The following is a 57,671-nucleotide window of genomic DNA, read 5'->3' as shown; positions in this document are numbered from 1 at the left end:
CACCTCTGTGGCTTCCTGCTTCTTCGGGCTGTGCCACCCGGTGGGGTGGTCTTACCTGCCCTCCACACGCGTTTAACCTGTCCGCCCGTCCGGCGGCCAGGATGTTCCTCGCCGCGTTCACGTCCCGGTCATGGGCCGCCCCACACGGGCAGGTCCACGACCGGACGTTCAACGGCATCGTGGCGGCGACGGTCCCGCACTCTGAGCACAGCTTCGAGGAGGGGAACCACCGGTCGATCCGGTGGAAGACCCGCCCGTACAGGCGAGCCTTGTACTCCAGCATGGTCACGAACTGCGACCAGCCCGCGTCGTGCACGCTCTTGGCCAACCGGGTACGCGCCAGCCCCGCCACGGCCAGGTCCTCCACGTAGATCGCTTGGTTGTCGCGGATCAGTCGTGTGGAGAGCTGGTGGTGGAACTCGCGGCGCGCATCAGCGACCTTCGCATGCTGGCGGGCAACCGCCTGCCGGGCCTTGGCCCGGTTGTTCGATCCTTTCTCCTTGCGGGACAGCTCCCGCTGAAGCTTGGCGAGCTTCTTCTCCGCTCGGCGCAGGAAGCGCGGGGAGTCGATCTTCCGCCCGTCCGACAGGATGGCGAAGGCGGACAGCCCCAGGTCGATCCCTGCCTCCGGTTCGACCGGCGGCAGGGGCTGCTCGGCGACCTCGATCACGAACGAGGCGAAGTACCGCCCCGCGCTGTCTTTGACCACCGTCACGCTGGAGGGTTCGGCGGGCAGGGGGCGCGACCACCGGACATCGACGTCGCCGATCTTCGGCAGGCGGAGTTTCCCTCCCGCGGTGATGGAGAACCGGGCGTTCTTGGTGAAGCGGATCGCCTGCCGGTTGTCTTTGCGGGACCGGAAGCGGGGCGGGGCTATCCTCGGCCCCTTCCGCTTCCCGCTGATTGAGGTGAAAAAGTTCCGGTAGGCGGTGTTCAGGTCGGCGAGCGCCTGCTGCAGCACCACGGCTGAGACCTCGCCCAGCCAGGCGCGCTGCGGGGTCGTCTTCGCCTGCGTGATGACCTGCTTGGACAGGTCGCCGTCGGTGATGTACGGCAGCCCTTGCTCCCGGGCTTCCTGTCGTGCGCGCAGTCCGTCGTTGAACACCACCCGTGCGCACCCGAACACCCGGGCCAGCGCCACGCGCTGACCTGGCGTGGGGTAGAGGCGGACGTTGTACCGGAGCTGCACGCCGTGATCGTACCGTTGGGTTATGGCCGAGTATGGAGATATCAGAAAAGGCAGGCACTGCGTTTTCGCTCTGCATGCCCATTTGGTTTTCATGGCGAAGTTCCGGCATCCGGTGTTCACCAGAGCGCACGCGGAACGCATGGAGAAGATCATGCGGGACGTGTGCGCCGACTTCGAGACGGAGTTGGCCGAGCTCAAACGGCGAGGCCACCCATGTGCACCAGTGGTTCGGATTCACCCTGACGATGGCGTTGCGGGACGCTCTGCGCACCTGCGGGCTTTTGGCGGGAGCGGACAGCATCCTCTCCGTCACGGTGAACGGCGAACTCGCTGGACGGGCGGAGTGGCTGGAGCGGCGCTGGGGGCGCCGTGACACGTCACTGTGCTGGGAGATCACGATCGGTCTGCTGCCGGATTCGCGAGGTCGAGGCATCGGCACCTGGACCCAGCGGGAACTCGTTCCGTTCGTGTATTGTCCGCATGGACTTGGACGACTCGACGACATCGAATATTCGAGCCACATCGTCCACCTGCAGATCCCGGACCCAGGTACCGCAGAATTGTTCGAACAGACCCACGCTTTCCAGCATGTCGCCCACATGTTTCGCACTCACAGGACCTCATCAATAAGCAGGAATAGGCGGCCCTGCCGTGGCGAACGGAGGGCCGCCCAGCGCTAGGGTGACATCCTCATTGATGCCCACCCAGAACTTATCTCCGTTGAGGATCCGGAACCTCTCGTAGAAGAGGTTGGGGTTAATGCCGACATCCCTGCCATGAAGGCGATCGACCGGCTTGATGGAGATTTTGTCTCCAACGAAAGCCGCCTCCTCACAGGTGCGCCTGCCGCTCGGAGTCGTGGCCGGGCGGCGCTTACCCGACGGCGGCGCAGCCGATGACGTCCTTGACGACGCGACCGCCCACGACGACGAACGGGGGGTCCAGCAGCGCGTCGACGCCGGACCGCGGGTCGGCGTCGACCGCGATCAGGTCGGCCAGGTATCCCGGCTTGACCGCGCCCGCCTTCTCCAGCCCGGCGGCGCGCATCCCGGCTTCCGTGGCCGCCGCCAGCACCTGCCGTACGGACAGGCCCGAGGCGACGAGGCCGCGCAGGCCGTCGACGACCCCGCCGACGTGCGGGTGGCGGGGGATGCCCGAGTCGGTCCCGGCGAGGATCGGCACCCCCGCGGCGTGGAGCTGGGCCACCCAGCCGCCCCTGACGTCGAGGGAGATGGGATGGGTGTGCGCGCCCGCGAGCCCCAGCGTCGGGCAGACCCCGGTCCCGGCGCTCACCAGGTCGCGGACCACGGTCGCGTCGTAGCCGTCCCCGCCCTCGGAGGAGATGAACGTCGCGTGCTCGATCGAGTCGACCCCCGCGGCGGCGGCCGCCCGGACGCCCACCGTCGACAGGGCGTGCGCGGCGACGGTGACCCCGTGCTGATGCGCCTCGTCGACGATCGCCGCGAGGGCCGCCTCGGACACCTCGAACCGCAGCGGGTCCGTACCGGGGGTCATCCGTCCGCCGGTGACCATGACTTTGACGAGGTCGGCTCCGGACTCGATCTCCTCCTGCACGGCGGCCCGAGCACGCTCGGGCCCGTCGACCTCGTTACCCATGAACCAGCAGTGCCCGTTGGGCCGGGTCAGCGGCCGACCGGCGACCATCAGGCGAGGGCCCGGCGTCGTCCCGCTCCGGATCTCATCGCGGATCCGCGCGGAGAGTCCGCGCGGCGCCCCGAGGTCCCTGGCGAAGGTGACTCCGCTCTCCACCAGCTGCCGCGCGGACAGCCGCATCCCGTCGAGCTGCGCCTGCTCGTCCCTGGCGAGCATGCTCGCCACCGGGTCGTTCCCCGCGTCGAAGGCCAGGTGCACGTGCGCGTCCATCAGTCCGGGAAACAGGACGCGCCGGCCGAGGTCCACGACCGCGGCCGCCTCGTCGGCCGGCGCGTCGACGGTCGGCCCGACCCACACGATCCGGTCGTCTTCCACAAGGACGGTCGCGTCGTCGATGGCTTCGTCGGCGAGCACGTCCGTGATCACGGTGGCCGCCCTGAACACGATCCTCATGTGGTTCTCTGCTCCCCTTCGATTCCGCCTTCGCGGTATCCCAAGCTCTGTGAAACGGCCGTCGCGGTGTCCTGGACGGCGGCGGACAGGCTGGCCAGCCGCCGCTCGTCCACCGCCCGCTCCAGCACCGTCACGCAAACGCAGTACCGCACCGATCCCTCGGTGTCCCAGACCGGGGCCGACACGCCGACCGTGTGCGGCGTGATCTCCCCCTCACTGATCCAGACCCCTTCGGCCCTGATCCGGTCGAGCATGTCGTGGACGACCGCCGGGTCGGTCGGCGTCCGGTCGGTGTAGCGCGGTTGCGGCGCGGCGAGAACCTCCTGGACGAAACGCTCGTCCTGGAACGCCAGCAGGGTCTTCCCCGCTCCGGCGTTCAGGCCGATGGTGTCACCGATCTCCACGGTGACCGCGGTCTCCGCGTTGATGTCCAGTCGCTCGACGCAGACGTAGCGGTGGCCCCGGAGCGTGTAGAACAGCACGACCTCACCCGTCTGCTCGGCCAGCCGGATCAGGTGCCGGCGGGCGGCCGTCCGGGGCGCCCGCCGCCCGGCCGCCCGGCCGAGCGCCACCGCGGCAGGGCCGAGGGAGTACGAACCGCGGGCTTCTGCCTGCTCCAGGAACTGCCGTGCCTCGAGGGACCGGACGATCCGGTGCGTCACCGCCTTGTGCATGCCCAGGTGCTTGGCCAGATCGGAGACACGCCACTCGGCCTGCCCCACGAAGGCCTCAAGCACGGTCAGCACCCGGTCCACGCCCTGCAACGACGCGGGCTTGACAGGTCCCTCCACCACGTCTTCCTCCAACCGCGAGTCAGCTCCGAGGATCATCGCGTCCATTCTCGATCATCGCCGCGAGCTCCCGGACTAGGTCACCGGAGGCCGTCGACGAGCGAGCCGACGTATTCGATCTCCGACTCGGTGTTGTAGTAGTGCACCGAAGCCCGGACGACACTGGTCAGCCCCCGTGACGGCAGGTCCCACTGCGACGACGTGGATTTGGAAACGCTCACGTTGACCCCGTTGTCGGCGAGAGCGCACCTCACGTCATCGGGCGCGACGCCTTCGACGGTGAACGACACGATCCCGCACCGGCTCTGGCCGAGGTCGTGAACCCGGACCCCCTCGATGTCGGCGAGCGTCCGCCGCAGCAGGTCGCCCAGCGCGAGAACGCGGGTCTCGATCGCGTCCATCCCCAGAGTCAGGGCGTAGTCTACGGCCGCTCCCAGGCCGACGACCGCCGCGTAGTTCTTCTCCCACGTCTCGTAACGTCGGGCGTCGGGGTTCATCTCGTACGCGGTGGGTGACGTCCACACCGCGGAGCCGTTGTCCAGTACGGCCGGCTCGAACGCGTCCATGGCGTCCTCCCGCACGTACAGGAAGCCGGTGCCGCGCGGCCCCCGCAGGTACTTGCGGCCCGTTCCGGTCAGCACGTCGCACCTGAGCTCGCGGACATCGAGGTTCAGCTGCCCGACGGACTGGCAGGCGTCAAGCAGGAACGGCACCCCGGCGGACTCGGCCAGCGCGCCGACCGCCGCCGCCGGGTTGATCAGGCCGCCCTGTGTCGGGATATGCGTCATCGACACGAGCTTGACGCGGCCGTCGCCCAGTTCCCTCTCAAGCTGGGCGAGGTCGATCTGCCCGCTGGGATCGTCGCCGATGGCCGTGGTCTCGACGCCGAAGCGCTTCGCCTGCTGCAGGTAGGCGATCGCGTTGCTTCCGTACTCCGCCTGGCAGGTGAGAATCCGGTCCCCGGGCATGAACCGCATGCCGTAGAACACCATGTCCCAGGCGCGCGTCGCGTTGTCGGCCAGCGCGATCTCCGACGGCCTCGCGCCGATCAGGGAGGCGAGCGAGGTGTAGGTCGCCGCGATCTGCTCGGATCGGTCCCTCTGGACCTCGTATCCGCCCAGCGACGCCTCGTTGCGCAGGTAGTCCGTCATCGTGTCGACCACGCCCCTGGGAGGCAGGGAGCAGCCGGCGTTGTTCAGATGGACGAGATCCCGGCACCCCGGGGTCTCGTCACGTACCCGCTCGACGTCGATGCGGTTGTCCACTGTTGTGTCAGCCTCGCTTCAGAAATTCTCGGGCCCGCGCCGTACGCGGATCGGTGAGCACGGTGTCCGGGTGGCCTTCCTCGACGATGACGCCTTCGTCCATGAAGCACACGTGATCGGCGACGTCGCGGGCGAAGCCCATCTCATGGGTGACGACGATCATCGTCATCCCCTCGGCCGCGAGGTCGCGCATGACCGAAAGCACCTCGTTCACGAGCTCGGGGTCCAGCGCGGACGTCGGCTCGTCGAAGAGCATGACCTTGGGTTTCATCGCCAGGGCCCGGGCGATGGCGACGCGCTGCTGCTGCCCGCCCGACAGCTCGTTGGGGTAGTGATCGGCGCGCGCGGCGAGGCCCACCTGGTCCAGCAGTCCCATGGCCAGGTCGCGGGTCCGCTCCTTGTCGGCGCGGTTGACGCGGAGCGGCCCGGACATGACGTTCTCCAGCGCGGTCATGTGCGGGAAAAGGTTGAAGCGTTGGAAGACCATGCCGATCTGGCGTCGCTGGTCGGCGATCTCCTTCTCCGGCAGCGGGACCACGTGGTCCCCGTCGACCCGCAGGCCGATCAGCTCGCCGTCGACCCACACCTCGCCCTCGTCCGCGGGCTGCAACCCGTTGATGCAGCGGAGCAGGGTGGACTTGCCCGAGCCGGAGGGGCCGATCAGGCAGCTGACCGATCCCCTGGACACGGAATAGTCGACTCCCTTGAGGACGTGCACGGAGTCGAACCGCTTCTGGATCCCCCTCAGGACGATCATGGGAGTCTCCACTAGGCCTCCTTGAGCGCGACGGCGTCGCTCGTCCCGGTCGCGGCCTGCGGGCGCGACCTCGGCACGTAGCCCTTCGAGTACCTGCGCTCCAGCAGCGACTGGACGTAGCTGAGGAGCGAGGTGAGAAGGAGGTACCAGAAGGCCGCGACGATGAGGAGCGGGATCGTCTGGTAGTTCAGCGCGTAGACGACCTGGGCACTGTGCAGGAGATCCGCCAGGCCGATGACGCTGACCAGCGCGGTGTTCTTGAACGTGGTCACCAGCTGGTTGGCGGTGGGCGGGATGATGGTGCGTACGGCCTGCGGCAGGATGATCCCGAAGACCTTGCTCGGCCGCATGCCGAGCGCCTGAGCCGCTTCGTACTGGCCTCGGTCGACTCCCAGCAGGCCGCCGCGCACGATCTCGGCCATGTACGCGCCCTCGTTCAGCGACAGCGCGAGCACCGCGGCGGTCCACGGCGTGACGAGGGCGTTGGCGTCGATGCCCGCCAGCGTCGGGCCGAACGGCACGCCCAGCGAGATCCGCGGGAAGAGGGCCGCGATGTTGAACCAGAAGATGACCTGGATCAGCAGCGGCGTGCCGCGGAAGAACCAGATGTAGGCCCACGCGCCCCGGGCGACGAACGTGTTCGTGGACGTCCGCATGACCGCCAGGATCACGCCCAGGACGGATCCGACGACCATCACGACCGCGGTGAGCTCCAGCGTCAGCAGGAGCCCGTCGAGAATGACGGCGCTGAAGAGGTACTGCCCGACGACCGGCCAGCCGAAGTTCGGGTTGGTCAGGACCACGTCGGCCAGCGCGAGCGCCAGGAAGAGCATCACGGCGATGACGACGTACCGCCAGGGGCTTCTCTTGGGATTTCGGCGGGGCCTCAGACCGGGCCCTTCGGTGACGTTCATGGGTTCGATCACCTAGCCCTTGAGCTGGCCGAGCTCGGCGGCCGGAAGAGCGTAGCCGGGCATCCCCCACTTCTCATAGATCTTGTTGTATTCGGGGAGCCCGTGGAGGACCTCCATCGCCTTGACGACCGCCGGTGTCAGCTCGGAGCCCTTGACGACGGCCATCCCGCCGGTCGAGGTCAGGTTGGACTCGTCCTGCAGCACCTCGAACTTGGTGTCCTGGGTCTTCTGCGCGTAGCCCAGGACCGGACCGTCGGCCATGACCGCGTCGATGCGGCCGCTCGACAGGGCCAGCAGCACCTGGCTCTGGTCCGGCAGTTCGACGGGCTTGATGGCCGGCTGGCCCTGGCTTGTGCACGCCTCCTCGCTGAGCTTCGGCAGCCGGGTCGTGGCCTGGAAGGATCCGACGCCGACGCCCACCTGGAGGCCGCAGAGCGTCTTCGAGCTGAGGCCCTTCGGATTGCCCGCGGGTACGGCGATCGCGGAGCCACCCTTGGTGAAGGCGACCATGTCGAGGACCTCGAGCCGCTCCGGGCTCGGTGACATGGAGGCCACGGCCATGTCGTACTTCTTCGACTGCAGTCCGGGGATGATGCCGTCGAGCGGGATGGACACGAGCGTCGGCTCGACCCCCATCGTCCTGGCGAGCGCGCGCCCGATGTCGGCGTTCAGGCCCAGGCTCGTCTTCCCGTCGGGAGAGATGAACGACGTGGGCGGAGCGCCCGCGGTGAGGACAATCGTGATCTTCTTCGACTGCTTCAGCTCTGCGGGAAGCAGGGCCTCGACCTCCGGGTTCGGCTGGATCTGCGGGAAGGTGTCGGCCTGTTCGAAGGCCGCTCCGCCGCTCTTCCCCTGATCACTCTGAGGGGTATCGGTGGGCGTCGAGCAGCTGACGAGCGCGACTGCGGACACCAACGTCGCCGCGGCAACCTTCACCCTCTTCACGGGCGTTCACATCCCTCAGACAGTCTCTTTGAGAGAGACAACGTTTCGCGGAGGGAGACGCTATTGGAGCCGGCTCGGCATGGTCAAGAGCCCAGCCGCACACTGGGGCGAAAGCGGCCGATCCGGTGCATCCGCGACTGCCGGACTCACCCGGTACGGACGATCACCGAGGACATGGCCCGCCGCCTGGTCGAGGTGCCGGGCGTGATGGGGGTGGCACTCCGGCCACAGAAATCTCGGCGTCTACTTATGGCTGAGACGTCCTGAATTACGAGTCTTCGGAGCTCCGCGCCTTTGGGGGGAGTCCGCCGGCGAGGCCGACGCCGGCATTTCCGCCGTGCCGTCGCGTCCTTCATACTTCGCGCCGCCGCGCCCTTCCCTCCCGTAAAGAATGAAAGCGGTGCGGCGGGAAATTTGATCGACAACGTTAGTGGACGCCGGTCAAGGAGTGAGCACGGGAACTATGAGTCACTTTCGCGCCGCAGGGACTCTATGGAGAAGAGCTGCTTGTATCGCGTCAACTCGTCGAAGCTCCTGGAATAGAGGCTCGCGTCCTCATCGAGCGAGTCATACAAGGCTTCCCGCACGTCGGCCACCCCGACGAAAGTCCATGTGACCGTCTCGCCGTCCTCGTTGGCATAAGACGTCTCATCCTCTCGTCCTCGCGAATCCGCAGACGCGCGCGCTTCGTCGAGAGAACAGGCATGGATGAGCACGATGTCCTCGCTGAATCGTGGAGGAGCATAGCCACCACCGACCTGAGTCTTGAAGACCAGGATCGCGATGTACGGAACTCTGGATCCGCTATTCACAAGCTCGCCTCGCCCTCAGGGTTGGGCGCGGTAGTGGTCGGTGGCCGAGTCGTATGTGGGCCGGCCGTCTTCACGAGGCGTTCCCGGCATCGGGGTGCGAGGCCTTTCCTGCCGAGGCTTCGCACCCGCGTCACGGTTGGGAAGGCGTTTGAAGGAACGCGCGCACCGTCGCGACCACCTCGGGGCCGGCGCCCTCCAGGAGCGCGTGACCGGCGTCGCGAACGTCCACCAGGCGCGATCGCGGCATCACGTCGCGATAATCGTTCGCCGCGGACATCGGGATGTAGTCGCAACTGCCACGCAGGATCAGGGTCCGCACCGACCCGAGGCCGGGCACCTCGGCCCGGGTGACACCGTCGAGGCCAGGATGCTGTTGCGGCACCTGACTGGCGTAGAAACCCAGGCCGGACGGCTTCGCGGACCGGCCGCGGCGGTCGCAGAACGTCGCCGGTTCGGACGCGGCGAACAGCTCGGCGAACCGCGCGTCCATCTCCGCGTCCGAGGCGAACCAGCGCGCGACATCCGGGTCCGCGCCGACCAGCACGTAGACGAACAGGTTTCTGGGTTTGACCGCCAGTCCGTACGCGTATGCCTTCTGGGGCAGGGTCAACCGGCTCTGCGGCAGTCCGGGTCGCAGCGGGCGGCCCTGCCAGGGAAAGAAGCCCGGCGACATGAGCACGAGTTCCATGACCCGGTCCGGGTGCTCGGCGGCGTACACGGTCGCCACCTGAGCCCCCCACGAGTAGCCGAGGATCGAGACCTTCGGCATGCCGGTGGCCGCGATGACCGCGCCGAGGTCGTCCACGGCTCGCCGTAGAGAGTACTCATGCGGTTCGGAGAGCCTGCTCGAGTCGCCCACCCCGATCTGGTCGTAGATCACGATGTCGCGGTCGACGGCGAGGCCGCTCAGTGCGCGTTCCTCGGCTTCCGTGAAGGGCACCCCGGGCCCGCCGTGCAGAGCCACCAGCGGCGGCCTTTTCTGGGCCGTGGCCCGGATCGTACGGACGGCCAACTCGCCGCCGGCCACCCGCAGGCGCGCCGCGCGGTGATCCGGCCGGACATCTGGCGTGGACACGCCCGGCCACATGAAGAGACTCAAGGAGACGGCCGTGCTGATGGCGACCAGGCGTGCCGCGTCGACCAGTGGCCGCCGTCGCGCCGAATCGCGGGCTCGGCTGACCCGCCACTTCGCGATCAGGATCGCGGCGGCACAGCTCACCGTCCAGGCGCCGGCGAGCGCGGTCCACGGCTGGTGGAACGACGCGACCAGCACCACGACGCTCGCGACCTGCAGCAGGCACAGCAGCCCGCACAGCATGGCGAACCGTACAAGTCTTATCGAGGCCCTGACGCCCGGCGTCGGCGGCGGCCCTCCGGCGCTGTCACGCGGCCCCGTCACCACGTCGCCTCTGCCTCCTGGTGATCCGTACTGTCGTACGTAGAGCGCAGCCTAGCCACGAGAGCCTCCGGCGGTGAAGGCCCGCGCCCCCCGTCAGCGCCTGATCGCGCGGCAGCACTCCCTAACAGGTCGGCCTACCGGCGGACGTCGGCACCGGGGCGTAACCGGCGGCCCGGGTGGTGAAGTTCCCCTGGCCCTGGGTCCGGCTGCCGCCGTGTGCTGAGTGAGTTTCCCCGAGCGTAAAGAGTTGAACGGGCTTGGCTGTGGAATGCCAGTAGGGAGCGCTACGGGCTTGACCGATCGAGTCGGTGTTGGGGGATCGCCTTGGAGCAGTGGGCCAGGCGCGAGGACCGGCGGCTGCTATCCGGCCGTGGCCGGTTCGTCGCGGATGTGGCGGTGCCGGGTTGCCTGGATGCGGTCTTTGTCAGAAGCAGGATCGCTCACGGTGTCGTGCGCGACGTGGACTGCGCGGCCGCCCGAGAGGTGCCGGGAGTGGTCGGGGTGTGGTCGGCGGCGGATCTGTCCGGGCTACCCGCGTGTGCGCACGCTGCCGCGCGCCTGCAGGATCTGCCGCCGGTGCCTCATACGCTGCTCGCGCAGCTGTCCACCGCTGAGGCGGTCGCCGGACGTGAATGGCCGGCGTTGGCGAAGGACCGTGTGCGGTATGCGGGAGAGGCCGTCGCGGTCGTCGTGGGAGAGGACCGCTACCGGGCCGAGGACGGAGCCGCCGAGGTCGCCGTCCGGATCGATCCGCTGCCGGCCGTGGTAACGCCCTCCGCCGCCGCCGACGACTCGGTTCTGCTGTTCGACGGGCGGAGCAACACCGCGTTCCGGGGAGAGGCCGGGACACCGATCGATGAGACGGTATGGAAGGAGGCAGCCGCCGTCGTCGAGGCCCGCTACCGCCAGCAACTCCTGATGCCGACGCCGATGGAGTGCCGGACGATCCTCGCGGTCCCCGAACAGGACGGGCGGTTGACGGTGTGGTCGGGGCATCAGATGCCTCACCGGCTGCGGCGTGAAGTGGCGGCGCTGCTGGGAATGCCGGTCGACCGGATCCGCGTGGTGGTGCCCGATACCGGCGGCGCGTTCGGTTCCAAGAGCGCGGCGTTTCCGGAGTTCGTCACGGTGGTCTACCTGGCGGTGATGCTCGGGCGGCCCGTCCGCTGGATCGAGGACCGTCTGGAGTCCATGACGGCCGCAACCCGCGGGCGGGGCCAGGACCACGGGTCCGGCTCGCCGCCGACGCCGACGGGCACCTGCTCGCCTACGAACTGCAGATCGACGCCGACGTGGGTGCCTACCCTCATCTCGGGGTGGGCCTGCCCATGCAGACGGCCTGGATGGCCACCGGGCCGTACGCCACACCGCGGGTTCACGCCTCCGTGCGCTCGGTGCTGACCAACACGATGGTGACCTACCCGTATCGCGGTGCCGGCCGGCCGGAGGCGACGATCGCGTTGGAGCGGTCGATGGACCTGCTGGCCCGCCGACTCGGGCTGGACCCGGCGGAGTTGCGGCGACGCAACTTCATCCCGGCCGATGACTTCCCGTACCAGACCCCCACCGGCCGGTGCTACGACAGCGGGAACTACGCCGCCGCCCTCGACCTGGCGTTGGAGACCATCGGCTACGACACGTGGCGGGCCGAGCAGACACGCCGCAGGCATGACCCGCACGCCCTGCCGCTGGGCATCGGCCTGTCCTGCTACGTGGAACGCTCCGGCGGAGAACCGGGGGGACTGCACGACTTCGCCGGCATCGAAGCGCACGAGGACGGCACGATCACCGCCCGCTGCGGCGCGGCCTCCAGCGGGCAGAGCCATGAGACAACCTTTCCCGCGCTGGTCGCCGCGACCCTCGGCGTCGACGTGAGCCGGGTACGGCTGATCGAGGGAGACACCGACGCACAGCCCGAGGGCCTGGGTTCCTTCGCCAGCCGTTCGGCGCAGGTCGACGGGGCGGCCCTGCACCACGCGTCCGCCCTGCTCATCGACCTGGCACGCGAGCGGGCCGCGGACTTGTGGGGGACGCCGGTCGAGGAGGTGGAGTGGTCCGATGGCTCGGTCCGCCACGTCCGGGACGGCTCGGCCGCGATGGACGTGGCGGAACTGGTGAAAGCCACCGGACCGCTCAGTGTCGACGACCGGTTCGAGTCGGGCATGGGCTTTCCGTTCGGCGCCCACGCCGCCGTCGCCGAGGTCGATCCGGAACTCGGCACCGTCCGCGTGCTACGACTGGTCGCCGTGGACGACTGCGGAGTCGTGCTCAATCCGGCGGTGGTACGCGGGCAGGCATTCGGTTCGGCCGTCCAGGGGATCGGCCAGGCCCTGTACGAGGGCATCCCCTACGGCGACGACGGCGTGCCGCTGTTGGCGGGCGGCCTGCTGGACTACCTTCTGCCGACCGCGAGCGAGGTCCCGCCCATCGAGGTCAAGGAGACCCGCACCCCGAGCCCGAGTACGCCGCTGGGTGCCAAGGGGGCGGGTGAGTCGGGCTGCATCGGCACACCCGCGGCGATCGTCAACGCCGTGGCCGACGCGCTCCAGATCGCCGACCCCGGTCTGCTGCAGATGCCGCTGACCCCGGACGTCGTGTGGCGCGCGGCCCGAGCCACGAAGTACGAGGGTGCCCGTTGAAACCCGCAGCCTTCGACTACGTCGCACCTCGTACCGTGGACGAGGCCCTGAACGCCCTCGGCGACACCCGGCGCGACGTCCGCGTCCTCGCCGGCGGCCAGAGCCTGATCCTGGAGATGCACCTGCAGCGGATCCGCCCCGACCTGGTGGTCGACATCAACCGTGTCGCCGGGCTCGACCGCCTGAGCGTGAACGACGGCACGGTCGAGATCGGCGCGCTGGTCCGCCACGGCGTCTTCGAGTCCCCACAGGCGGTGCCGGGCCCGCTCGGCAGGCTGTTCGCGCTCGCCGCCGTCAACATCGCCCACCCGCCCATCCGCGCCTGCGGCACGATGGTGGGCAGCCTCGCCTGGGCGCATCCGGCATCGGAGTGGTGCGCGATCGCCCTCGCGCTCGGCGCCGCGATCGAGGTACGCAGTACCGGCGGCACCCGCGAGATCGCGGCCCGTGACTACTTCCGCGGCCCCTTCCAGACCGCGCGCGCACGAGACGAGCTCATCACCTCGGTGCGGTTCCCGCTGCCCGCAGACGGCACCGGGGTCGGCTTCATGGAGCACCGGCGGACGCATTTCTGCTTCGCCCAGGTGGCCGTTGCCGCCACGCTCACCGCGCAAGACGGACTGATCAGCGACGCGAGGATCGGCCTGGTCAACTGCGCCGACCGGCCGATTCGGGCCCACGCCGCCGAACAGGTCCTGGTCGGCCGCGAGATCACCGTCCCGGCGGTCGGCAACCGGCTGCCCGGCGGCCACCCATTCGCCCGTGCCGGCCGGATCGCCGCCGACCAGGACGCCGCTCCTCTCGCCGAGCCATACGCCGACCCGGAACACCGGCGGCAGGTCATCGCCGTGCTGGTCGGCCGAACGCTGCGCCAGGCGGCGGAGGGAGTCCTTCAGTGAAGATCACACTTACGGTCAACGGCGACGACTACCCGCTGGATGTCGAGCCGCGACGCATCTTGGCCGATGTACTGCGCGAGGACTGCCGGCTGACGGGTACACACCTCGGTTGCGAGCACGGCGTCTGTGGGGCCTGCACAGTGCTGGTGGACGGCAAGGCCGTACGTTCCTGCCTCATGCTTGCCGTACAGTGCGACGGCAGGTCGGTACGCACCGTTGAAGGCCTGGCGGGGCCTGACGGCGAGCCGCATCCTCTCCAACGGGCCTTCTCCGCCGAGCACGCCCTGCAGTGCGGTTTCTGCACACCGGGCTTCTTGATGGTGGCGGCAGGCGCCCTGGAGGCCGACCCCACTATCGGCGACGATCCGGAACGGGTACACGGCCTGGTCGAGTCCAACATCTGCCGCTGCACCGGCTATGAACCCATCCGGCGAGCGATCATGCGCGCCGCGGCCGAGTCGGCCTCGCTTCGGAGGCGGTGACGGGCAGGTCATCTCCCGCCGGGCAGCGGCCGCAGGCCGTCCTCATGCACCCGCTGCGGCTGCCCGCCCCGAGTGGGAACGCCACTACGTGGTCAACCTGCACGGCAACCCGGTCGAGCGGAAGCAGCCGGCCTGCCGCCGCTCCCCACCCACGCGGACCCCTCAGGCGGAGGCGAAGAACCGGCGGCCGGTGGCCGTCCCGAGTTCCGACCGCTCAGCCAGGTTGATCCCCATCTCCGACAGCCTCACCAGGTGAATCAGTCGCTGTTCTTCCCAGTCCGCCAGCCGCTGGGCGGGAAGGTCTTGACCGGGTGTCCATCCGCGCATGGCCGCGGCGAGGCCGGCCGCGTCACCGAACGCCTTGGAGGTCCCGGAGGCGGTGTGCGGCCGGACCGTTCCGGCGGCGTCGCCGATCAGAGCCGCATGGTCGGCGACCATCCGAAACGGCCGAAGGTCGAAGACAGGCTGCATGAAGACCTCACTGTGCCGCACGAGCTCCGCGAACGGCGGCGGAAGCGATGCCTCCGCCGTGGCATTAACCTCCGCGACGACGTCCGGACGCATCTCCCCAGGCGGCAGGAAGGTCGTGAACCGCTTTCCGGACCGGCTCGCAAGCAGCCGTGGAACGTCGCGCTCGAGCACGTTCGTGTACCACACCCAGTTGACCCGCCTGGAGCCCACAGCCAGCTCGCCGCCGGGACCAGGAACCAGGTAGCACAGCATCTGCAGGCCGGCCGCGCCGAAGAACGTGAACCGGTCCGCCAGCAGGTCCAGAAGGCCACCGGGCAGGGCCGACTCCGGTTCCAGCCCTCGCCAGGCCACATACCCGGCGTACGCGGGACGCGCGGCGGAATCGAGTAGCCGGCGCGTGGCCGAGCCGATCCCGTCCGCGCCCACCAGGAAGTCACCCTGAGCCGTGTAGCCGTCAGCGAACTCGGCCGTGACGTCAGAACCTTCCACCCGGACCCGCCTAAGGGCACTGTCCAAGCGGTAACAGACCCCGGCGAGGGGTTCCCGCAACGCCCGGTAGAGAGTGTCCCAGGCCGTCATCAACTGCGGGGCCTCATACCTGTCGGGACTGCCGTGGATGTGAAGCTGCTGGCGCTCACGCAGTTCGACACTCACCGACTCCGCGGACATGCCCAGGCCGACCAACAGCGCCTCCACCTCCGGCTGCATGACGATCCCAGCGCCACGGGCCTGCATCCTGCCCGCCGACCGCTCGTACACGACAGCCTCCGCACCGACCGCCCGCAACTCATGAGCCGCTGCCAGGCCCCCGACGGACCCACCGATGATCAAAGCCTTGAACGCTTCCCTCGGACGCATTGGATACCCTTCCCTGCCCGCAAAATCCGGCAGGTCTTTTCTATACTCACGCGTCCCTGCGTTCCCCTTAATTCAGCGCAACCAGAGCCGAGAACTGGGTGTTGACCTGCGCAGGTCTACCGCCGATCCGGCTGCACGATCTCCGCCATGGTGCCGTCTCGCTGATGCTCGCTGCCGGCATCGTCGTGGCCGAGGTTGTGGGATGGAGAACCGGGAAGGTGTGGTGTCAGGAATCGAGCTATGCGGTCTGGCTGTCCACCCTCATCCAAGGGAACTGATCATGTCCACTCCCGTGGTTCTCGTTACCGGCGCGCTCACCGGCATCGGTCGCGCCGTGGCCGTCGCCTATGCTCGCGAGGGCGCGAATCTCGTCGTCTCCGGCCGGCATGAGGACGTCGGCGTCGAGCTCGCCGATGAGCTGAGCAAACTCGGCGCGCAGGTCGCGTTCGTCCGTGCCGACGTGCGCAGCAACGAGGACATGACCAATCTCATCGACCGCACCGTTGAACGCTTCAGCCACTTGGACATCGCCTTCAACAACGCCGGCACAGAGGGCGCACCGGGACCTGTCACGGATGTCACCGACGAAAGCTACGCGGCCACCTTCGACACCAACGTCCTGGGCACGTTGCTGAGTATGAAACACGAGTTCCGCGCCATGCGACCTCAGGGCGGTGGGAGCATCATCAACGTCAGCTCCACCTACGGGCTGATGGGCTACCCCAACTCCGCCCTCTACGTCGGTAGCAAGCACGCCGTCATCGGCATCACCAAGGCGGCGGCACTCGAAGGCGCCGCCCACGGCATCCGCGTCAACGCCATCGCCCCCGGCTTCACCCAGACCGGCATGTACGAGAGGTTCACCGCCGGCGACGACGTCCGCGAGGCCGTCAACTCCGTCCTGCCCATGCACCGCCCCGGCACCCCGGAGGAGATAGCCGCGGCCGTGCTCTACATCGGCTCCGACAAAGCCTCCTACCTCACCGGGCAGACCATCGTCCTGGACGGCGGCCTCACGGCCGGATGGCCCCTCTTTTCCACCGGCTGACCCCTTCGCGAAGTGACGCGGCGGATGATCGGTGAAGCCCGGCTCATGGCTCCGGCTTGTCGCCCGGCTCGCGGCCCCTTCGCGGACCTTTAGGTGATCCGTCAAGACGCGGCCATGCCGATCTCGAGCTGTTCCTGGCTGCCCTGGCTGCGGATGCGTCAGGTGACGAGCAGTCCGCCGTCGACGAACAAGTCCTGGGCGTTGACGCCGGTGTTGCGGAGAAGGAACTCGGTGGCATCGACGACCTCCGCTGTCGTCACGAGGCGTCCGATAGGGGTACGCGGCACGTGGGGTGGTCGGGCACGTCGCGCCACTTCGGGCTGTCTCCCACCACGCCCGGGTGGATCGCGTTGACGCGGTGGGGCGCTATCTCCACCGCCAGGGTTTTCACCAGACCGGTGATACCCCCGTTGAAGGCGGTCACCATGGTTGAGCCGGGGTAGGGGCGCTCCTTGGCCAAGCCGCCGAAGAGCACGACCGACGCGTCGAGGGTGAACCGGTCACGCAGGGCGCGCACGGTCTCGGTGTAGCCCACCAGCTTGATGGTCACGGCCCTGATGGCCTCGGCGATATCGAAGTCCGCAAGGGAGTTGACGCCCTGTGCGATGGCGCTGATCACCAGGTTGTCGACCTCGCGTACATCGACGAGCGCAGCGGCGATCGTCTCCGGACGAGACAGGTCAACGGCCATGCCTCGGGTCGTGCCGCCGATTTCGGTGGCGACGGTGTCGGCGTGCGCCGTGGTGCGGCTCGTGATGATGACGGTGTCGCCGCGGTCGGCGAATCGCTGCGCTACGGCGCGGCCCAGCCCGCTGCTTCCTCCGACGGTGATCGAGGTGGTCACGATCAGTGGTCCTCTCAGGCCTGCAGGCGGCTGATACAGAACTCCATGTAAGCAAACAGTTCCGGGGGGTTTGCGGCGGCCCTCGCTGAAGCGCCGGTAGAGAACGTCGCGCGCGCCGAACGCCCTCCCGACCGGGTACGGGAGGAACTGCTCTGGCCCCGGCTCGGCGGAACGGAAGATCACGCGCGCCAGGCGAAGCCTGGCCTTGAGGCCACCCGCGCAGACGGCCCCGCCCGCGTGCGGACGAGGCCATCTGGGCGTCTGACACTCCCTAACAGGTCGGCTTACCGGCGGATGCCGGCACCGGAGCGTAACCGGCGGCCCGGGTGGTGAAGTTTCCCTGGCCCTGAGTCCGGCTGCGGAGGCGGGTCGCGTAGCCGAAGGTCTCGGCCAGCGGCACGATCGCAGTGATCACGACCGTACCCGCTCTCGCGGTCGAGCCCGAGATCCGGCCGCGCCGTGCCGCCAGGTCGCCGAGCACTCCGCCGACGGCGGCGTCGGGCACGGTGACCGTGACCTCGGCCACCGGTTCCAGCAGCACCATCGCACTGGCGCGCAGTGCCTCCCGCAGCGCGAGCCTGCCGGCCGTCCGGAACGCCATCTCCGAAGAGTCCTTGGGATGGGTGGCTCCGTCGGTGAGCGTGACCCGCAGTCCGGTGACGGGGTGGCCGCCGATCGGGCCCTCGGCCAGGGCGTCCCGGCAACCGGCCTCCACCGCGCGGACGTACTCCCGCGGCACCCGTCCGCCGACGACGGTCGAGTGGAACAGGAAGTCCACTCCGCCGCCATCGTCACGGACGAGGTCCGGGGTGACCTCCAGCGGCGCCACGTCGAGGACGACCTGGGCGAACTGGCCCGCGCCACCGTCCTGCTTGACGTGCCGATACACCAGCCCGGACACCCCACGCACCATCGCCTCCCGATATGTCACCCGCGGGCGGCCGACGATCGGTTCCAGCCCATAAGTACGGCGGATCTTCTCCACCGCGACCTCCAGATGCAGCTCGCCCATTCCCGACAGCACCGTCTGACCGGTCTCGGCGTCGGCCCTGACCACCAGCGAGGGATCCTCCTCGACCAGCCGCGCCAGCGCCGAGGCCAACCGCCCGGTGTCGGTGCTTCTGCGAACCTCGACGGCCACGGAGACCACCGGAACGGCCGTGCTCGGCGGTTCGAGGACCAGCGGCGCCGCGGGTGCACACAGCGTGGCCCCCGCGCGGGCCGTTTTCAGCCCGATCACCGCGACGATGTCCCCGGCCACCGCCCGGTCCACCTCGGTGTGCCGGTCCGCCTGCACCCGCAGGATCCGGCCGATCCGCTCGGTGCGCCGCGCGCCGGCGTCCAGCACCGTGTCTCCCTTCTCCACCGTTCCCGAGTACACGCGTAGGTAGGTCAGCCGCCCGGTGGCGGTCGAACTCACCTTGAACGCCAGTGCGGCGAACGGCGCCGCCGGGTCGGCGGCGCGCTCCTGCTCCGTGCCGTCCTGGCTGCCGCGCACCGCCGGCATGTCCAGAGGCGAGGGCAGGTAGGACACGACGGCGTCCAGCAACGGCTCGATCCCGCGATTTCGGTAGGCCGATCCGCACAGCACCACCACGCCCTCACCCGTACGGGTCAGGTCGCGCAGCGCGGCGGCGAGAGTCCGTTCGGAGATCGCCGACTCCGCGCAGAACTCCTCCAACGCTATCGGGTGCAGTTCGGCCACCGCCTCCTCGAGGAGTCGGCGGCGCCGGCGGGATTCTTCCCGCAGGGAGTCCGGAACCGGGCCCTCCTCGCACGTGCCGCGGCCGTCGGCCCAGACGAGCGCCCGCATGCGCAGCAGGTCCACCACTCCAACGAACCCGTCCTCACGCCCGATCGGCAGCTGGACCACCAGCGGGGTGACGTGCAGTCGCGCGCGGATCGACTCGACCGCCGTGTCGAGATCGGCGCCGGCGCGGTCGAGCTTGTTGACGAAAGCGATCCGCGGCGCCCCGTACCGGTCGGCCTGCCGCCATACCGACTCGCTCTGCGGTTCGGCTCCGGCGACTCCGTCGAATATCGCGACGGCACCGTCGAGTACCCGCAGCGAACGCTCCACCTCGTCGGAGAAGTCGACGTGGCCCGGGGTGTCGATCAGGTTGATCCGGTGTCCGTCCCACGCACAGCTCACCGCCGCGGCGAAGATGGTGATCCCACGATCCCGCTCCTGGGAGTCGAAGTCCGTGACGGTCGTCCCGTCGTGGACTTCGCCACGCTTGTACGTGGTGCCGGTGACATAGAGGATCCGCTCGGTGATGGTGGTCTTGCCGGCATCGACGTGGGCGAGAATGCCCAGGTTGCGGACATCGGCCGGCGTATCCGTGAGATGGCGGTGCAGGTTGGCGCGCATTGCCTATGACCCTTCGAGATGGTCCAGATGGGGAAAGCGCGATTCCCGAGCGAAAGAGCCTGATGCGGTGCCACCGCATCAGGAGATGCCCGGCCGATCAGCTCGGCACGGGGCAGACGCAGGTCAGATTTCCGCCGGGGACATCCAGTGCCGGCCGCGCAGCCGACACCAGGCCGGCGAAGACACCAGGAGCACCTCATACCGTGACGCGGGGATGACCTCAGCGGTGCGGTAGCGCACGGCCGGCTCCTCTCCCTCGTCAATGCGCACGTCGCGGCGGCGCGTCGTTCGCGGCGAGTGTATTGAGATCAGTGCCCGCGAGAGAACTGGTTTTTGACCGCGAACCTGGGTGCTGCCGGCCCTCGCGATCCGGTCGGATTCCCCGGCGGTTCCCTCGATCCGGGCGGAGCGGCGGGCTCTATGGGAGCACCGAGGGGATCCCGTCCGCCGCCTCCCACAGGCTGCTCGCCGCCGCCATGATGGTCGGGTCACGACTGCGCCGGCTGGGGTTTCAGCAACAGCGGGAGAGGGTCTTCTTCAATCGGATGACGCTCGGCGAGCCCAGGCAGGTGACTCCCGCCTGACAGCATCGATCGCTCTGCTGGTGGGGCGTCCGACTCCCTGGGGGACCTGTTCGAGGGGCACGTCGAAGAGCTCCGCCCACTGGCGACGCCAGCCGAGCCGTCGCTGGGCCAGCCGGGTGGCGCGATTGTCGGCGTGGCGGCGACGGCGGTCGGCTTCCGCTCTGGCTGCGGTCTGCGACTGCAGCCAGAGCGGGGTGTCACGCAGCAGTCGCTCAACGTTCTCGGCCGACCACCGGCCGCTCTTGGGGCGCAGGAGCCGGATCACCTCGACGGGAAGGTCGAAGAGCTCCGCCACCGATGTGTCAGACAGACGGGAGGCCACCCGCGCGGCTGCGTCGACGGCGGCTTGTTCGTCCCGGTGGCGCCGGAAGGCCGCCTCGGCGGCTCGGCGGGCTTCGGCAAGAGCGGCCTCTCGCAGCTCTTGATCCGCCCGAGCTTGCAACAGCCAGGAAGGCGGTGCGGCGAGCAGCTCGTCGAGGGAGGAAGCGAACAGATGATCTCCAACGCGTTGGAGATCATCTGGTACCTGATCGATGGGCACGCCGAGTTTCCGCTCGGCTTCGTGCGGCGAGATCAGGAGTGCGATCAGCTCCGTCGCCCGGGCGAGCAGAGCGGTGAGCATCGCCTCCAACTCGGCAGGAATCAGGCGAGCCTGGCGTAGGGTCGCGACGAGCGGGGGAATACGCGGGTCCACGATGAGGCGGAGCCGTCGCAACGGGCCAGGCCAGACACTGGCGGCTGTCATCAGCGCCGCGGCCCAGATCAGCACGTCGACCCGATCTCTGTCCAGCGCGGGCTTGGCGGCTTCGATCTCGGTGCGAGCTGTCTGAGCGCGCACGAGGTTGAGCTTGCGGGTTTTGGCTGCTTTTCTGGCAGCTTCGGATCTGGAGTACGCCCGTGCCGCAGCGCGGAGCTCGGCGTCCGCACGGGCGTGGTCGGCCAGAGCATCGACATCGGCCGCGCGGTAGTAGCGGACCACGAGAGCGCGGCCGTACTTCCTGATCTCCTCGACAGCGACGGGGGCCAGGCCGGTGGCGAGCTGCTTGAAGCGCTCCGCCGAGATGCCGAGCCTGGCGGCCGCCTGGGTGGCGTTGCATCGATGCTCGTCGGCGAGCAGTTGTCGGAAGTGCTCCAGGTCGGCCTGGGCCGCGTTGACCGAGACCGGGTCGAACGTACGGTTGGGCAGGCGTCGGAGCAGACCGGTCTCGACCGCGAGGTCGACCTCCCACACGGCAAGTCTGAGCAGCTCGCGAACCTTCTCCCGGCCCACACCGCGCGCCATGGGTGCCTCCCTTTCCGCCGAAGGCCGTCGCGGAAGAGCCTGCCAGGGGCCTCCGACAGTTCCAGGCTTACGGGCCTGGTGCGGGCCAGGGGCCACCTGTAAGGCGGGCGGTGTCGTAGCGCCATGGCGATCGGTGAAGTTCAGCACCCAGGAACTCGGCCAGGGCCACAAAAGATCATGCCGCGACCAGGGTTGGCCCCAGCGCGCACAAGCGCGACCAGACGGGGTACGTTGACCGCGTGCCAGCGGGCCTGGGCGGGCTCAATCAGCTTGAACGCCATGGCGAGACCTGCGGAGGGAGCCGGGGCCCTTGGTACCTTCCGGGCGATCCACAGGTTCCAAGCAGTGCTCTTGGCGAGCGTCATGCCCATCGCGCTCGAACGATGCCGTCTTCGTCAGGTAGGACCGCGACGAGCGCGCCAGGCTGGTCCGCCGGAAACGGCCCGCGAAGCTGATCGCTGTGCCGTGTGCCGAAATCTCGGCCATGCTGACGTCGTTCACTGCCACGGGTGCACCGACGAAGGCGGTGACCATGGCACGAGGTCTGAGCGCGGCACGGACCGGGCGATCCCGTCCCCAGGGGTCACCAGGTGCCAGCACCATGCGTTGTAGGCCCACATTTCAAGCAGTGCCACTTCCCCGTTGGTTCGACTCGCCAGGAGTTCCACCTCTGCCCAGAACCCTTCATCCGCCGGCCGGTATGGCACTGGATCTTCGAGATCCAGATCGTAGGGCGAGGTGAAGCCTTCGTCCACGAAGAGTCCGAGCCCGTGCACGCGGTCTACCGCCTGGAAGCACGGCCGATGACTGCTGACATAGAGGTAGTAGTCCCAGCCGACCGCGAGACTGAAGCGGCCTTCGGCCTCCAGGAGGCACCACACACCGTCCTCGCGCAGCATCGCTCGGACCAGTTCCAGCCCCGCCGCAAGCGAGACCACGCGGCCGTCATAGAACTCCTCCGCAGACAGGTTGGATACTTCCGGGCCGTAGCCGGGCAGAAGACGCCCGGAGCTGATGCCGTGCAGTCCGGGAGTGCGTACGACCAACTCGGTGATCCCGGACTCTTGGGCGAACAGCTCTACCGCCATCAGATAGGCCGATTCCACCTGCTCGTACCGCCGGCGGGTGAGGACGCGACCGTCGAAGGTCTGGCCGATCTCACAGATGGAGGTCCAATCGTCCCCCACAAAGGCCCCGCTCGCGTCTCTCAGTCGCGGGTCGTACTTGGTCACTCTGAAACGGTGGTCGAGCATGCTCCATCATCTTTTGACGGACGAAGCTCCAACAAGATCGACTAAATCGAGTAGGAGGGTCGGGCGACCTGACCCTCCTACTCGATTTGACTCGCTGGCGTCGTGGGCCCGGAAACCAACACGCGAACGCGACGACACGTCTCCCCAGGCCAGGGCCCCCGCGATGGTCGTCGGCCGCTTCGTCGAAGTTCCCGTACTGGCCACGGGACATGTCGGCGCCATGACCGGGGATAACCCCGCCAGATGTCCGAACGGGGAAACGGGAGGCGCCCACACTGACGGGGCGGCCCCGGAAAACGGTCAACGGCCCAGAGGTGCAGCCATGCCCAAATACCTGATACAGGCCAGCTATACGGAGGCGGGACTGAAGGGGGTTCTCAAGGGGGGAGGTACCGCGCGACGCCAAGCGGTGGATCGCATGGTGGAGAGCGTCGGGGGCCGTGTCGAGCAGATGTACTTCGCCTTCGGTGAGAGCGACGTGTACATAGTGGCCGACCTGCCCAGCAACGCCGCCTCCGCCGCCGTGGGATTCACAACCTCGGCCTCCGGTGGCGTACGGACGAAGACGGTCGTTCTCCTGACGGCGGAGGAGGTCGACGAGGCCGCCAAACTGAAGGTGCAGTACCAAACGCCCGGTGCATGATCGTACGTCGCGCCGGTGTGCGTTCAGGACGGGTGAGGACCGGCCGCGCCGTCTGAGACGCGCCAGCCTGCAAAGGCGAGCGCGGCGCCAGCCCCGGCCGCGGTGGGTGGTCGGCAGCCGGCTCCCGCGCGGTCCGTCCAGAGAAGACGCACGGGAGCCGGCAGGTTGTGCTTCGGGGTTCTCAGGCCGCCGAGCCGGTGATGTGGAACGGCACCTCGGTGATATTCGACGTCACGCCGAGCTTGCGCAGGTCCTTGGCATCGACCCGGCCGTCGCCGTTGAGGTCCTTCACCGTGTCAGGCGCGTCGTCGAGCACGCCGTTGCGGTTGAGGTCGCCCACGACCGCGACGGTGAGCATGCTACGGACGTCCTTTCCGAACAGCGGCTTGCCGACCAGCCAGGAGTCCCACAGCTTCACCGCATTCCCGGCCTTGTCCCGCTCGGCCACGCCCGTAACGTTGAACAGGTTGGCCAGGTTCGTGCCCGGTCCCGAAAAGCCGGTCGTCGTTGGGGTTTCAAGGCACCTCCGGCAGACGGCACCTTGTCGATCTTTCCGGACTTCGACCCGACGGGTGAAGGTGGAGCGTGCTCGACCACCGCTTCAGAGTGACCAAGTACGACCCGCGATTGAGAGACGCGTCTCAAGTAACTGGGTCGCGACATCGCCGAGTGGGAAGGTGGCGTCCCCTTATTCGGCATCCGGCATCCAGCCCCGCGCCTCAGCACTGGAACCCGGGCCACAAATGATCACGCCGCGACCAGGATTTCGGCTGGCGAGCAAACGATGAGCAACCATCGTGATCAACACGGGGGGTGGGGCGCCAACGAGCTGATCACCAAATGAAGAAAACCCAGGTCAGATGTACCAACCTGGGTTTCTTGCAAGTGCGCCGCCAGGGACTCGAACCCCGGACCCGCTGATTAAGAGTCAGCGGTTCGCCCTGTCATCCCGTGCCGGCCACCACCACACCGCGCCGTTTGATGCCGCTTCGTACGGCCGTCGCCCGGTCTGAGTGCCGCTCAATGCCACGGCCTGACGTCCCGTTCCACGGCATCCGAGCAACCACCGAGCAACCCGGCCACCGAAATGAAGGGGAACCGCTGCATCGACGTGTTCCGCTGGCGGCTCGGCCGCGAGCTTGACGTCCTTCCCCTCCGTGTCCACCACGAGCGCTGCACCCTGCGTCAATTTGTGGCGTACACCGAGCTTCTCCCGTCTCGGCCACGCCTTCGAACACCGTAGCCCGTCATCGGCGGGTACACAGCGCTGCCTTCCTTATTGCTTCTACGTAGGGCGAATCTTCCGCCCTAATGCCCAGATCAAGCTGCTCGAAAGGTACAAGTGCGGGATGGTCAGGGTCCCGGTCCTGCATCCATGCTGACCAGGCATCATGAACATCAGAAGGGCTTACCTCAGTACCCTTGGCGCGAAGCAGGACCGCATACAGGAGGAAGAGAGAGTCGGAATCCTCCGGAGGGCTGGCTGTGTCGGCGAGCATTCCACGGATCAGTTGGGCATCGTCACTCAAGTACGTCACCCCCAGAACCTTCCCATGAACATCAGAACGTGCAACATGGCGAAAACCCATGGGATCGCACGTTCGCTAGTTCCCAGCTCTGCGTACCGACTACGCCATGACGGGATCGGGTCCTGCCTGAGGTACCGCCACTCCTCCGAAAAGATCTTTAGCGAGAGCGCTTCCTCGGCCTTGTTGATGACCTTGAACTTGGCACGATTGAGGTCCCGATAGCTACGCAACTGCAGCCACCAGGTGGCCGAGAGCGCGACTCCCGCAAGAGAGACCGCGATCCCGATTCCCCACGGCGATTTCGCAAGGTTAGGTGCCGCCACACCGAGCACCGCAACGAACGTCGTCTGCACCGTGAGGAAGAAGGCATTCGCAGTCCCTCGCCGAGCGGAGAGGCGATCTGCCATCTCGACCGCCATCTTGTAGAGGTCCAAGAAGGCTGGCGAGACATCGGGCGGGGGCGTGCTCATCTCGCCCCGCCGATGAGGCTCTCAAGGTTGTCCCATGCCCACTTGTAGACCTTGTCACTAGCTTCCGCAGCGGTGGGCTTCGTGCAGGTTTTGTCGGCGTATCCCCAGAGCAAGAAGTACGGGATCCCCTCCTGCTGAGCTATCTCGAGTTCGATAGCTACGCCCTTGGCGGTGTGCGTGTGCTCGCCACAGATAACAATCACGACGTCAGAGGCCCGTATGCGGCGCCTCGCTTCATCTCGCCATGTCGGCGACGCCTCCTTGATCGACCAGTCGTGGATCTCGAAGGGAGAGCCGGGGAGCTTGGCCTGGCCCACGAGCAGGTGCTTCAGCGGGGCGTCATGGTCGTAGTCGAAGCTAACAAACGCGCGTTTGGGGACTGCCACGTGATCCTCCAAGAGAGGGCGAGTACGAGCGATTGCAGTAAGGGTAGGGACTGGCACCGACATCTACGCTGGCATGACCGCGGGCGGCTGAAATCTGTCAGCACCTCCTCTGGCGGGGGATTGTGCAGTGCGGCTCGTCCCCTGGGCGGGTGTCGGACTGCTTATCGGCGTTCACGGAGCGCAGCTTGCAGACGGACAGTGAGCTCTTCGGCGATGTCCGTGGCGCGATCTCGAATCACGTTAAACCTCAGAGATCCCTCCGGCGGCGAAACGACCGGCCCTTCAGACATAGTTAGTGTGGCCGAAGACCGAGTGCCGACAGCTGCGACATTTCCGATAGCCAGCAGGTTCGCGGGTTCGATAACAGCGGCTGGCGCGAAATCTGCTGCCGAGAGTGGGAGTTCGCTCAGCAGGTGCAGCAAGCGCCTTACCCGGTCAATCACGTCCTCAGGATCAAAAATTGACCCAAGCCTATCGCCAGGGAGCGGCGTCCATGTAGCTCGCTGCCCGCTACGGGTGACCGCGATCCCGGAGAGTCCAGGCTGCCGCCCACCTGTGGCGGTCCACACGGCGTTGGAGGTAGTGTCCGCGTTAACGGCCTCTCCGAGATCGAACAGCCCTTGCTGGCGCCCGATCTCGATCAACTTGCCTGGGAGACCGGCTACAACCCGCATATCCAGCGGCACCGAGTCCCGTGCCGGAACGAGATGCACTTCAAGAACGGCTCGGCTGCTCATCCTCGAGGCGCCGATGATCTGGGATCGAGTAATGATCGGCATAGGCATAGTGCGGATCCACTCGAGCGGTCCTGCCGCGACGCTTGGGACAAGCGTCGCAACCGCATTTTCCTGGCTTGACGCGACCGGAGACGCCTTTTGAACCTGTTCCGGGCTGCCCTGGCCGACAGCGGCCCAACCTCTCCCGGGGAAGGGCGGAGGCATAGTTGGCTTGGCGCGTTCGGGACGAAGTCCGGATAGCAGCGTCTCCCTCGCGACCTCGGCGTCGATGCCGAACAGCCGTATCTGAACGATTGACTTGAACATCCCAGGCGGCGTGCAATCCCGAACCATGATCGGAATCAGCCGTCTCTCAAGGCCTTGTGGATCACTCGCGAACATGGCGGCCCACTCGGGCTGGGCAAAGTTGGAGTTCAAGTAGTCCGGTGAGAGAACCGCGATCACACGGCCGGCGCGAGCAGTGGCCTCCTGCATCTTGAGGACGAAGTTCGTTCCGGGCGGGAAGTCCCACGCCTGAATGATGCACGAGTATCCCTCGTGCTCCAACGTCCAGGAAATCCACTCCGCCCACTCGGTGTCCGCCTGCGTGTACGAGATGAAGAAGTCAGCCTTGCCGTCGTCCACGCGCATCCTCCTGTTGTTGCCTGACACGACGCTGCGTGGAGGGTAATCCTGCGTCGCAGAAGTCGTCATGATCTCCTTTAGGACGATGTTATCGCCGGTTGTGGCGTCACAGGTGTCCCCACAGTCACTCCAGACGCACCCAAAATCGCGACTGGATCAGGTGATCCGGGCACCCAGTCGGTGGCGAAGGTCTCCGTCTGCTTGATGGCGAGTTCAGCGGCCGCGCGTTCCTCTTCCGCCTGGTAGTCAAACCTCGCCAACAGGCGCCGGACGCAGGGCTGACGGAGTTCTCGAATGTTGAGACGACGAGAAGGGGATTCGCAGGTCACGGGTTGATCGCGTACGGCGTGGCGAAGTCCTGACATGCAACAAGGCCCCGTAGAACGGCGGTTCTCACGCCAACCCGATCTACCGGAGCCTCGTTGTCCGTGCAGTCTGCCATGCCGCCCGTCGTGTCCGCCATCAGCGCACCATCAACGCCGTTGACCAGCGTGGATCTCTCGCACCGGCTGATGAGGTCGTGGACATGGCCGATCTGCGCCAGGTATGGGCCCAGGTCCCAGACCCCCGTGATCGACGCGGACGGCGCCATCCACTGGCCTTGATGCTGGCCCTGGTCCAGGCGGCGATCGTGTCCGGCGCGGTCTCCTCCGCCGCGATCCGGCACTGGATCGCCCGTGCCCCGCAAGAAGTCCTGGCCCAGCTCGGCGCCCGAAAGGATCGGCGGACCGGCCTGTTCCAAGCCCCGCACCCCGATACCGTGTGCCGCACGATCGCGCGGGTCAACGCCACGCACGTCGATGCCGCCTACGCCGCGCACCGGGCCGGCCAGCTGCGCGAGCTGTACGACGATCCCGACGAGTTGATCCCCATGACCGTCGACGGCAAGACCTAACGCGGCACCGCCACCCCTGGCAAGTCCGCCCGGCATCGGCTCGACGCGCAGTTGGCCCACGACGCCCTCATGGTCGCGACGATCGACGTCGGCTCCAAGAGCAACGAGATCACCGCCTTCGCCCCGCTACTGGACCAGATCGACTGCCTGAAGAACATCGTGATCAGCGCCGACAGGCTGCATACGCAGCGGGAGCACGCCCGCTACCTGCACCGGCGCGAAGCGTTCTACGTCTTCCCGGTCGGCGGCAACCAGCCGGGCCTGTTCGACCAGCTCGACGCCTTGGCCTGGAACGAGGTCCCGATCGGGTGGACCACCTACGACCGCGGCCACGGCCGCACCGAGGTCCGCACCATCCAGGTGATGCCCGCCCCGGCCGGGGCCCGCTTTCCGCACGTCAAGCAGGTCTTCCTGCTCGAACGCTACGTCTATGACCTGCACTGGAAGCCGTTGTCGAGCATCGCGGTGCTGGGCGTCACCAACCTGCCCGTGACGCTGGCCGGCCCACGACGCCTGGCCGAACTGGTCAGAGGCGAATGGTCAATCGAAAACAAAGATCATTACGTGAGAGACGTCACCCTCGGAGAGGACCGATGCAGGGTCCGTACCGCCTCGGCCCCGTCGATCCTGGCCACCATGCGCAGCTACGCGATCGGCGCGCTACGCCTGCTCGGCTTCACCAACATCGCCGACGGCACCCGATGGGCGCGCGACGACTTCCACATCGCCCTGGGTCTCACGATGTGAGAACTCCTCCAGCCCTGGCGCCGGACGCGGCTGTGGAGCTTCACACGAACGGACAGCCAGTCGACACTCAGTTTTTGGCCGATGCTGAGCTGAACACGGTCGATCACTGGTAGACGCTCAGCGTGTTCTCTTTTGCCGTTTACGAGGTTGCAGTTGAGGCAGCCAATATGCAGGCGGTTGCGGCTCGTCCCCAATGAGCGCCCAATCGTCGGAATCCCTATCTTCTCGGGGAGCCCAGGAGCGGGGAGGAGACAGCGCGAGCGTATCGTGGACCGCATTTTCCATCTCAGGCCAGGGCTTGTTGTGGGTGAAGTCATTCAGCAAGCGCGCAATCCCGTACTCCGTCATCTGCGGACTCCAAGTCCTGTTAATAACCTGGCAGTAGTCGTCGGCTTCAAAGAGCACACTGAAATGCTGGTCTGATCGCGGTCCGGCGACCCAAAGCAGCCTGTCACCCGGCGCGAGCATCTCGCGACCAATGAGCATACCGTTGGCTGCCATTTGATCGCGATCCAGATAAGGGACAGGATCGACATCACTACCGGGATGGTTATCACTGAATCCGGCGACATGGCCGGGCGATCTCGCTCCAAAAATCTCCAAGTGATCCCCGTCGGACTGCGCCTGCCAGAGATCAATAATTTCCGGCGGGTGGCCAGCGAAGAGCTTCTGTAGGGACGTCCAGGAGATCAAGGCGAAGACCTGGCCTTCCTCCAGAGCCAAGGCCAGGCGATCCCCTGACCTCAGTAGATATCGATCTAGCGATTGCCAGCTCTCGATTCCGGCCACTTCGACAGCGGCCATTCGGACCGCGTCGATGGCTTGCGCCACGGTGGCGTTGAAGAATTCCCGCCTCGGATTCACTCGGGTTTCCGCGAGTAATTCATGCGCGCGGCGCTCAACGGCCTCAGGCCGTGAAGTCATGGTTCGGAAGGCGACCTCGAACGGCTTCGGCAGGCCTGTCTTGTAAAGATCGAGCGCCCGATCTTCGGGAAGCCACGAGGAGAGGCCGACCTTAACGAGGCCCGGCATGGCTTCGTTGGTTAGAACGTAAACAAATCCGATCTTGTGCTGGGGGATCACCGTAAAATCCTCCAAGACTCAGGTGTGCTGTCACAAGCGATAGATTAGCCGCGTTCGACAGTTTGGAATATACTTCCAAACTCGCACAGCGTTCTTAAGAAAGTCCTCTCATACATTGCGCCGTTCATGGCTGTGCTCTGGTCATGGTGACGCGGGTGCCCATTCGTTGGCGAAGGTCTCCATCTGCTTGATGACGAGTTCGACGGCCTCTCGCTCCTCCTCGGGTGGATAGTCGAACCTGGCCAACAGCCGCCGGACGCGGCTGCGCAGCTTCGCGCGGACGGGTTCGCGGGACAGCCAGTCGACGCTCAGGTTCTGCCGAATGTCGGCTACCAGGGCGCGCGCAATCTCGGCAAGCGTGTCGTCTCCCATAACGGCCTTGGCGATTCCGTGGCTGGCAACAGCGTCGTAGAAGGCGAGTTCAGCGACATTGAGCGGCGGGTCGAAACGCTCGCCTCGCCGAGCATCCGCAGAGACCTCTTTAGCCATAGCGACCAGTTCGGCGATCAGCTCGGCGCTGGTGAGCTGTTGCCGCATATAGCGGATCATCAGGTCTTCGAGCCTCTCAGCGAAGCTCTCTCTGCGGATGATGTTGTGCCGGGTCACCTCGCGCATCTTCTGCTCAATCAGCCGGCGGAGCGCTTCGGCGGCCAGGTGCGGAGTCTCGGAGGTCTGCAGCCTGCGCAGGTGCTCGTCGTTGAGCTGCGTGATGTCCAGATGCCCTATTCCGGCCTCAGCGTACAAGTCGGTGATCTCCGCGGCATCGACTACAGAGGCCGCTAACTGAGACAGGTAGATACTCACCTCGGCGGCAAGCGGCTTCCCGCTTGCTTCACGGTCGGCGGCGTCCAGCTTGACGATCCAGGCGCGCACCTCGACGAAGAAGGCGATATCTCTCCGCAGCGCCTCCAGGTTGTCGAACCGTTCGACAATGTCACGGCTCATCGCGCACAGCCGATAGAAACGCTCCAACCGGGTGGCGCGCTCCTTAAAACGGTCTGACAAGCTCTTCTGGCCTGGCTCGACCTTGTTTCCAGGGGTGCGGGGGTCACGGAGGTAGTTAGTTACCATCCGTAGGACCCGTATGCGGGGACGAGGGACAGATGTGTCCGCGAGGAGTCGCCGCCAGTCGATGCCTGACAGCAAGCCGCAGATGATCGAGTACTCGTTGCCGACCTCTGTGATGGCCCGCTCGATGTCCCGCCCTAGAGTCTGGTCGTTCTGATCGTTGGGACTGTACTCCTTGAGTGCATTCTTGAGGTTGTCAGTGAGCGGCGCGTATCCGACGAGCAGCCCCTCCTGCTTGCCGCGGAACCTGCGATTGACCCGGGCGAGTGCCTGCATCAGGTTCGCCCCCTGCATCGGGCGATCCATGTACAGGGTGTGGATCGGCGGGGCATCGTAGCCAGTGAGCAACATCGAGTGCACAATGAGCAGCTCAAGCTCGTCGTCAATGTCTTTGGCTCGCGCCTGGACGACCTTGTGCTGGGACGGGCGGAGGGCGTGAGCCTTTAGGTGTTCAGGGTCGGACGGGTCGCTATGAAAGACGATCTTCATCTTGCCCTTGTCCACGGTCTCGGCCACCCAATGAGGCCGCTCTTCCTTGATCGCGTCGAAGAGCCGGACACAGACCTCACGGCTGACACAGACAACCATGGCCTTGCCTGGGCCACCGAGCTGTGGGCGCATCAGCTCCGACCGCTGCTCCCAGTGCGCAACCAGGTCCGCGGCGAGCGTCTTGATCCGGTCAGGCGCGCCGTACACGTTGGTCATGTGCGCGGCGTATTGCATAACCCGACGACGCTCGGCGTCATCCAAATCGGCAGTCAGCGCGTCGGCCTCTTGGTCGATCGTTTCGGGGTCCACACCTGGCGGCAGGGAGACAGGGATGAGCCGTGGCTCGTGATAAACGCGGACGGTAGCCCCGTCGTCTACAGCCCGCTTGAGGTCGTAGATGTCGATGTATGGGCCGAACACCTCACGGGTGTTGGCCTCGGCCGTGGAGACGGGCGTCCCGGTAAAGGCGATCAGCGTCGCGTACGGCAGCGCGCCCCGCAGGTGACGGGCGTAGCCATTCAGGTTGTCATAGTGGCTGCGGTGCGCCTCGTCGACCACGACCAGGATGTTGCGGCGGTCAGACAGCAGCGGGTGATCCTCGCCGGACTCCCGCTCCTCTTTCGTACGCCCGAACTTCTGCAGCGTGGTGAAGATGATCCCTCCGGTGCGCCGGCGGGTCAGTTCCGCCCGGAGTTCCTCGCGGGTTTGCACCTGGATCGGTTCTTGTCCGAGAAGTCCTTGGCTGTCCTGGAAGGTGCCAAAGAGCTGGTCGTCGAGGTCGTTGCGATCGGTGATGACAACGATCGTCGGGTTGTTGAGTGCGGGCTGACGCGAAACCATCGCCGCCGTGCACACCATCTCCTCGGACTTGCCTGACCCCTGTGTGTGCCAGACCACTCCCGCTTGGCCGTTGCTGCGGGACGCCTCCACGATTGCTTCGACGGCCTTGGTCACTGCGTGATATTGGTGCGGCTTGGCGATGCGCTTCCCGGACGGGGTGAAATTTACAAAGTGCCGGGCCAGGCGAAGGAATCGATTTAGCGTGAATAGGCCGTGCAGCGCGAGAAACAGCGCTTCCACGCCATCGTGGTCGGGCGAGTTCGTGTCTACCCGCTCGCCGTCGTCGTCAAGGTTCCAGGGAGCGAAGTGCTCGTACGGCGTGAACGGCGTGCCGTACTTTGCGCTGAGACCGTCGGAGATCAGGCAGAGCACGTTGTAGCGGAAAGCCACCGGAAATTCATTGACGTAAGTGTGGAGCTGGGCGTGCGCATCCTTAAGCGTGGCGTGCTCGTCAGCAGCGTTCTTCAACTCGATTAAGGCAAGCGGCAGGCCATTGACGTAGAGGACGACGTCGAAGCGGCGCTCCTTTTCCCCGTCGATTACCGTGACCTGGTTGACTGCGTGATAGGTGTTCGTATTCGGGTTACGCAGATCGATCAGGCGGACCGTCGGCGTAATCTCCGCACCGAACTCGTCGGTGTAGGTAAGGCGGATCCCGTGGGTGAGGTACTCATGGGCGAGCCTGTTCTCCGGCAGTGCCTCTCGGGACTTCGGCGTTGTCGCAATGGTCATCGCATCACGTACGGCCGACGGCGGTAGCTCAGGGTTCAGTCGCTCGACAGCGGCATGCAGCTCGTCCCGAAGGATCAGGTCGTCCCACGTCGCCCGGCTCCCGGACCCCGGCGCGACGTCCTTGCCAGCTTTCGGGAGCCAAGAAAGCTCAGCGAGTTCATCGAGAGCATGGTGCTCCCAGGCGGACTCGGTCATCTTGCCGTCGTCATTCGTGGCCGTCATAAGGCGTCCTCGACAATCTGCTCCGCGTCTCGAACGCGCAGTCGGCCGGACATGAGCTCAGGAAGCAGCGCGTCACGCAGCTCCGCAAGGGTTAGTGATTCTTGTTCTGCGGCAAGCGCTCGCGCCCAGAAAGCGTTACACTTGACTTCTAGTTTTTGAAGCATGACGGTGCTTGGTGTCGGCACAAGCTCATCGAGGTGGCGGCGCTGGATATGGCCCATTGTGGTCGCCTTATCAGCTGCAACGGAACGAAAATCCGCTAGCTTCAACTTTACCAGTTCAAATGGTAGCCAAATAGGATAATTACCCTTTGGAATGACCTTAAATATGTGCTGGTTGATGATAGCTTCCGGGCGATACCACCTGGCCACCGTAAGGGAACCCGACCAGGCAAAAAGAACATCTCCAGGCCGCGCCAAGTGCCTCTCAGAAACGTCCATGTCGTTATAGATCGTTGATGGCCCCGGGCCCGAGTTGATCTCGGCAATGCGGATAACCATCCGCCCAGTTCCTGTTGCATCCTTCGTGAAGGCGCGCCCGTTGATAAACGCTGCCACATCCGACAGCGGCCGCTCCGAGAATTCACACTTTGCTTCATTGATCGCATTACTATACGTGGCCGACAATAGCTCACCAGTAGTAATGGCAAGGCGCTCATTGAGCGCAATCTTATCGTCCAGCGCTCCCAGAACATCCGCAATTGCATCCTGGCAAGGGCGACCCGGCAACGGGATAGGGACCTGCCGAAGGATCCCTAGATTGATCTTCTGCGTTACGCTTCCGCTCAGTCGAGCGGATAGCCACTCGATCGCCTGCGGCGACTTTAGATACCAGTTAACATAGCTGTGATTCACATAGTCGACCAGTGGGATAACAGCCACGTCACGCGAGACGTTGAATCCCGCCATGGACGGCGGGACAATTGCACAGTGCCCCGGCTCAGCGATTAGATTGATAACCAACTCGCCGCCACGAAGGATTGTTCGACGGAACTGCTCACTCACTTCGCGAGTTACGCGCTTCTCGTCACTAAATACAATCCGATTGCCTCGGATATCTCCTCCCCGGATTACCGGTATACCGTTCGGAACAAAGTCACCAACTTTAACGATCCCGTAGGTTATCCCGCGCGTGGAGTCACACAGCTCTCCCAGCGGGAGAGCAGGCCGCTCAACCATCGATCCTCCCGAGTTGTTCGCGAACGACTACGTCGAGACGCGCGGCCTCGTCAAAGTGCTCGAAGAGTTCTTTTGTGAGCCTGGCGATGCGTTCTTCCACCGGTTCGGCGTCGGGGCCCTCTTCGATTTCTGCCGTACCAACATAACGCCCGGGTGTGAGGATAAAGTCGTGCTCCCGGATCTCTGCCAGTGACGCGGAGTAGCAGAAGCCGGGCACGTCTTCGTACTTGATGCCCTTGTCCTTGGCGGACTTGGTACCACGCCAGGCGTGGTAGGTGTCAGCGACCTTGGCGAGGTCTTCATCGGTGAAGATTCGCTCGGTGCGGTCGACCATGGTGCCGATGCTCCGCGCGTCGATGAAGAGCACTTCACCCCTTCGGTCGGTAAGTGCCTTGCCTCCCTGTGGAGTCTTGTCTTTGGCAAAGAACCACAAGCAAGCGGGGATCGCGGTCGAACGGAAGAGATTGCCAGGCAGAACCACCATGCAGGCAACCAGATCGGCCTCGACCAGCGCGGTGCGGATCTCACCTTCCCCGCTCTGCTTGGAGGACATCGACCCGTTGGCCAGGACGACACCGGCCATACCGCGTTCGCCAAGCTTGGAGATGATGTGCTGAAGCCAGGCGTAGTTGGCGTTGGACTGTGGCGGCGCGCCGTACACCCAGCGCGGGTCCTTCTCTTTCCGCGACCAGGCAGACATGTTGAACGGCGGGTTGGCCATGATGAAATCGGCCTTGAGGTCCGGCAGTTTGTCCTCTGCGAAGGTGTCGGCCCAGCGCGTCCCGATGCCCTTGGGGTCGATGCCATGGATGGCAAGGTTCATCTTTGCCAGCCGCCAGGTCCGCTCGTTGGCCTCCTGACCGTAGATGGCAATGTCGTCGCTGTGGTCTCGTCCGGCATGAGCAACAACGAACCTGCTGGCCTGGACGAACATGCCTCCCGATCCACAGCACGGGTCGTACACGCGCCCCTTGTACGGCTCCAGAATTTCCACCAGCAGCCGGACCACGCTTGCGGGCGTGTAGAACTCTCCGGCGCGCTTGCCTTCAGCGCGGGCGAACTTCTCCAAAAAATACTCGTAGACCTCGCCGAGCACGTCTCGTGCGGGACGGTCGCCATGGCCGGTGAAACGAGCGTCGCTGATCAGGTCGACGAGTTCCTTGAGACGCCGCTGGTCGACGTTGTCCCGGTTGAAGATCAGTGGGAGAACGCCGGTGAGCGCCGGGTTCTCCTTCATCACGGCGCTCATCGCATCGTCGAGGAGCTTGCCGACACCGCCTTCCGCGCTCGTGGCCTTTTCGGCGATGTAATCCCAGCGGGCGGTCGAGGGAACCCAGAAGACGTTCTTCTCGGTGTACTCGTCCTTCTCTTCAAGAAACGCGGCGCGGCGATGCTCGGGGATCTCCGCGAGCTCGGGGTCAGCGGCGAGCTCGGCGCGCCGCTCGGCGAAGGCATCCGAGACGTACTTGAGGAAGACCAGCCCGAGGACGAACTCCTTGTACTGAGCCGCGTCCATCGAGCCGCGGAGCTTGTCAGCGGCCTTCCACAGGATGTCCTGGATCTCCTTGGTGCTGGAGATGCCGGGGAGTTCGCCCTGCCCGACGGCTGCGCGCTTACGTGGCGGCATCGTTTCCTCTTCTCTAGTGATCAGTGAGGGTCAAAGTCCCGTCGGCAAAGCCGGCGACGGTCAAGTTGTGAATCTCGGCAAGCTCGTTCTGCTGGGCGCGGAGCAGGCTCTGCCGCGCCTCGATATCGGCAAGGAGGGCATCGAGGCGCTCGCCATCCGCCAGGTTCAGGTCGGGAATGGTGAGGTCCTCGATCCGGATCGCACGGACCGCACCGGGGCTGCGATCGGTGTTCCTGGCCGCTGCGAGCAACGCGGCTAGGACTCGGGGAGTGAGCGGGCGTACGGCTTCGGCGACGACGCGAAGTGCCCGCGCGGGGAAGGCGACTACTGAAAAGCCTTCGTGATCGACCATCAGGGCGAACCGGGGTGAGGTCGTGTAGACAATATCGCCCGGCTCGGTCAGAGCGGCGTACTCATAGGTGGCTGCGAACACCATGCGGTCGATCTTGCGACTGCCGATGGGGCTCGCACCAGCGACCTCCTCGGAGCCGAGCACGGTGTGGTGGCCTTCCCGCTGTACATGCCGTGGGTGGATGCGATGCCCCTTGACCTTCAAGATCCGGCCATCTGCGATGAGCGCGCCCACAGTGGTGAGCGGCGCGAGTGAGCCGATGCGGCGTACAACGTTACCCCGCACCCGACCATGAGTTTCGCCATATTGCTGAGCCAGAAGGGCCGCGCGATCAAGGCGCCCCTCGGCTTCGGCGATCAGCGCAGGGCGTTCGGTCACCGTACGTGCCAGGACCTGGGACTGCGGCGGCCCAGGCGGCGTGAGCACTCCACCAAACTCCGCATCGAGTTGCGCGATCGGTACGGCATGGCCGTAGCGAGGGTCGTGTCCGTCGAAACGCCGATATCCCTCGGCGCGCCACAGCAGGATGTCTTCGGTGAGCCGGGCACGCACACGTTCGCTGAGGGTTTCGGCGCTGATGTCGCAGAGCAGCACATAACCTCGCGCAGCCTTGATCGGAGCACGAGTCATGACCCACAGGGCTGCTCGGTAGCCGGGTCGATAAGGGATCACGCCCCCGGAGAGATTGACGACGGCCTCCACGATGCCGCTGCGCAACAGGGCCGAGCGAAGCTGCGCCTCTTCGGTGCCGGTGAGCTGGTCAACGAGCACGTCAGCGGGACCGATGACAACGGCGGTGCACCCAGGGCCGAGGAGATCGCTTACCCGCTCGACCTCGGCCAGGGTGGCCAATACGGACCGGACTTCACCGGGCCTATATGGCAGCTGCGTGACGATGAGGTCCGGGTCGGCCATCCCCTCCTCCAGGTCGGTGCCGACCTGGACGTCGAGCGCGTGCTCGACGATCCCGGCCAGCAGTAGCCGGCGCCGGGCAAGCCGGACGAGCCAGTCCACCCGCTCCGCCGCGAACGCCACAATGCCATCGGTCTGGTCCGTCTGCTTGATAAGAGCGACGAGGAGGTCCCCCGCTCCGGCGTAGGGGTCCGCGATCGCGATACGGCTCTTCTTCGTCAGGCGGGAGGGCAGGTCGGTGATCTCAGTGATCAGGCGCAGCAGCTCTGGAGCGGGAAGGGACGCGGCGAGTTCGTCGAGGCCGATCCGGGAACGAGCCGCCAACAGCCACTCGTAGGCGTTGCCCGGGGTGTAGGCGGCCTCCACGAGATTGTCGGCCAGGTGTGCCAGCGTCAGAGCGGACGAATCCGCGCCTCGGAGTTCACGCAGCACGAACTCGTCCTCGATGTCCATGCGCTCGGCTCTGCGCAACAGCTCCGACCATGACGTGGTGCCGGCCTCGGCGAGAAGGGGCCGTTCGACAAGCTGACGCAGGCAGAGCAGGCTCCCTGCGATCTCAACGAGCCTGCGCGGGCCGAACTGAGTGGCATAAGCCGCGATGCTGTAGAGGGCCATCTCTTCACGGATTTGGGCACCGGAGGCGTTTCCGAGGTCCTTGTCTGCGAGCCATCGCACCACCTCGCCACCTCTGAAAAGGGGCTTGCTGTGGCCGCTGGCAGCAGGGGCGGGAAAGTCAGGGTAGCGACGTCGCCAGGTGCTGACGACCGGCCTCTCCACCCTGGCGAGCCTGGCGATTTCCGTCATGGACATCAACGGCGAGTGCGAGACCGCCATATCAACACCTCCCCTCCTTAATCACTCAAGAATGTAGATGGAAGATCCATCATTAGGCCACTAGATTGGTTGATAACCCCGGTTATCAACCAACAGCCGAGTCAGACTCAGAGGCAGGATCGGCCGAGGGTGCGGGGAGCGCCCTGACTGCACGTTCTGCCATAGCCGACTCGATCAGCTCAGGGCTGCCAAGGGGGCGCGTGGACTGCTCCGCAGCGTGGATCTCGGCCAGCTGGCTCTCTACGACCTTGAGGGTCTGGAACTTACGCGCGGTGACGAAGACCCGGCCCTCCATGGAGCCCACGGTCTCGTTGTATGCCTTAACCGACCGGTCCAGCGCGCCACCGAGCCGGCTGAGGTGTCCGCCCATAACCGACAGCCGCTCATACAGCTCTCGGCCAAGCTCGTAGACCTGCTTGAGGTTGTCCTGCAGCGCTGCCTGAGTCCAAGCGAACGCGATCGTTCGAAGCATGGCGATCAGCGACGTCGGCGTCGCGATCAGCACCTGCTTGAAGGCCGCGTACTCCAGAAGGGACTGGTCATGGTCAAGTGCCGGCTGAAGAAACGCGTCGCTGGGCACGAACAGCACCACGAATTCCGGTGAGCCCGCGACCTTACGGAAGTACTCCTTGCTACTTAGGGCGTCCACATGCTTGCGCAGGTGCTTGGCATGGTCAGCCCAGTGCTTCTTCGCCTCGACCTCATCTGCCGCCTCGATCGCCGCCATGAACGCGGCCATCGGCACCTTGGCATCCACCACTACGTGCTTGCCCCCGGACAGATGGACCACCATGTCAGGCCGGACCGCGGTCTCCATGTCGGCGACGTGGACCTGGAGATCGAAATCGCAGTGTTCAACCATGCCGGCCAGCTCGGCGGCCCGCTGGAGGTGCATCTCTCCCCACTGTCCGCGCACCTGCGGCTTCTTGAGCGCCTCCACCAGGTTGCGGGTCTCCTTACGGGTCCTGACCCCCTCTTCCGTCAAAGTCGTCAGCTGCTGGTCCAGCTTTGCGTCGGCTGCCACGCGGGTGGTGCTGAACTCCTTGAGCTGCCTGTCCATCTGGGCCAAGTGCTCCTGCACGGGCTTACTAACCGCACTCAGCGTCGCCTCGGCCTTGGTGACCAGCTCCGCCTGGGACTTCTTGAGCATCTCGTCCGTGGCGGCGCGGAGTGACTCCTCGAGGAGCCGGTTGTTCTCGTCGCGAGTCTGATCGAGCTCCTTGCGGACCGCCTCCAGCGCCGTGGCCTGCTCCTGAAGGCCCTGCTTCTGCGCGGTCAGCTCGCTGAGCTGTTCCTTGAGCTCCTGAATCTCTTCACGAAGCCGAGCCCCCGTGACTTCGAGCTTCGTGTTTTCCAGCCGCGCCTCGTGGAGCCGGCGCTCAGCCTGCTCGGATCGGTCCTGTGCAGTGGCGAGAGCCACCTTGAGGTGCTCGGTTTCGACCTCCTTGCGCTGCTGGTCGACGCGGGCTGTCTTCAGCTCCATCTCGAGGCTGCCGAGTCGTTCATCCAAGAACCGGCGGTCGGTGAGCGCGGTGGTGTAGGCGCGATCGAGGTCGGCGAGCTTCTCCCGAGCCTCGTTTCGTTCCGAGCGGAGCTCGTCCACCTGCTCCTGAGCCTGACGCTGCTGCTCTTGCGCGATCTTCATTTCCGCCCGATCGCTGTCGGCGCGGCTACGGGCGACCAGGTAGCCCATCAGAGCTGTGATAGCAGCAATAAAGAGAGTAAGTACGGTTGCCACGGGAGTCCTTTCGGATGTACCGCACCGGTCTGCAGAACGTGAGACCGGCCGAGGAAGACGCGGTTACTGGAGTGGCGACGTTTCCCAGGGGGAACTAGCATCCCAGCAGGACCAACCGTAGAACGTCTTTGCGTTTAAGGCGGGCACTTTTCCGATAACCCCCCTTATCAAGCACATCAGGCCTGACATCCACGTATCGACCAGAACCCGAATGGGACGTTCGAGATGCCGACAAAGTTGCAAAACGGGCCAAAGTATCTGTTTCGACCAGATTCCAGTCGTATCGACTCCGGGCGTCAGTGCAGCCCGTCTTAGGCGTGATCTTTCTAGACGAATCCGGCAGAACATGATTTTTCTGCACGAAACGCGCGAAGCGTCGGTGGGTGACACGAGTGAGGCCCGCTTGACCGGGTGCCAGCGCGAGCACCTACCAAGTGCCGACGGCGAGCGGGTGCGGAGATGCCAGTTCCTCGCCTCTTGGCAGTGCTGGCCGACCCGCCCCCGTGGTCATCTGTACGGCAACCCCGACAACATGCACCACGTGTAGTGGTACGCCTCACTTCGAACTTGCGGACGAGCAAACAGGTTGCGCAGGCCGACGGCTCCATTGCTGCCGACAACCGAACGCAATGAGAACGAGCGAGCGGGACTTTGCAGGCATACGCGAAATCCGAAGGATTGCTCAGCATCATGCCGTGCCGAGCCTAGTCTCGGCTCAAGCGAGTCTGGCCGCGCTCAATACAAGTATCCCGAATTAAACTTCCTTGACCTGGCGCATTACTTGACAGATGCTTGGAGGCTGTCTTGATCAGGCGGGGAGGGGACATCTCGTGCGAAACGATGCCACACGGGCGCACTACGATCGTTTGGCCGACAAGTACGACGAGAACTGGGCGCACAGCTCCGAGTTCATCCAGTGGATGACCAGCAGCATTCAGCAGCGCTTGCGCCTCGGCCCAGACGATCGCGTGATCGACATAGGGTGCGGAACGGGACTCTACGCCCGCGGCCTGGCGGAACAGGCGAGCATGGTGGTCTGCGTCGATCCCTCCCAGGCGATGCTGGACCAGCTTCCCGCTGACGACCAGCTGATCCCACTGCATGCGGGGGCCGAAGATCTCGCCGAAGGCCGAGTGCGGCTCCCGCATGATGGCTATGACGCGATCCTCCTCAAGGAGGTGATTCATCATGTCGCGGATCCGTCGGCTGGCCTCGCCGGCCTGACCCGGCTCCTGCGACCGGGCGGGCGGATCCTCGTGGCCATGTTGCCGACAAGCATCGAATACCCGCTGTTCGACGCAGCTCTGAAGCTTTTCCGAGAACTGCAACCCGACCCCGAGGACATCGTCGCCGCGATGCGCGACAGCGGCTTGGCCGCCGAACTCACCCACGACGAGTTCCCGCTCGTCTTCACCGCCGAGCGCTACATGCGTATGGTGCGCAGCCGCTACATGTCGCTGCTGTCGAACTTCGACGACGCCGCCATCGAAGCGGGGATCGACGAGATCCGCCGCAGGCACCCCGACCCTGAGTTCCGTTTCCCCGACCGATTCGCTTTCGTCCTCGGAGTGAAGGCGTGAGCTTCGAGCTCGATACCCGCTTACGCCAGCTACGCAACGAACTGGACGATCACTCCCGAGTCGCCCGCCATCTTGGGCTGGACTTCGAACGCCCGATCAAATCTCTCGGCGATGGTTACCCCGAGAACGCAATCGCGCTGGTCGGCAAAATCACGGAGCGGATCCTCAAGCAGCTGTGGCGCCACTACAACGTCCCGGGTGATCCGGGCGGGAAATCGCTCAACGAGCTGATCAAGGGCGCGCAGCCGCACATCCGCAGTGGGGCCGTCCTGGACGCTCTGCGCGACATCCAGCGGCTGCGCAATCGGTCCACCCACGACGGCTACGAGATCGCCGACGAGGACGGGCTCACCGCGGTCCGGCGGCTGCTGGATGTGCTGGCCTGGTTCAGCAGCACCGGCAGCGGCATCCTGAGCGGGGACATCCCCAAGCTCGCTCCCGACGTGGCGGCGAAGGCCGAGTTCCTCGCCGGGCTGTACGTCACCCTCGGCTTCAAGCCGGTGAAGCGGTTCGAGCTGTCCCGCAACACGGTCTATCAGCTGTTCTTCCGAGAGCGCGGCCTACGCAGCGAGTACGTCGAACTGCTGCTGAGCAAGAACGTCGACGACGTGGTCCAGGTATTGAACACGACCGGCGGACAACTGCTGCAGACGAAGCTCCCGAAACTCACCCGGTTCCTGATCTTGGAGGAGAACGGCATCCAGGAGGCGCCGGGGCCGCTGGGAGATGACTGTCGGGTCCTCACCTACGACCGGTTCATGGATGCGTTCATCGATCTCGAGCGATATCTGGCCGACGTCATCGGGACGTATCCGGAGCTGGTCGCCACCGACCGGCTGACGTTGTCCGGGGATCTCCTCACGACCGACGAACACACCGGCGAACAGCGAGTTTCTCAGGTCGGTGCGGCCGACGAACTCCTGGACGAGGTCGCCACCTCGGGCGGGAACCTGCTGATCGTCGGCCGCTCCGGCAGCGGCAAGACGACGCTGCTCAAGCAGTTGGTCGCACGGTCTGCCACCACCGAGCAGCGCCGCTACCGCTTCTACTTCGACATGAGCCTGAAACGGCGCGACGAGGAGTTCCGCGAGTTCGTCACCCGCATGCTCGCGCCGTACATGGAGGTGGAGTACAGCTACGTCTTCGAGGTGTTCCACTACTTCGCTCGCTCGGGTTCCGTACTCGTCGCGCTCGACGCAGTCGACGAGGCAGTGCCGTTGATGACCCAGGCCGGTTTCCTGGACCTGTTCGCCGAGCTCGCCCAGGTGCTCACCGCCGAGTCGGCGGTCATCACCTCATCGCGAGTGTCCTTCCTTGAGGACTCTCCCCAGGTACGGCGGCTACTCGATGGCACCGCTTTGGTGTCGGAGAAGCTGGTCCAGCAGCTCCACGCCCAAGGTGTGAACCCGCTCCAGGTCCCGCGTTTCTCGGCACTGCGTCTGCACGACGCGGTCGCCGTCGCCTCGCCCCTTGAGATGCGGCTTGCCGGCGAGGTCGGACACGCCCACCACGAACTTCCCCACCTGACCGAACTGGCCTGGACCCACATTGCCCGGGTCACTGCGACGGCCGGGATGGAGCGCACGTTCGCCTCCCTCGTCACGTACTTCGGCTCGGCCTTCCTCCGGGGTCACACGACCTTCACGTTCATCGACCTGGTCAACCACCTGGGGATCGACCTGTTCGAGGGCGGCCGGCTGACCTACGAGGCGCTGCGGCTCCGCGGGCTGTTCCGGCTGGTCGGTCCGTCCACAGTCGCCTTCATCCACTCGGCGTATCAAGAGCTGCTGGCCGCCGAATACCTTCGTGACCCCGGCAATCGGGAGACCGCGCTGGAGTCCGGCACTCCCCCGCGGCTCACCGAGCAGGTACGCGAGTTCCTTCACCGGCGCTCTCACGAGGCCCCGCCTGCTCCCGATGAGGAGTACGTCCTTCCCGCGGGGGTCTATCTGGTCGGGCCAAGTCATCATCTGATGCTGCGCCGCATCGAGCGCCCGCTCCGCTTCGACCGCTTCCCTGTCACGGTCGCTCGCTACAACCGTTTCCTGGAGGCAATCCGCCAGGACGGCTCGCGCCAGTGGGATCATTCGGACCAGCCGCCCGAGGTCTCGCACGAGCCGTGGCAGGAACGGCTGCGGATCCAGAACTACTTCACCGACTCGGCCTACGAGAACTATCCGGCTGTCTGCATCAGCTACTGGAGCGCGTACGCCTTCGCACGCTATGAAGGCAAGCGCCTGCCCACCTCCCTGGAGTGGGAAGCCGCAGCCCGAGGAACGGACGGGCGGCTGTTCCCATGGGGCGACGATATCGACCTCGAGATCGTGAGCTGCGCAGACTCCTGGAGTGGCCGGACATTGATCACATACGAGGCCTGGCGCGAGGAGCTCGACCGCGGCCGTCTGGCCCAGGCGATGCCCGGCTCGGTCGACGCACACCCCGGCAACGTCTCTCCGTACGGCCTGCGCGAGATGGCCGGCAACGTCTGGGAGATCACCGGGACCACCCTGGACCACCGCGACGAGGTCGTCATCTGCGGTGGTTCCTATGACAACCCGTACCGGGCCGTGCAAGCCTCCTCCAAGGGGCTCGCCCGGCGGTACGGCCGCAGCAACGTGATCGGCTTCCGATGTGTTGAGGAGGTGTGATGAACGGCGAGGCGACCTCCGCGCCCGGCGGTCAGCGGTTCGGGTACATCGCCGAACGCATGCCGCACGGCAGCGGCTACACCGGGCGGCTGAGCACCTATGTCGTCCGCGACGCGGAATCCGGTGCCGACCACACCTTCATGTACGCCGACATTGTGACCGAGGGATTCCGCACCCTCCACGTCGGGGAACGGGTCAGGTTCCTGGTCGACCTGGACGAGCCCGACCGGGCGCGCTACATCATCCGTCTCGATCTACCCGAGGTGGAGGACTATTACCGGTGAGCCGACTGGAACGGCAAGTCCTGATCGCGGTCTATCCAGCTCGCTTCCCCGCCAGTCCGGCGTGGGAGCCCGGGCCGTTGATCCTCCAGCATGGGCACGTCCGTTCCACCGCCGAGGCGCGCGGCCAGTACTACAGCGCCAAGGCAGCCCGTGTGCTGTACGGCGATGCCGAGCATCCGCAGCGCTGGCACGACGCCACCCGCCGGACTGTCGGAAACGTCGAAGTCATCGGCGTGGAAGCCCTTCAGGCGAGGTTCTCGGACGCCGGAGGGCTGGTTGCGATACATCTGCGGCCCCGGAACGGCACGCTCATCCCGCTCGTACGAGGGCTTGCCGGACGCAGAGGCGCGCCGCCGATCGGCTTCGATCCGCAGGCGGTCCTCCACGGGCAAGCCGTGATCGAGCCGGACGCACATCCCTTCACAGTCTCGTTCGTGACCGCGACCAGGCAGGGGCTCCCCCGCCTGTATCTTCAGCCTCGGTATTGGCGCTGGTCCGCCACCAACCAATGGCTGTGGGCACTGGGCTCGCGCAGTACGTTCGCCGACTATCCACCCGATTCCAGAAACCTGGAACCACGCGACGACGAGGTCATCCGGCTGTCCAGCGATTGGCACGCGGTCGTGCTCCGCGATGGCATGGGGGCCGTCGGCATCCGCCCAGATCAGGGGCCGGAGGACCCGTTCTTCGGCTACGCCGAGGTGTATCTGCGGTCCATCTACCTCGACGCCATCCTGCTCGGGCTACTGCAACAACAGGAGATCACGCGCCTGGAAGAGCACGCGGTCGCCGCGCTCGACTCCTCGTTGAAGACGGCGATGGCCGATCTCGAACGGCAGGTCAGCTCCTTCCGGCGGCATCTGTGGGCGCAACATCTGACCCCGCACGGGGTGCCTAATCGGCTGCTCTCCGCCTACCAGCGCCAGCACATGCTCCCGGGGCGCTACGAACAGATCCTTTCGGACATCAGCGACTTCAACCGGCTCACCCGAGATGAGGAGAGCCGCTACGTCAACAGCGCCATCGTCGTGTTCACCCTCGTCACGGTGCCCGCCGGGATCGCTTTGGCGCTGCTGCAGGTAATGGAGACGGACAACCCCTGGTTGTACTTCGCCGTGGCGGTGGTCTGCGTCATCTTCACCGGACTTCTGCTGCTCACCCGGTCCGCCCGTACGGCTCTGCAGGCGCTCCGCCGCCGGTTCACCCTGTAGGGCTGCCTCCTGCCGGAGGCGTTGTCGGCTTTTCTGAGCAAATTTCCGGCTCGTGCCCTCGAGATCCATTGCCAAGACTTGATCTTCCAGCCGTCAGTTGTGATCGCGTACGGGGTAGATCTTCGGATGTCACGAATCGTGCGCCATCCAGCCCTTTCAGGGGCTGTCCGGGGGTGATGCGTTGTGATCAAGCCATGCCCGTCCCGCAGGCCGCGGACTCGCTACCTCGTCCGAGGGGCACTCCTCAGCGTCGCGATGGTCGGCCTCAGTCCAACGGCCGGTTACGCGATGACCGTCCGGGATCCTTACTGCCAGGTGTCCCAGGAGGCCCGGCAGGTGTACGACGTTGCGAAGTTCTGCGACCTGATCAACAAGGACCTTGCGCAGGGCCGAATGCCTGACCTCCTGGCACGGCTGGAGGAGTCGCGTCGTATCCCGCAACCGCTGCCAACGGTCTCCAGGCCGCCGCAGCCGAGGAAGCCGCCGAACGTGACTCCTGCCAAGAACGACCGCGCCACGCCCAGCCGGAACGTGCAGAAGACTCACATCGAGCGGCCGGCTACACCACCGTCTCGTACCGAGAAGGTGCAGAACAGCGGGCGGCACCACCGGAAGCCCTTCGAGCACGCGGCTGAGAAACCGTCACGCGGCAAGGCCGTCCAAGCCAGGCAAGACAAGCCTCGCTCCGCTCCAACCCCGACGCCGTCGCCAGTGGCCTCTGAGGCCATATCGCCGCGGCCGGCGATATGGCCAACCACCTCTGTCGGGCACCTCTCCCCAAGTCCACGCGTTTCCGGCGCGTCAACCGCTGACCGAGAGTCCTTCATCGCCCCTATCGGGAAGGCCCTGCTGTACGGCATGGCGGTGGCGGGTGCGACCGCGCTGCTGCTCAGGCTCCGTCCGATGCCGACACGTGCGCGAATGAGCCAGGACACGAAGATCGGCGCGCCAGAGCGGCAGGACGAGACGGGGCCGAGCGTTCACACCGTCCCGATCACGATGAGCGCTCCTGAGCCGGAAATCACTCCGAGGGCGGAGCACAGCCAGGTCAGCACCAGCGCGGCGCTCATCACGGTCCGGGTGCTGGACCAGGTGACGGTGTACGGCCCGGCCAGGAGCGCCGACTGCAGCCGAGGAAAGGACGTCGCCGATCTCCTCGGCCTGCTGGTCGTTCACCGGGAGGGCCTGACGCGGGAACGGGCGTACCAGGTGCTGTGGCCCGATATCACGCTGGACCACTACGACTGCTTCCACGGGCCGAAGAGCGAACTGCGCGACAAGCTGGTGCGGGTCCTCGGTCGCCCGCACCAGGGCAAGAACCTGCTCCAGTACGTCGGGGGTCGTTACCGACTCAACCCGGCCCTGGTCACCGCCGACCTGTGGCAACTCCGCGATGCACTGGCCGAGGCGAAGCAGGCCGACAGCCCCGAGCAGATGATCGCGTCCCTGCGCAGGGCCGTCGACCTATACGCGGGGCCGTTCCTCCCCGCCGGCACTCATCCGTGGGCCACCGAGGTTGCCGAGGACCTGCGTCACGATGTCATCCAGGCGCTGCTGCGGCTCAGCGAACTCGATCCCGCCGCCGACCGCGTAACCGCCGTACTCGAACGGGCCCACCGGCTGGATCCCGTCAACGAGCAGGTGTCGTGCCGGATGATGCGCCACTTCAGTGCCCTCGGCCGGAACGACGCGGTCTACGCGACGTACCGGGACCTCTGCCAGGCGCTCGCGGAGTTGGACGGGCTCTCGCCGTCGGCCAAGACGCGCGAGCTGTACGGCAGGCTCACCGGCCACGTCTCGTAGCCCGTCACCGCGGTTCCAACCGAGTTGGGGCTGTCCCGTAGATCTGAGCCAGGAGGGTGAGCGCCCAGGTCGAAGGGCGCCTCCCTCCGGCGGGCCAGGCTTCGTAGTCGTACAGCCTGCTCTCACGGAGCGTGGCACCTCCGGACGGGTCGAGGTCGTTGAAGGCAGTTACAACCTGGGTCGCGGTGAGCCCGTTGGCGTAGCGGTAGAGCTTCAACGGGCTCACGTCATGGTCGAGGGCGAGCACCAACGCGATCTGGTCGACTGTGAAGCCGTGTAACCGGAGGGCACGGCCACGCCGTCGGCATTCGAGCAACGTCTGATAACCCGTACCTGACATGATCAACCCGCCTTCCAACATTCGCGCTGGTCAGTGACGGGCGGACCATAGGCCGACTTCTTGTGATTGATCGAGTCCGGCCGGGTGGTCCGCCAGCAGCGCATCGGCCGGTCACGGCATTCGATCAACGTTTCCGCAGGTCGCTGAGCTGTTCTGCGGGTCGGCGGATGACGTGATCCGGGGATTCGAATCGGATGGTGAGTCGATCCATCGTGCTGGTCCCTCCCGGATTTCCCGGGACGTCACGGAGGTGACCAGCATGAACGATCAGGAGCTTCAGGAGTTCCGCGAGTCTCAGCCCGGAGTGATCTGGACAACCGTCCGGCTCCGGCGCGGAGCGGGCGAGATGCTGTGGTGGCGGGTCTTCCCCGGCCGCGGTGACCAAGTCGCGCCCGCGCGCAAGATAGTACGAGCTCTGCTGGAGGACACCCAGCGCGCCGACGACGCGGAGTGGGTGGCGGCCGAGTTGATCAGCAACGCCCTCCTGCACACCCGCTCGGGAGAGCAGGGCGGCTACTTCGTAGTCGAGGTCGCGCGCAACATCTGCGTCGCGAAGGTCCTGGTGTACGACCTCGGCGGCGGAGGCGTGCCCGTCTTCGGCCAGGGGTTCACGCCGAGCGAGCACGGGCACGGCCTGCGCGGCGTCGCGGCCCTTGCCAACCGTGTCGGGCTGGAAGGCGATCCCGTAACAGGCCACGTCGTCTGGGCCCAACTCATCCTGACCGTACCGGACGCCATACGTACCGCATCATGATCAGACGCGATAGCAGGGGTCGAAGCCGCCCTCCATGATGGCCCGGCGGCACCGCACTCCCGGCGGACGTGACCGTCGGACCTCCGACGGTCATCCGCCGACAGGCGGCTATTGCCCGCCGTTGGTCGTGAGCATGGAACGTCACTACCAATGAACATGCACGCTGCGATACGTCATGACCGAAAGTCTCTCTCCGGTCATGACCGCGCTGACGCCGTATGAGTGGGGCGCGACTCGCGGCAGAAGCGGACGTTCAGTGCAATGATGCGGCCGTGATTTCCTCGCCTTCAGGTCCGCTCGACTTCAGCGGTGTGCGACTCGCCTACGACACCGTTGCAGAGGACTACGCCACCTATTTTCCGGACACCCGTGCCGAGGCTCTACTCGACCTCGCCATGATCGACGCCTTCTCTGAGGCGGTGATGGCAAGTGACGACCCGCGGGTCCTTGACGCCGGGTGCGGTGCGGGCCGAATGAGCCGGTACCTCGCCGAGCGCGGGTGTCTGGTGCAGGGAGTCGACCTGTCTTCGAGCATGGTCGCCATGGCTCGCCGCGACCACCGTGACCTGGTGTTCACCGTGGGCTCGTTGACTGATCTGCCCTATCCGGACGAGCAGTTCGCAGGCGTGATGCTGTGGTACTCGATCATCCACACGCCTCCCGCCGGCCATGCGCGTATCTTCGCGGAGGCCACTCGGGTTCTTCGCCCGGCTGGTCACCTGCTCGTCGGGTTCCAGGCGGGCGAAGGTACGCGCGACGTATCCGCGGCATACCGTCAGTTCGGCCACGAGGTCCAACTCGAGCGCTATCTTTACACGGCGGATCAAGTTGCTTCCGAGATCGAGGCTGCCGGGTTGCGAGAAGTCTGCCGCTTGGTGCGACGCGCTCAGGGCAGGGAGAGGGACGATCAGGCGGTGCTGCTGGCCAAAGCCGACTGAGTTGCCCGCACATCGGCACGACCGCGCACCGCGCGCTACTGCACGTCCGTCACGCGGCGTAACGCCCGGTCGGCGGCAGATGAGTGCGCGTCCGCGCCTCGGCGCCTGACCGCACCCGGCGATCGCATTGGTCAGGCCGCGCCGACCGTCAGTGTGGTGGCGGCGGCGGACAGCAGAGCCTGTAGCCGGGTGTGCGGAAAGTGATCCGTACCGGCTGCCGGTTCCACGCGGGTGCTGTAGAAGTCGGCCTCGTGGTCGCGTTCCTGACGGGCTCTCAAGTTGCCGGCCTGATCGCGCTGCCAGACCACGTTCTGACCGCGGAAGTCCGCACGCTCGAGCCAGTCGGTGCCACACGGCCAGTAGCCGTCCCACTGTTGCGGGCGTAGCGAGGCGTACGCCGCATCTACGGCGGCGGCGGCGCCGTCCACGTCGTCGTCCTCGAAAACTGCGGCGAACCGGCAGAGCAGCGCCAGCGGCGCCCCAGGGTGCGGCAACTGTGGATCGAGCGCTGCAACCGCCCGGCAGATCAAGTCGAGTTCGAACCAGCGCAGAGCGTACGGGTGCCAGTGCGCCAGGTCGTCCCAGCCCAGCTCTGCGGTGTCGGCCGAGTCCGGGACGGCAATCCCCAGGCTGTACGAGTCGACCTGGCTATCGACAGTCAGCAGTATGCGGTAGCCGCCGCCGACATCGAACTCCACGTCAAGCGCTGTATCGTCCGCATTCTGGTCCTCTTCGTCGTCGAGGTCATCGCCGAGCATTTCTTCGAGGTCGCCGAGCCGATCAGCTCCGGGGCCGTCCTCGTGGGCAAAGGTGTACCGCGCCCAGAACACTGGACTATGCAATGACTCGCCCAGGGGTGGTGGAATGGCCATCCTGTAATGATCGCTTGCATCACGTGGTGCCAGATACCCGGCCGCTGGGTATTAACGGTCGACTTCGGCAGAGTCGAGCACCTGTGGGTACTCCCGCCCGAACAGCGGCAGAAGCGGATGGGTCCGATCCGCCATCGTCATCTGGTCGCGATGACTGGCACTGACCGCCGTAGACTACGCGACCGTGGCGGAGATCGTGCTGCTCGGCGAGGTGACCTGTCCGTCGGGCGAGTTGGCGCTGATGGATGGCGGCTACCTCGGGCTATGGTCCGGCGACCGCACACCGGACGACGTGCGGCAGCCCGACGTCGCGCCAGCCGTCGACTTCGAGGTAGTCGGGCGCGATGCAGACGCCGCGGCTCAGTCGTTCGACCGGCAGTCCGGCCGCACCCTCTACGACATCCCGCAGCATGCCGTCGCAGAGTTCACCTCGCTCTTCGATGACCACTGCCATGAGCGCGGCTACCAGGCGTCGCTGCGCCCCTTTCCACGGCGGGTCCCGCACCGTGACCGAGTCCGGCGAGCGATCGCCGGAAACGACCCGGACTTTCTGATCACCGGCGTGCCAGTCATCGCTATCGGAGGCTTGCCGACCAACCGTCCGCTGCCGGTCACAGCAATACCGCACAGCGACTGGGGCTGGACGCACGTCCGCATCGTGGTCAGTGACGAACCAGTCGTGGGTACCTGCCCGCTGGGCAAGATCGGCGCCGACTACGCCCGGTTTGTGTTTGCCGACGCGGACGCGTTGAACGCATGGATACACGACGACCCGATCGACGGCCTCGCGGACGTCGTGTTCTGGGGCAGGCACGAGACCGAGATTGCGGCTGAGTTCGGTGCCACCCGTACCGGCACGCCCGGCGAGGATCACTACGGCTGGCTCAACCTGCCGGTCCGCGAAGCGTACGCGAAGGCAGTCGCGTTGAACGATCGTCGGAGCATTGGACGTAAGTTCGCCTTCGATTTCCGTCCACACTCGCACCACTGGCGGGTGATGGCTGGTGTTCGCGCGTCCGAGAATGAGGCCGCCTCGATAGACGTCGGCGGTGCCCGCATCATGTTCGCGATGACGTCCGTAGGCGACGGGTTCTTCCCTGTCCATGTCGAACTTGATGCGGCGGGTGACCCGGCCGCCATCGAGGTAACGATCCGAGGCGCCGAGGATTGACCGTGGTCTGATCAGACCGCATCTGGGTTGAAGGCGAGCCATTGATCCAGGCCGTCGCCGCGTCCTGACATCGCGTCGGGCCGGTAGACCCACACCACCGTCCCGTCTAGCGAAAACTCAAGGCGCCACCGCGTGGCTCTCCAGTTCGACGGCCTCGACGATGGGAAAGACGGCAACCGGCGCCGCAGCCGACTCCACCGGGCTGCTCGAGAAGTCATAGGCGTGGACAAGCCCGTCCGTGAATCGGGTCATCACGCGGGAGATGGCAGTCATGCCGCCAGAGGCTAGCCGACGGCGATCCCGGGCTGCGGACGCCCTCATCTCGGCAGAAGAGGACGACAGCTTGGGTCCCGTCCGCTGCACAACAGAATCGGTCAGTCAACGGGGCTGCGGGCAACCAAGACCCGTGAGAGAAACGTCATGCCGTACTCACGACTGTGTCGCTGGACAACCTGGCATGGTTTCGGTCCTCGACATGCTCACCTCCAGTGACATCTCGTGCTCATGCCGAGCGACGCCTAACAGGCGGCCGGAACTCGTGGACGACCTCGATCAGGCCGACGATGTGGCCGTTGAACTCCCCCAGTTCCTCGGCGGGGACCCACAGCTCGAGGATGTCCCGGCCGCCGGCCTGCTGTACCGGATAGCGGGCAAGGAAGTCGCTATCGACCTGGAAGCGCGTGACGTAGCCGACTCCGGAATGTGGGACGTTCCAGTCGCGCGCAATCTTGATGGCGTACTCCTCGTTGAGAACCGGATAGAAGATGGGCTGCTCGGGCAGGCGTGGAGGCCACTCCCGCCAGCCCGACCGGCGGACCAGCTCCAGCTCCTCCGGCCCGGTCGGCCGCCAAAGCGTGGTGAACTTCGTCGTCTCCGTCGCCATGGCCCTGTCCCTCCGTCGTACGTCGAGGTGCCATCTTCCTGAACCGACCGCGACGGAAGCGATCCGATTTCCGTGGAAATCATGCGATCCTCGATGATGTGCCTGCCGTCATGGACCGTCAGGAACTCATGCGGCTGTTCATCAGGGAGAGCGCCGCCGATCGGGCATGCCGGGCCGCTCTCCGCTCCATGGCGAGCTACACGATCTGGGAAGATCCCGTACCCCTGCGGCCACTGCTTAACACCTTCCGACGGCGAGCCAGGCTTCTCCGACGGCTGGGCACGCCGACCTTGGATTCCGACGAAACCATCGCCCGGCTCGAAGCCTGCGGACTCGAGGTCGTCTGTCTCGGGCTGGTCCAGGCGGCAGATCCGCGGTACCACTTCCAGCTCTTCCTGTCGCCGGGCCTCGATCAGCTGATCGCCTGTCTCGGGGTCAAGCGGCCGACACCATCCTGACGGCGAACGTGATCAACTCGCGTCGTAGCTTGCCTGGACGAAGGGAAGCGCCTTCTCCAGGTCTGCCCGATTGCGGATCCTCAGTTCCAGGTCACCCGTGCCGAAGTGGCCGATCTTCCGTACGTCACGGCTGAAGCCTGCCTCCAGCTCCACCTCGTCCGGATTCACCTTGAGAAAGACCAGCAGCGTGTGATTCTTGGGGTGAACCTCAACACAGGCGAAGTTCTTGATCCGCCGGAACGCGAAGTAGAGCTTCAGCACCTTCTTGGTGACGTCGTCGCCGATGCCCTCGACGTACGCTTCCAGCTCGCCGTACAGGTCCGCCAGGGATGGCGGGGCCTGCGCGAGCAACTCAGTGACGGTTTTCGCCTGGGCAGGCACTTTGGCACCGCCGTTCTGGGCCTGCTTGTCCGAACCTGTCTCGCCGACCCCCTCGCGAGACGCGACCAGCTCAAGCGCCAGCAGTTCGCCCTCGAAGTCCCGGTAGCGGACCAGTTCGATGGAGCGGTTGATCTGTTCGATGGCATGCGTGTCGTAGCGGTTGAAGTCTCCGGCTACGCACACCAGCCGCGGATTACGCCAGTCGATCTCCTGCGCGGCCTCCGCACCGAGGGTTCGTATGACCAGGAGCTCGAACGCCTCCCGGTGATCGAGCAGCCAGTCCAGGTAGAACAGGCCCTGGTTGATGACGTTCTCGTTGGCGGCCCGCTTGTACTCGAAGATGGCAGGCGAGCCGTTCTCGTCTATCCCAAGTGAGTCGATCCGGCCCCTGTGCTTGTTCCCGGTCGAGTACTCCGACGCCAGGAACCGCACACCGAACAGCGTCTCCATGTTGTTCTCGATCAGCCGTTGAACGGACACTTCGACAGCGAAGGTGCTTCCGCGCAGCTCAGCAGCTTTCCCGTTGTCTATTCGGAACAACTTGAGATCGCTCACGGGCCAAGAGTACATGCAGCTATAGACAGTTGATCTTCAAATGACTCCGGCTGTCGGGGACCCTCTCCTGCTCCCCTTCCTGCGGGAACGGTGACCGATCCGATCGACGCGTTGACGCAGCTTGATTCCCGTCGACGAGTCGATTCACCGTGGCATGCCGACGCGGCCGAGTGACGTACGGAAGGTGATGCCAATGAACGACCACAGCGCCTTCTCGAGCCCGGACGTCATCCGGCTTCGTCACGTGAGCCAAACCCGAAACCGCCCGATCGATGAGCCGGTCATCTCACCCCCGGTCATCCCGCCGCGTGGGCGGCCGTCGTACGCGCTGGCGGCCGAACAGAACCCGCCGGGGGAAGGGGGTACCACACAGGGCGATCGGTGCGATGTGGGCCGTTCTACCGCGACGACTCGCCAGACTGCCCCGCCGTTCGACTGCGTCACTGTGCACGACGTCATCCGTCCCGCAGGCGGTACAGCACTCAGCATCCGACGGGGGTTCCAGCCGGGGTTCCAGTCTGGGGGCCGATCGGGGTACCGACTATGACTGGTACATCCAGGATTGCGAGTCTTCGCAGCTCTGTGCCTTTTGGGGTGGCCCGCTGGTGAGGCCGACCGCCCATAGGCGTCGTATTCATATGTGCGCGCCGTACGAATGTCGGTTCGTGTTGTCCGGCGGTGCTGCTCGCCGTACGGCTCCCGCTCCGCCGAAACGGGTCAGGCCCGCTGCGTTGAACGCGACGGGCCTGACGGTGGGGGACGGCCGGCGGGACGCCGGAGGAGGGGTGGGCCCGCACGGGGCGGGCCCTGGCCCGGCTACCGGGCGGCGCGGGCCGCCGCCGCGAACCGCGCGGCGACCGTGCGGGCGGGGGTGCCCAGGTTCAGGAACGCGGTGTACGTGCGTTCGTGCCCGCTGACGGCCAACTCGATGGGGTCGCCGGGTCGGCCCGTCACGGTGATCCTGGCGCGCGTGTCGGTGTTCGGCGTCCGGTAGAGCTGGGTCACCTGGCGCGGACCGCCCACACGCCAACTCACCAGGCCTCCGCCTATCCGGGTGATCCCGTGATCCCTCAGGGCGCGGCTGATCGGCGCGATCAGCGGCATGAGCCGCCTCTCGTCGTCCCAACTGGCGAGGTAGTCGTTGGCAATGTCCGTGTAGTCGTCGGCGAGGTCCTCGTCGTCGGTTCCCCGGCCGTCTTCGGCGTTGAACTCGCTGATTTGCGCGATTGGAGTCGTAGTCGCCGATCTGCATCAGTGACCCGTCGTCCGAGTCGGCGATCGGCCGGATGATCACGTCGGTGCCGTCCCACATCAGCGCCCACCCCGGCCCGTGGTCGCGCAGGGCTGCCACGTCGTCGGCGGTCACGTCGATGAATACGCGGTCGGACATTCCGTTTCCCTTCGATGTTTCCCCGGCAATCCGGGGTCCCGTTTCCGTCCCGACTCCATGGAACCTCGAATTCATGGAATGTCAACCGAATCAGCGCCCCGTTTCCATGACTCTTTTGGCGGCGAATAGACAGCAGTGGACGACGCGGGCGCGATAGCAAAGCACGCACGCACCGTCAAGTCCAATCGTGACGTTTCCCCAGCTCAACGACGTCAGACGGCCTTCCAGCCAGGGGCCCAACGGTCGGCCAATTTGGCAATAAATGTTTTTACCCACCATCGCTTGCGAGGTCGCCGCGAGCAGAGCGATGGTCGTGCTCCGCCAGCCACCACTCCCCGAAACAGGAATTGAAAGGAGCACACAAAATGCCCTCGAAGACCGCTCGCGAGGAATCCACTTCGATTTCGTCCGACACACCGCTCGGCATTACCGAAAACGCGCCCACGGTCACCGCTGACGCACCCGACGGCGTCACGCCGGATCAGGACACCACCCGGGCGGTCAACGGCCCGACGGACGCCGTGTGGGCCGCACTGATGGCCAACCCCGGCATGTCCGCTGTCAAGATCGGGGCGGTCGCCGGGATGAGTCGCGCCGCCGCCTCCAAGATCCTCACGTCCCTCGAAGCCAACGGACGGGCGACCCGTACACCGGGCGGCCACGAGGGCGGCAGGCGCACACCCGACGCCTGGTACGCGGTGAACCTCACTGATGAGATCACCGACGAACCGTCCAACCACGTCGCAGGCACCCCACCCACGGACGTGCCGACCGCCCCGGAACCCGACAGCGTCACCGCCGAGGATCAAAGGGCGGGCGTCCCCCTGACCGTCATCGATCGGCCCACGGAAGACGATGCCGACGCCGGGCACGAGTCGGCAGAAGCCGTACCCGGCGAAGCGGAAGCCGACACCCCTTCCCCCAACGAGCCGGATGAGAAGGCATCCGGCGACACCCCCGCCGCGCCGGACGACGTCTCGCAGCCCGCATCGTCGAACGAGGCGGCATTTCCTGACGCCTCGGAGAGTCTTGGCCCCGGCACTCTGAGCGAGCCGTGCGAGGTGCCACGCCCCCATGACGAGGACGACTCCGGCGCCGGGAAGGACGACTCCCCCGACGCACAGGCTCCCGAGGCGGCACCGGAACCGGTCATCAGCGAGGCATGGGCGGAGGCCCGCCGCGCTCTGATCCAACTCGCCGAGCTGGCCCTCGGCACGGTTGAGGCGGCCGAAAGCGGCGACCTCGCAACGGCGCTAGGCCGCCTGGAGCTGATGTACAGCAACGCCGGGCCCGCCCGACGTGACGCCAAGGCCGCGCTCACCGGCACGGGCCGCCGGACCAAGACCACGGGGACCGAGGTGATGCGCCCGGGCCAGCTCCGCGACCGCGTGCTCGCCCATCTGACCGCACACCCCGGACAGGAGTTCACCCCGTACGAGATCGGGCGGGTGCTGGGCAACTCCTCCGGCGCGGTGTCCAACGCGCTCGACCGCCTCGTGTCCCTCGGGCAAGCCGAGCTGACCTCCGAGCAGCCCCGGAAGTTCACCGCCGCCGACCAGACCACCGCCGCTACCCGCTGACCCGCACCTCGGGGCGGGTCAGTCCGGCCCGCCCTCTTCCAACGAACCAAGGAGAAACCAATGACGGAGTCCCTGACCCGCCACTTCGACCGCTACGCCGCCGAGCGTCGCGATGACGCCGGCGAGGCATGGGCCAAGGCCGCCGCCCGAGTCACCAGACGGATCGATGAGGGCGAGGACCTCACCGCGTCCGACCTGGCCGAAATCGCGCTCCACCAGCACCTGCACGGCTGGTGGCGCTGGGCCACCGCCCTGATCGAGAACGAGGGCGTCGACGGGGCCGACGCCATCCTCCAGGTCCGCCAGCAGGCCGAACACCACCTGATCGACATGCCACCCGTTCGGCACGGCGGACTGTTCGAGCAGGCCATGGCCGAGGTCCGGCGCGAGGCCGCGCAGCGGTTCCTGAAGACGACAGAGAAGCTGGCCGCCGCTGCGGAGGCCCAGGCATGAACGAGGCCTTCCACTTCCTCGCCTGGTCCTGGAATGTCACGGCGGCCAAGTCGTACGCGACGGGCCGGAAGCCCATCGGGCGGCTCGCCCCAGAGGTGTGGCGCGGCTACCTGAGCGCGATCCTGATCGAAGACGCTCGTATCGGAGCCGTCGACCTGTCCGTCCCGCTGATCGCCGTGCCGATCCCCAACGCCGGGCCGTTCATCATCGACGGCTGGCACCACATCGCCCGAGCCCTCCGCGACGGAGTCCCCAAGCTCCAGGTGGTCCTGCTGACCGCCGAAGAGGAGTACACCTGCCGCATCCACGGCTATGACAAGGTCTCCGCCGTCCGGATCCGCTGACCCACTGCCCGGCGGCCCCTTCGTAACCAGGCCGCCGGGTACGCGAGCGA

Annotated in this window: 51 protein-coding genes, 1 tRNA gene and 3 pseudogenes (1 of these 55 cut by a window edge); 21 read left to right on the top strand and 34 right to left on the bottom strand. The window is 66.1% G+C overall.

Going from position 1 to position 57,671, the window contains the following annotated elements; all coding sequences use genetic code 11:
• Window positions 1-1,189, bottom strand: the 5' portion of a protein-coding gene (locus ACQP1V_RS09390) for an RNA-guided endonuclease InsQ/TnpB family protein (RefSeq protein WP_433420973.1). The gene continues 8 nt to the left of window position 1, outside the view; only the first 1,189 of its 1,197 coding nucleotides appear in the window; it begins with the start codon at window positions 1,187-1,189; its stop codon lies beyond the left edge, outside the window.
• 22 nt (window positions 1,190-1,211) lie between these two features.
• Here ACQP1V_RS09390 and ACQP1V_RS09385 point away from each other — a divergent pair, with 22 nt between their 5' ends.
• On the top strand, window positions 1,212-1,562 hold the full coding sequence (locus ACQP1V_RS09385) for a transposase (protein WP_433420971.1): 351 nt from the start codon (window positions 1,212-1,214) through the stop codon (window positions 1,560-1,562).
• Between the two features lie 500 nt (window positions 1,563-2,062).
• Here ACQP1V_RS09385 and ACQP1V_RS09380 read toward each other — a convergent pair whose 3' ends face one another.
• From ACQP1V_RS09380 to ACQP1V_RS09345, 8 genes are all read right to left on the bottom strand, one after another.
• Window positions 2,063-3,256, bottom strand: coding sequence for an amidohydrolase family protein (locus tag ACQP1V_RS09380; RefSeq protein WP_433420968.1), 1,194 nt, complete (start codon window positions 3,254-3,256; stop codon window positions 2,063-2,065).
• On the bottom strand, window positions 3,253-4,086 hold the full coding sequence (locus tag ACQP1V_RS09375; protein ID WP_433420966.1) for an IclR family transcriptional regulator: 834 nt from the start codon (window positions 4,084-4,086) through the stop codon (window positions 3,253-3,255). Before ACQP1V_RS09375 ends, ACQP1V_RS09380 begins: the two co-directional genes overlap by 4 nt.
• 41 nt (window positions 4,087-4,127) lie before the next feature.
• Window positions 4,128-5,312, bottom strand: coding sequence for an aminotransferase class V-fold PLP-dependent enzyme (locus ACQP1V_RS09370; RefSeq protein WP_433420964.1), 1,185 nt, complete (start codon window positions 5,310-5,312; stop codon window positions 4,128-4,130).
• A 7-nt stretch (window positions 5,313-5,319) separates the two neighbouring features.
• Window positions 5,320-6,069 carry an amino acid ABC transporter ATP-binding protein gene (locus ACQP1V_RS09365; RefSeq protein ID WP_387413217.1) on the bottom strand — a complete coding sequence of 250 codons (750 nt, stop codon included), beginning with the start codon at window positions 6,067-6,069 and terminating at the stop codon, window positions 5,320-5,322.
• A gap of 11 nt (window positions 6,070-6,080) precedes the next feature.
• Window positions 6,081-6,983, bottom strand: a complete 903-nt coding sequence (locus ACQP1V_RS09360; protein ID WP_067135966.1) for an amino acid ABC transporter permease — start codon at window positions 6,981-6,983, stop codon at window positions 6,081-6,083.
• 12 nt (window positions 6,984-6,995) lie between these two features.
• Entirely contained in the window at window positions 6,996-7,928 is a 933-nt protein-coding gene (locus ACQP1V_RS09355) for a transporter substrate-binding domain-containing protein (protein ID WP_067135684.1), read from the bottom strand.
• Window positions 7,929-8,389: 461 nt separating this feature from the next.
• Window positions 8,390-8,740, bottom strand: coding sequence for a DUF4288 domain-containing protein (locus ACQP1V_RS09350; protein ID WP_433420959.1), 351 nt, complete (start codon window positions 8,738-8,740; stop codon window positions 8,390-8,392).
• Window positions 8,741-8,870: 130 nt separating this feature from the next.
• On the bottom strand, window positions 8,871-10,139 hold the full coding sequence (locus ACQP1V_RS09345) for an alpha/beta hydrolase (protein WP_433420957.1): 1,269 nt from the start codon (window positions 10,137-10,139) through the stop codon (window positions 8,871-8,873).
• 390 nt (window positions 10,140-10,529) lie between these two features.
• Between ACQP1V_RS09345 and ACQP1V_RS09340 the strand changes: the two are divergent.
• The 4 genes and pseudogenes from ACQP1V_RS09340 to ACQP1V_RS09325 all read left to right on the top strand — a co-directional run.
• Window positions 10,530-11,345 (top strand): annotated as a pseudogene (locus tag ACQP1V_RS09340) (xanthine dehydrogenase family protein molybdopterin-binding subunit); the annotation flags it as partial.
• Entirely contained in the window at window positions 11,306-12,778 is a 1,473-nt protein-coding gene (locus ACQP1V_RS09335) for a xanthine dehydrogenase family protein molybdopterin-binding subunit (RefSeq protein ID WP_433425790.1), read from the top strand. The pseudogene ACQP1V_RS09340 and the gene ACQP1V_RS09335, both read left to right, overlap by 40 nt.
• The gene (locus tag ACQP1V_RS09330) at window positions 12,775-13,677 is read left to right on the top strand and encodes an FAD binding domain-containing protein (protein ID WP_433420954.1); all 903 of its coding nucleotides are present in this window, start codon (window positions 12,775-12,777) and stop codon (window positions 13,675-13,677) included. The genes ACQP1V_RS09335 and ACQP1V_RS09330 overlap by 4 nt, the downstream gene beginning before the upstream one ends.
• Window positions 13,674-14,159 carry a (2Fe-2S)-binding protein gene (locus tag ACQP1V_RS09325; RefSeq protein ID WP_433420951.1) on the top strand — a complete coding sequence of 162 codons (486 nt, stop codon included), beginning with the start codon at window positions 13,674-13,676 and terminating at the stop codon, window positions 14,157-14,159. The genes ACQP1V_RS09330 and ACQP1V_RS09325 overlap by 4 nt, the downstream gene beginning before the upstream one ends.
• A 162-nt stretch (window positions 14,160-14,321) precedes the next feature.
• On the opposite strand, the gene ACQP1V_RS09320 is transcribed toward ACQP1V_RS09325, so the two are convergent.
• On the bottom strand, window positions 14,322-15,488 hold the full coding sequence (locus ACQP1V_RS09320) for an FAD-dependent monooxygenase (RefSeq protein ID WP_433420948.1): 1,167 nt from the start codon (window positions 15,486-15,488) through the stop codon (window positions 14,322-14,324).
• A 280-nt stretch (window positions 15,489-15,768) separates the two neighbouring features.
• Between ACQP1V_RS09320 and ACQP1V_RS09315 the strand changes: the two genes are divergently transcribed.
• Entirely contained in the window at window positions 15,769-16,536 is a 768-nt protein-coding gene (locus tag ACQP1V_RS09315; protein WP_387412884.1) for an SDR family NAD(P)-dependent oxidoreductase, read from the top strand.
• Window positions 16,537-16,792: 256 nt separating this feature from the next.
• Here ACQP1V_RS09315 and ACQP1V_RS09310 read toward each other — a convergent pair whose 3' ends face one another.
• From ACQP1V_RS09310 to ACQP1V_RS09290, 5 genes and pseudogenes are all read right to left on the bottom strand, one after another.
• Entirely contained in the window at window positions 16,793-17,563 is a 771-nt protein-coding gene (locus ACQP1V_RS09310) for an SDR family oxidoreductase (protein ID WP_433420945.1), read from the bottom strand.
• Between the two features lie 88 nt (window positions 17,564-17,651).
• Window positions 17,652-19,751: an elongation factor G gene (gene fusA, locus ACQP1V_RS09305; RefSeq protein ID WP_433420942.1), complete on the bottom strand. Its 2,100-nt coding sequence runs from the start codon at window positions 19,749-19,751 to the stop codon at window positions 17,652-17,654.
• Window positions 19,752-20,288: 537 nt separating this feature from the next.
• Complete coding sequence (locus ACQP1V_RS09300; protein WP_433420940.1) at window positions 20,289-21,617, bottom strand: hypothetical protein; 1,329 nt, start codon at window positions 21,615-21,617, stop codon at window positions 20,289-20,291.
• Window positions 21,618-21,757: 140 nt separating this feature from the next.
• Window positions 21,758-21,944: pseudogene (locus tag ACQP1V_RS09295) on the bottom strand (hypothetical protein); the annotation flags it as partial.
• A gap of 170 nt (window positions 21,945-22,114) precedes the next feature.
• On the bottom strand, window positions 22,115-22,849 hold the full coding sequence (locus ACQP1V_RS09290) for a hypothetical protein (RefSeq protein ID WP_433420937.1): 735 nt from the start codon (window positions 22,847-22,849) through the stop codon (window positions 22,115-22,117).
• A gap of 343 nt (window positions 22,850-23,192) precedes the next feature.
• Between ACQP1V_RS09290 and ACQP1V_RS09285 the strand changes: the two genes are divergently transcribed.
• Window positions 23,193-23,513 (top strand): GYD domain-containing protein, encoded by a 321-nt coding sequence (locus tag ACQP1V_RS09285; RefSeq protein WP_433420935.1) that lies wholly within the window; start codon window positions 23,193-23,195, stop codon window positions 23,511-23,513.
• Window positions 23,514-23,694: 181 nt separating this feature from the next.
• Here the strand turns inward: ACQP1V_RS09285 and ACQP1V_RS09280 are convergent, their stop codons facing one another.
• The 7 genes from ACQP1V_RS09280 to ACQP1V_RS09250 all read right to left on the bottom strand — a co-directional run bounded on the left by ACQP1V_RS09280 (window position 23,695) and on the right by ACQP1V_RS09250 (window position 27,851).
• Window positions 23,695-23,961, bottom strand: coding sequence for a hypothetical protein (locus tag ACQP1V_RS09280; RefSeq protein ID WP_433420932.1), 267 nt, complete (start codon window positions 23,959-23,961; stop codon window positions 23,695-23,697).
• Between the two features lie 438 nt (window positions 23,962-24,399).
• Window positions 24,400-24,488, bottom strand: a tRNA-Lys gene (locus ACQP1V_RS09275).
• Window positions 24,489-24,760: 272 nt separating this feature from the next.
• Window positions 24,761-25,102, bottom strand: a complete 342-nt coding sequence (locus ACQP1V_RS09270) for a DUF7701 domain-containing protein (RefSeq protein WP_433420929.1) — start codon at window positions 25,100-25,102, stop codon at window positions 24,761-24,763.
• Window positions 25,048-25,476: a RipA family octameric membrane protein gene (locus tag ACQP1V_RS09265; RefSeq protein WP_433420926.1), complete on the bottom strand. Its 429-nt coding sequence runs from the start codon at window positions 25,474-25,476 to the stop codon at window positions 25,048-25,050. Before ACQP1V_RS09265 ends, ACQP1V_RS09270 begins: the two co-directional genes overlap by 55 nt.
• Before the next feature lie 32 nt (window positions 25,477-25,508).
• Window positions 25,509-25,898 carry a TIR domain-containing protein gene (locus tag ACQP1V_RS09260; protein ID WP_433420922.1) on the bottom strand — a complete coding sequence of 130 codons (390 nt, stop codon included), beginning with the start codon at window positions 25,896-25,898 and terminating at the stop codon, window positions 25,509-25,511.
• Window positions 25,899-26,059: 161 nt separating this feature from the next.
• Window positions 26,060-27,259 carry a toll/interleukin-1 receptor domain-containing protein gene (locus tag ACQP1V_RS09255; protein WP_433420919.1) on the bottom strand — a complete coding sequence of 400 codons (1,200 nt, stop codon included), beginning with the start codon at window positions 27,257-27,259 and terminating at the stop codon, window positions 26,060-26,062.
• Between the two features lie 325 nt (window positions 27,260-27,584).
• Window positions 27,585-27,851, bottom strand: a complete 267-nt coding sequence (locus tag ACQP1V_RS09250) for a hypothetical protein (protein ID WP_433420916.1) — start codon at window positions 27,849-27,851, stop codon at window positions 27,585-27,587.
• Between the two features lie 12 nt (window positions 27,852-27,863).
• On the opposite strand from ACQP1V_RS09250, the gene ACQP1V_RS09245 reads away from it, so the two are divergent.
• Window positions 27,864-28,154: a hypothetical protein gene (locus tag ACQP1V_RS09245; protein WP_433420913.1), complete on the top strand. Its 291-nt coding sequence runs from the start codon at window positions 27,864-27,866 to the stop codon at window positions 28,152-28,154.
• Window positions 28,155-28,184: 30 nt separating this feature from the next.
• Window positions 28,185-28,901: pseudogene (locus ACQP1V_RS09240) on the top strand (ISAs1 family transposase); the annotation flags it as partial.
• Between the two features lie 117 nt (window positions 28,902-29,018).
• Here ACQP1V_RS09240 and ACQP1V_RS09235 read toward each other — a convergent pair.
• From ACQP1V_RS09235 to rmuC, 6 genes are all read right to left on the bottom strand, one after another.
• Window positions 29,019-29,984, bottom strand: coding sequence for a GIY-YIG nuclease family protein (locus tag ACQP1V_RS09235; protein ID WP_433420910.1), 966 nt, complete (start codon window positions 29,982-29,984; stop codon window positions 29,019-29,021).
• 141 nt (window positions 29,985-30,125) lie between these two features.
• Entirely contained in the window at window positions 30,126-33,335 is a 3,210-nt protein-coding gene (locus ACQP1V_RS09230; protein ID WP_433420907.1) for a type I restriction endonuclease subunit R, read from the bottom strand.
• Complete coding sequence (locus ACQP1V_RS09225; protein ID WP_433420905.1) at window positions 33,332-34,513, bottom strand: restriction endonuclease subunit S; 1,182 nt, start codon at window positions 34,511-34,513, stop codon at window positions 33,332-33,334. The genes ACQP1V_RS09230 and ACQP1V_RS09225 overlap by 4 nt, the downstream gene beginning before the upstream one ends.
• Window positions 34,506-36,140: a type I restriction-modification system subunit M gene (locus ACQP1V_RS09220; protein WP_433420902.1), complete on the bottom strand. Its 1,635-nt coding sequence runs from the start codon at window positions 36,138-36,140 to the stop codon at window positions 34,506-34,508. Before ACQP1V_RS09220 ends, ACQP1V_RS09225 begins: the two co-directional genes overlap by 8 nt.
• A gap of 13 nt (window positions 36,141-36,153) precedes the next feature.
• Window positions 36,154-38,238 carry an N-6 DNA methylase gene (locus tag ACQP1V_RS09215; protein WP_433420899.1) on the bottom strand — a complete coding sequence of 695 codons (2,085 nt, stop codon included), beginning with the start codon at window positions 38,236-38,238 and terminating at the stop codon, window positions 36,154-36,156.
• Window positions 38,239-38,323: 85 nt separating this feature from the next.
• Window positions 38,324-39,931, bottom strand: a complete 1,608-nt coding sequence (rmuC, locus tag ACQP1V_RS09210; RefSeq protein WP_433420896.1) for a DNA recombination protein RmuC — start codon at window positions 39,929-39,931, stop codon at window positions 38,324-38,326.
• A gap of 875 nt (window positions 39,932-40,806) precedes the next feature.
• Between rmuC and ACQP1V_RS09205 the strand changes: the two genes are divergently transcribed.
• The 5 genes from ACQP1V_RS09205 to ACQP1V_RS09185 all read left to right on the top strand — a co-directional run bounded on the left by ACQP1V_RS09205 (window position 40,807) and on the right by ACQP1V_RS09185 (window position 47,502).
• Window positions 40,807-41,556 (top strand): class I SAM-dependent methyltransferase, encoded by a 750-nt coding sequence (locus tag ACQP1V_RS09205; RefSeq protein WP_433420895.1) that lies wholly within the window; start codon window positions 40,807-40,809, stop codon window positions 41,554-41,556.
• Window positions 41,553-44,204, top strand: coding sequence for an SUMF1/EgtB/PvdO family nonheme iron enzyme (locus ACQP1V_RS09200; protein ID WP_433420892.1), 2,652 nt, complete (start codon window positions 41,553-41,555; stop codon window positions 44,202-44,204). The genes ACQP1V_RS09205 and ACQP1V_RS09200 overlap by 4 nt, the downstream gene beginning before the upstream one ends.
• Window positions 44,204-44,488, top strand: coding sequence for a hypothetical protein (locus tag ACQP1V_RS09195; RefSeq protein WP_387346409.1), 285 nt, complete (start codon window positions 44,204-44,206; stop codon window positions 44,486-44,488). Before ACQP1V_RS09200 ends, ACQP1V_RS09195 begins: the two co-directional genes overlap by 1 nt.
• A complete protein-coding gene (locus ACQP1V_RS09190) occupies window positions 44,485-45,699 on the top strand; it encodes a hypothetical protein (RefSeq protein ID WP_433420889.1) in 1,215 nt (404 codons plus the stop codon). Before ACQP1V_RS09195 ends, ACQP1V_RS09190 begins: the two co-directional genes overlap by 4 nt.
• A 921-nt stretch (window positions 45,700-46,620) precedes the next feature.
• The gene (locus ACQP1V_RS09185) at window positions 46,621-47,502 is read left to right on the top strand and encodes an AfsR/SARP family transcriptional regulator (protein WP_433420886.1); all 882 of its coding nucleotides are present in this window, start codon (window positions 46,621-46,623) and stop codon (window positions 47,500-47,502) included.
• Window positions 47,503-47,506: 4 nt separating this feature from the next.
• Here ACQP1V_RS09185 and ACQP1V_RS09180 read toward each other — a convergent pair whose 3' ends face one another.
• Entirely contained in the window at window positions 47,507-47,842 is a 336-nt protein-coding gene (locus tag ACQP1V_RS09180; protein ID WP_433420883.1) for a hypothetical protein, read from the bottom strand.
• A gap of 259 nt (window positions 47,843-48,101) precedes the next feature.
• On the opposite strand from ACQP1V_RS09180, the gene ACQP1V_RS09175 reads away from it, so the two are divergent.
• Window positions 48,102-48,596 (top strand): ATP-binding protein, encoded by a 495-nt coding sequence (locus ACQP1V_RS09175; RefSeq protein WP_433420880.1) that lies wholly within the window; start codon window positions 48,102-48,104, stop codon window positions 48,594-48,596.
• A gap of 272 nt (window positions 48,597-48,868) precedes the next feature.
• Entirely contained in the window at window positions 48,869-49,534 is a 666-nt protein-coding gene (locus ACQP1V_RS09170) for a class I SAM-dependent methyltransferase (protein ID WP_433420877.1), read from the top strand.
• A gap of 131 nt (window positions 49,535-49,665) precedes the next feature.
• Here ACQP1V_RS09170 and ACQP1V_RS09165 read toward each other — a convergent pair whose 3' ends face one another.
• Entirely contained in the window at window positions 49,666-50,364 is a 699-nt protein-coding gene (locus tag ACQP1V_RS09165) for a hypothetical protein (RefSeq protein WP_433420874.1), read from the bottom strand.
• Between the two features lie 226 nt (window positions 50,365-50,590).
• Between ACQP1V_RS09165 and ACQP1V_RS09160 the strand changes: the two genes are divergently transcribed.
• Window positions 50,591-51,577 carry a hypothetical protein gene (locus tag ACQP1V_RS09160; protein ID WP_433420871.1) on the top strand — a complete coding sequence of 329 codons (987 nt, stop codon included), beginning with the start codon at window positions 50,591-50,593 and terminating at the stop codon, window positions 51,575-51,577.
• 117 nt (window positions 51,578-51,694) lie between these two features.
• Here the strand turns inward: ACQP1V_RS09160 and ACQP1V_RS09155 are convergent, their stop codons facing one another.
• Both ACQP1V_RS09155 and ACQP1V_RS09150 read right to left on the bottom strand, forming a co-directional pair.
• On the bottom strand, window positions 51,695-51,850 hold the full coding sequence (locus ACQP1V_RS09155; RefSeq protein ID WP_433420869.1) for a hypothetical protein: 156 nt from the start codon (window positions 51,848-51,850) through the stop codon (window positions 51,695-51,697).
• Window positions 51,851-52,079: 229 nt separating this feature from the next.
• Window positions 52,080-52,460 (bottom strand): ADP-ribosylation/crystallin J1, encoded by a 381-nt coding sequence (locus tag ACQP1V_RS09150; RefSeq protein ID WP_433420866.1) that lies wholly within the window; start codon window positions 52,458-52,460, stop codon window positions 52,080-52,082.
• A gap of 98 nt (window positions 52,461-52,558) precedes the next feature.
• Here ACQP1V_RS09150 and ACQP1V_RS09145 point away from each other — a divergent pair, with 98 nt between their 5' ends.
• Window positions 52,559-52,918, top strand: coding sequence for a hypothetical protein (locus tag ACQP1V_RS09145; protein ID WP_433420860.1), 360 nt, complete (start codon window positions 52,559-52,561; stop codon window positions 52,916-52,918).
• Window positions 52,919-52,930: 12 nt separating this feature from the next.
• Here the strand turns inward: ACQP1V_RS09145 and ACQP1V_RS09140 are convergent, their stop codons facing one another.
• Both ACQP1V_RS09140 and ACQP1V_RS09135 read right to left on the bottom strand, forming a co-directional pair.
• On the bottom strand, window positions 52,931-53,854 hold the full coding sequence (locus ACQP1V_RS09140) for a DUF5655 domain-containing protein (RefSeq protein WP_433420858.1): 924 nt from the start codon (window positions 53,852-53,854) through the stop codon (window positions 52,931-52,933).
• A gap of 816 nt (window positions 53,855-54,670) precedes the next feature.
• Window positions 54,671-54,889 carry a hypothetical protein gene (locus ACQP1V_RS09135; protein ID WP_433420855.1) on the bottom strand — a complete coding sequence of 73 codons (219 nt, stop codon included), beginning with the start codon at window positions 54,887-54,889 and terminating at the stop codon, window positions 54,671-54,673.
• A gap of 720 nt (window positions 54,890-55,609) precedes the next feature.
• Here ACQP1V_RS09135 and ACQP1V_RS09130 point away from each other — a divergent pair.
• Genes ACQP1V_RS09130 through ACQP1V_RS09120 form a run of 3 tightly spaced genes read left to right on the top strand, consistent with a single transcriptional unit; the run spans window position 55,610 to window position 57,621 of the window.
• Window positions 55,610-56,824: a hypothetical protein gene (locus ACQP1V_RS09130; protein ID WP_433420852.1), complete on the top strand. Its 1,215-nt coding sequence runs from the start codon at window positions 55,610-55,612 to the stop codon at window positions 56,822-56,824.
• A gap of 60 nt (window positions 56,825-56,884) precedes the next feature.
• A complete protein-coding gene (locus ACQP1V_RS09125; RefSeq protein ID WP_433420849.1) occupies window positions 56,885-57,277 on the top strand; it encodes a hypothetical protein in 393 nt (130 codons plus the stop codon).
• Window positions 57,274-57,621 (top strand): hypothetical protein, encoded by a 348-nt coding sequence (locus ACQP1V_RS09120; RefSeq protein ID WP_433420847.1) that lies wholly within the window; start codon window positions 57,274-57,276, stop codon window positions 57,619-57,621. The genes ACQP1V_RS09125 and ACQP1V_RS09120 overlap by 4 nt, the downstream gene beginning before the upstream one ends.
• The last annotated feature ends 50 nt before the right edge of the window (window positions 57,622-57,671 follow it).

The sequence above is a fragment of the Microtetraspora malaysiensis genome, assembly GCF_050947145.1.
Lineage (GTDB): Bacteria > Actinomycetota > Actinomycetes > Streptosporangiales > Streptosporangiaceae > Microtetraspora_A > Microtetraspora_A malaysiensis.
Note: the sequence above shows the minus strand (reverse complement) of the source record. Positions and strands in the feature narration are given on the sequence as shown.

Bases quoted from the DNA above. Each gene is read 5' to 3' on its own strand.
- ACQP1V_RS09385 (WP_433420971.1), top strand. From the start codon at position 1,212: ATGGCCGAGTATGGAGATATCAGAAAAGGCAGGCACTGCGTTTTCGCT.
- ACQP1V_RS09380 (WP_433420968.1), bottom strand. From the start codon at position 3,256: ATGAGGATCGTGTTCAGGGCGGCCACCGTGATCACGGACGTGCTCGCC.
- ACQP1V_RS09375 (WP_433420966.1), bottom strand. From the start codon at position 4,086: ATGATCCTCGGAGCTGACTCGCGGTTGGAGGAAGACGTGGTGGAGGGA.
- ACQP1V_RS09365 (WP_387413217.1), bottom strand. From the start codon at position 6,069: ATGATCGTCCTGAGGGGGATCCAGAAGCGGTTCGACTCCGTGCACGTC.
- ACQP1V_RS09360 (WP_067135966.1), bottom strand. From the start codon at position 6,983: ATGAACGTCACCGAAGGGCCCGGTCTGAGGCCCCGCCGAAATCCCAAG.
- ACQP1V_RS09320 (WP_433420948.1), bottom strand. From the start codon at position 15,488: ATGCGTCCGAGGGAAGCGTTCAAGGCTTTGATCATCGGTGGGTCCGTC.
- ACQP1V_RS09315 (WP_387412884.1), top strand. From the start codon at position 15,769: ATGTCCACTCCCGTGGTTCTCGTTACCGGCGCGCTCACCGGCATCGGT.
- fusA (WP_433420942.1), bottom strand. From the start codon at position 19,751: ATGCGCGCCAACCTGCACCGCCATCTCACGGATACGCCGGCCGATGTC.
- ACQP1V_RS09300 (WP_433420940.1), bottom strand. From the start codon at position 21,617: ATGGCGCGCGGTGTGGGCCGGGAGAAGGTTCGCGAGCTGCTCAGACTT.
- ACQP1V_RS09285 (WP_433420935.1), top strand. From the start codon at position 23,193: ATGCCCAAATACCTGATACAGGCCAGCTATACGGAGGCGGGACTGAAG.
- ACQP1V_RS09270 (WP_433420929.1), bottom strand. From the start codon at position 25,102: ATGGGTTTTCGCCATGTTGCACGTTCTGATGTTCATGGGAAGGTTCTG.
- ACQP1V_RS09250 (WP_433420916.1), bottom strand. From the start codon at position 27,851: ATGGCGCCGTCCGCGTCGATCACGGGGGTCTGGGACCTGGGCCCATAC.
- ACQP1V_RS09245 (WP_433420913.1), top strand. From the start codon at position 27,864: ATGCTGGCCCTGGTCCAGGCGGCGATCGTGTCCGGCGCGGTCTCCTCC.
- ACQP1V_RS09230 (WP_433420907.1), bottom strand. From the start codon at position 33,335: ATGACGGCCACGAATGACGACGGCAAGATGACCGAGTCCGCCTGGGAG.
- ACQP1V_RS09225 (WP_433420905.1), bottom strand. From the start codon at position 34,513: ATGGTTGAGCGGCCTGCTCTCCCGCTGGGAGAGCTGTGTGACTCCACG.
- ACQP1V_RS09220 (WP_433420902.1), bottom strand. From the start codon at position 36,140: ATGCCGCCACGTAAGCGCGCAGCCGTCGGGCAGGGCGAACTCCCCGGC.
- ACQP1V_RS09215 (WP_433420899.1), bottom strand. From the start codon at position 38,238: ATGGCGGTCTCGCACTCGCCGTTGATGTCCATGACGGAAATCGCCAGG.
- rmuC (WP_433420896.1), bottom strand. From the start codon at position 39,931: ATGGGCTACCTGGTCGCCCGTAGCCGCGCCGACAGCGATCGGGCGGAA.
- ACQP1V_RS09195 (WP_387346409.1), top strand. From the start codon at position 44,204: ATGAACGGCGAGGCGACCTCCGCGCCCGGCGGTCAGCGGTTCGGGTAC.
- ACQP1V_RS09185 (WP_433420886.1), top strand. From the start codon at position 46,621: ATGAGCCAGGACACGAAGATCGGCGCGCCAGAGCGGCAGGACGAGACG.
- ACQP1V_RS09180 (WP_433420883.1), bottom strand. From the start codon at position 47,842: ATGTCAGGTACGGGTTATCAGACGTTGCTCGAATGCCGACGGCGTGGC.
- ACQP1V_RS09175 (WP_433420880.1), top strand. From the start codon at position 48,102: ATGAACGATCAGGAGCTTCAGGAGTTCCGCGAGTCTCAGCCCGGAGTG.
- ACQP1V_RS09155 (WP_433420869.1), bottom strand. From the start codon at position 51,850: ATGACTGCCATCTCCCGCGTGATGACCCGATTCACGGACGGGCTTGTC.
- ACQP1V_RS09150 (WP_433420866.1), bottom strand. From the start codon at position 52,460: ATGGCGACGGAGACGACGAAGTTCACCACGCTTTGGCGGCCGACCGGG.
- ACQP1V_RS09130 (WP_433420852.1), top strand. From the start codon at position 55,610: ATGCCCTCGAAGACCGCTCGCGAGGAATCCACTTCGATTTCGTCCGAC.
- ACQP1V_RS09125 (WP_433420849.1), top strand. From the start codon at position 56,885: ATGACGGAGTCCCTGACCCGCCACTTCGACCGCTACGCCGCCGAGCGT.
- ACQP1V_RS09120 (WP_433420847.1), top strand. From the start codon at position 57,274: ATGAACGAGGCCTTCCACTTCCTCGCCTGGTCCTGGAATGTCACGGCG.